This window comes from Enterococcus sp. DIV1537a, from assembly GCF_051712085.1.
Lineage (GTDB): Bacteria > Bacillota > Bacilli > Lactobacillales > Enterococcaceae > Enterococcus > Enterococcus faecalis.
In genome coordinates, this window is sequence record NZ_JBIOOE010000001.1 from 2,510,344 (window position 1) to 2,568,014 (window position 57,671).

Annotated in this window: 57 protein-coding genes, 1 pseudogene and 1 other annotated feature (2 of these 59 only partly in view); of the genes and pseudogenes, 12 read left to right on the top strand and 46 right to left on the bottom strand. The window is 38.8% G+C overall.

Annotation, left to right across the window (positions count from 1 at the left end; all coding sequences use genetic code 11):
• On the bottom strand, window positions 1–342 hold the 5' portion of the coding sequence (gene rlmH, locus IGJ41_RS12325) for a 23S rRNA (pseudouridine(1915)-N(3))-methyltransferase RlmH (protein WP_002355021.1). Its footprint begins 138 nt before the window's first position; the window shows 342 of its 480 coding nt (coding positions 1–342); it begins with the start codon at window positions 340–342; its stop codon lies off the left edge, out of view.
• 400 nt (window positions 343–742) lie between these two features.
• Between rlmH and IGJ41_RS12330 the strand changes: the two genes are divergently transcribed.
• Window positions 743–2,041 (top strand): S1C family serine protease, encoded by a 1,299-nt coding sequence (locus IGJ41_RS12330; RefSeq protein ID WP_010816808.1) that lies wholly within the window; start codon window positions 743–745, stop codon window positions 2,039–2,041.
• 46 nt (window positions 2,042–2,087) lie between these two features.
• On the opposite strand, the gene ytpR is transcribed toward IGJ41_RS12330, so the two are convergent.
• From ytpR to pepA, 4 genes are all read right to left on the bottom strand, one after another.
• The gene (gene ytpR / locus IGJ41_RS12335) at window positions 2,088–2,708 is read right to left on the bottom strand and encodes a YtpR family tRNA-binding protein (RefSeq protein ID WP_438714528.1); all 621 of its coding nucleotides are present in this window, start codon (window positions 2,706–2,708) and stop codon (window positions 2,088–2,090) included.
• A gap of 210 nt (window positions 2,709–2,918) precedes the next feature.
• The gene (locus IGJ41_RS12340; RefSeq protein ID WP_002385249.1) at window positions 2,919–3,374 is read right to left on the bottom strand and encodes a universal stress protein; all 456 of its coding nucleotides are present in this window, start codon (window positions 3,372–3,374) and stop codon (window positions 2,919–2,921) included.
• 147 nt (window positions 3,375–3,521) lie between these two features.
• Window positions 3,522–3,836: a thioredoxin family protein gene (locus tag IGJ41_RS12345; RefSeq protein WP_002355015.1), complete on the bottom strand. Its 315-nt coding sequence runs from the start codon at window positions 3,834–3,836 to the stop codon at window positions 3,522–3,524.
• 11 nt (window positions 3,837–3,847) lie between these two features.
• Window positions 3,848–4,924: a glutamyl aminopeptidase gene (gene pepA, locus IGJ41_RS12350; protein WP_002355013.1), complete on the bottom strand. Its 1,077-nt coding sequence runs from the start codon at window positions 4,922–4,924 to the stop codon at window positions 3,848–3,850.
• A gap of 306 nt (window positions 4,925–5,230) precedes the next feature.
• Here pepA and IGJ41_RS12355 point away from each other — a divergent pair, with 306 nt between their 5' ends.
• Window positions 5,231–5,572 (top strand): PepSY domain-containing protein, encoded by a 342-nt coding sequence (locus IGJ41_RS12355; protein ID WP_002355012.1) that lies wholly within the window; start codon window positions 5,231–5,233, stop codon window positions 5,570–5,572.
• 318 nt (window positions 5,573–5,890) lie between these two features.
• On the top strand, window positions 5,891–7,546 hold the full coding sequence (locus IGJ41_RS12360; RefSeq protein ID WP_153853901.1) for a peptide ABC transporter substrate-binding protein: 1,656 nt from the start codon (window positions 5,891–5,893) through the stop codon (window positions 7,544–7,546).
• 37 nt (window positions 7,547–7,583) lie between these two features.
• Here the strand turns inward: IGJ41_RS12360 and IGJ41_RS12365 are convergent, their stop codons facing one another.
• Window positions 7,584–8,135, bottom strand: a complete 552-nt coding sequence (locus tag IGJ41_RS12365) for a DNA-3-methyladenine glycosylase I (RefSeq protein WP_002378947.1) — start codon at window positions 8,133–8,135, stop codon at window positions 7,584–7,586.
• A gap of 76 nt (window positions 8,136–8,211) precedes the next feature.
• The gene (locus tag IGJ41_RS12370) at window positions 8,212–8,988 is read right to left on the bottom strand and encodes a peptidase C39 family protein (RefSeq protein WP_002383280.1); all 777 of its coding nucleotides are present in this window, start codon (window positions 8,986–8,988) and stop codon (window positions 8,212–8,214) included.
• A gap of 216 nt (window positions 8,989–9,204) precedes the next feature.
• Here IGJ41_RS12370 and IGJ41_RS12375 point away from each other — a divergent pair, with 216 nt between their 5' ends.
• Window positions 9,205–9,567: a hypothetical protein gene (locus IGJ41_RS12375; protein ID WP_002354999.1), complete on the top strand. Its 363-nt coding sequence runs from the start codon at window positions 9,205–9,207 to the stop codon at window positions 9,565–9,567.
• Between the two features lie 72 nt (window positions 9,568–9,639).
• Here the strand turns inward: IGJ41_RS12375 and IGJ41_RS12380 are convergent, their stop codons facing one another.
• From IGJ41_RS12380 to IGJ41_RS12395, 4 genes are all read right to left on the bottom strand, one after another.
• Window positions 9,640–10,776 carry a hypothetical protein gene (locus IGJ41_RS12380; protein WP_173963718.1) on the bottom strand — a complete coding sequence of 379 codons (1,137 nt, stop codon included), beginning with the start codon at window positions 10,774–10,776 and terminating at the stop codon, window positions 9,640–9,642.
• 94 nt (window positions 10,777–10,870) lie between these two features.
• A complete protein-coding gene (thiT, locus tag IGJ41_RS12385; RefSeq protein WP_002354998.1) occupies window positions 10,871–11,446 on the bottom strand; it encodes an energy-coupled thiamine transporter ThiT in 576 nt (191 codons plus the stop codon).
• A 162-nt stretch (window positions 11,447–11,608) separates the two neighbouring features.
• Window positions 11,609–12,262: a PepSY domain-containing protein gene (locus tag IGJ41_RS12390; RefSeq protein WP_173963717.1), complete on the bottom strand. Its 654-nt coding sequence runs from the start codon at window positions 12,260–12,262 to the stop codon at window positions 11,609–11,611.
• A 76-nt stretch (window positions 12,263–12,338) separates the two neighbouring features.
• Entirely contained in the window at window positions 12,339–13,124 is a 786-nt protein-coding gene (locus IGJ41_RS12395; RefSeq protein WP_002354996.1) for a hypothetical protein, read from the bottom strand.
• 233 nt (window positions 13,125–13,357) lie between these two features.
• Here IGJ41_RS12395 and IGJ41_RS12400 point away from each other — a divergent pair, with 233 nt between their 5' ends.
• Window positions 13,358–14,092 carry a class A sortase gene (locus IGJ41_RS12400; RefSeq protein ID WP_002354994.1) on the top strand — a complete coding sequence of 245 codons (735 nt, stop codon included), beginning with the start codon at window positions 13,358–13,360 and terminating at the stop codon, window positions 14,090–14,092.
• A 47-nt stretch (window positions 14,093–14,139) separates the two neighbouring features.
• On the opposite strand, the gene IGJ41_RS12405 is transcribed toward IGJ41_RS12400, so the two are convergent.
• From IGJ41_RS12405 to rpsO, 8 genes are all read right to left on the bottom strand, one after another.
• Window positions 14,140–14,370: a hypothetical protein gene (locus IGJ41_RS12405; protein WP_002385239.1), complete on the bottom strand. Its 231-nt coding sequence runs from the start codon at window positions 14,368–14,370 to the stop codon at window positions 14,140–14,142.
• Window positions 14,371–14,458: 88 nt separating this feature from the next.
• Complete coding sequence (locus IGJ41_RS12410) at window positions 14,459–14,929, bottom strand: low molecular weight protein-tyrosine-phosphatase (protein ID WP_192189958.1); 471 nt, start codon at window positions 14,927–14,929, stop codon at window positions 14,459–14,461.
• 40 nt (window positions 14,930–14,969) lie between these two features.
• Window positions 14,970–15,539: a TetR/AcrR family transcriptional regulator gene (locus tag IGJ41_RS12415; protein ID WP_002354991.1), complete on the bottom strand. Its 570-nt coding sequence runs from the start codon at window positions 15,537–15,539 to the stop codon at window positions 14,970–14,972.
• Window positions 15,540–15,716: 177 nt separating this feature from the next.
• On the bottom strand, window positions 15,717–17,135 hold the full coding sequence (locus tag IGJ41_RS12420) for a CHAP domain-containing protein (protein WP_173963731.1): 1,419 nt from the start codon (window positions 17,133–17,135) through the stop codon (window positions 15,717–15,719).
• 330 nt (window positions 17,136–17,465) lie between these two features.
• Entirely contained in the window at window positions 17,466–17,975 is a 510-nt protein-coding gene (gene mreD, locus IGJ41_RS12425; RefSeq protein ID WP_002381106.1) for a rod shape-determining protein MreD, read from the bottom strand.
• Window positions 17,972–18,832, bottom strand: a complete 861-nt coding sequence (gene mreC / locus IGJ41_RS12430; protein ID WP_002383273.1) for a rod shape-determining protein MreC — start codon at window positions 18,830–18,832, stop codon at window positions 17,972–17,974. Before mreC ends, mreD begins: the two co-directional genes overlap by 4 nt.
• Before the next feature lie 181 nt (window positions 18,833–19,013).
• Window positions 19,014–21,128, bottom strand: coding sequence for a polyribonucleotide nucleotidyltransferase (gene pnp, locus IGJ41_RS12435; RefSeq protein ID WP_002367402.1), 2,115 nt, complete (start codon window positions 21,126–21,128; stop codon window positions 19,014–19,016).
• Between the two features lie 186 nt (window positions 21,129–21,314).
• Window positions 21,315–21,584, bottom strand: a complete 270-nt coding sequence (rpsO, locus tag IGJ41_RS12440; protein WP_002354983.1) for a 30S ribosomal protein S15 — start codon at window positions 21,582–21,584, stop codon at window positions 21,315–21,317.
• Window positions 21,585–21,863: 279 nt separating this feature from the next.
• Here rpsO and def point away from each other — a divergent pair, with 279 nt between their 5' ends.
• Window positions 21,864–22,427 carry a peptide deformylase gene (def, locus tag IGJ41_RS12445; protein ID WP_002354981.1) on the top strand — a complete coding sequence of 188 codons (564 nt, stop codon included), beginning with the start codon at window positions 21,864–21,866 and terminating at the stop codon, window positions 22,425–22,427.
• A 46-nt stretch (window positions 22,428–22,473) separates the two neighbouring features.
• Here the strand turns inward: def and IGJ41_RS12450 are convergent, their stop codons facing one another.
• The 3 genes from IGJ41_RS12450 to IGJ41_RS12460 form a co-directional block, all read right to left on the bottom strand.
• Entirely contained in the window at window positions 22,474–23,250 is a 777-nt protein-coding gene (locus IGJ41_RS12450; protein ID WP_438714641.1) for an HAD family hydrolase, read from the bottom strand.
• 9 nt (window positions 23,251–23,259) lie between these two features.
• Window positions 23,260–23,913 carry a DNA alkylation repair protein gene (locus tag IGJ41_RS12455; protein ID WP_002354978.1) on the bottom strand — a complete coding sequence of 218 codons (654 nt, stop codon included), beginning with the start codon at window positions 23,911–23,913 and terminating at the stop codon, window positions 23,260–23,262.
• 72 nt (window positions 23,914–23,985) lie between these two features.
• Entirely contained in the window at window positions 23,986–24,789 is an 804-nt protein-coding gene (locus IGJ41_RS12460; protein WP_002365340.1) for a formate/nitrite transporter family protein, read from the bottom strand.
• Between the two features lie 323 nt (window positions 24,790–25,112).
• Between IGJ41_RS12460 and rpsD the strand changes: the two genes are divergently transcribed.
• From rpsD to lepB, 3 genes are all read left to right on the top strand, one after another.
• The gene (gene rpsD, locus IGJ41_RS12465; protein WP_002365342.1) at window positions 25,113–25,724 is read left to right on the top strand and encodes a 30S ribosomal protein S4; all 612 of its coding nucleotides are present in this window, start codon (window positions 25,113–25,115) and stop codon (window positions 25,722–25,724) included.
• A 159-nt stretch (window positions 25,725–25,883) separates the two neighbouring features.
• Window positions 25,884–26,432: a biotin transporter BioY gene (locus IGJ41_RS12470; RefSeq protein ID WP_002354975.1), complete on the top strand. Its 549-nt coding sequence runs from the start codon at window positions 25,884–25,886 to the stop codon at window positions 26,430–26,432.
• Window positions 26,433–26,493: 61 nt separating this feature from the next.
• Window positions 26,494–27,030 carry a signal peptidase I gene (lepB, locus tag IGJ41_RS12475; RefSeq protein ID WP_153853903.1) on the top strand — a complete coding sequence of 179 codons (537 nt, stop codon included), beginning with the start codon at window positions 26,494–26,496 and terminating at the stop codon, window positions 27,028–27,030.
• A gap of 55 nt (window positions 27,031–27,085) precedes the next feature.
• Here the strand turns inward: lepB and IGJ41_RS12480 are convergent.
• The 11 genes and pseudogenes from IGJ41_RS12480 to IGJ41_RS12530 all read right to left on the bottom strand — a co-directional run.
• Window positions 27,086–29,662, bottom strand: a pseudogene (locus IGJ41_RS12480) (WxL domain-containing protein); the annotation flags it as partial.
• 51 nt (window positions 29,663–29,713) lie between these two features.
• Window positions 29,714–30,028, bottom strand: a complete 315-nt coding sequence (locus IGJ41_RS12485) for a hypothetical protein (RefSeq protein WP_153853906.1) — start codon at window positions 30,026–30,028, stop codon at window positions 29,714–29,716.
• Window positions 30,009–30,356, bottom strand: coding sequence for an LPXTG cell wall anchor domain-containing protein (locus IGJ41_RS12490; RefSeq protein ID WP_153853907.1), 348 nt, complete (start codon window positions 30,354–30,356; stop codon window positions 30,009–30,011). The genes IGJ41_RS12485 and IGJ41_RS12490 overlap by 20 nt, the downstream gene beginning before the upstream one ends.
• Before the next feature lie 402 nt (window positions 30,357–30,758).
• Complete coding sequence (locus IGJ41_RS12495; RefSeq protein WP_153853908.1) at window positions 30,759–31,370, bottom strand: YktB family protein; 612 nt, start codon at window positions 31,368–31,370, stop codon at window positions 30,759–30,761.
• A 34-nt stretch (window positions 31,371–31,404) separates the two neighbouring features.
• The gene (locus IGJ41_RS12500) at window positions 31,405–31,962 is read right to left on the bottom strand and encodes a GNAT family N-acetyltransferase (RefSeq protein ID WP_153853909.1); all 558 of its coding nucleotides are present in this window, start codon (window positions 31,960–31,962) and stop codon (window positions 31,405–31,407) included.
• Window positions 31,963–32,047: 85 nt separating this feature from the next.
• Window positions 32,048–33,268: a peptidase T gene (gene pepT, locus IGJ41_RS12505; protein ID WP_010816819.1), complete on the bottom strand. Its 1,221-nt coding sequence runs from the start codon at window positions 33,266–33,268 to the stop codon at window positions 32,048–32,050.
• A gap of 21 nt (window positions 33,269–33,289) precedes the next feature.
• Window positions 33,290–34,933, bottom strand: a complete 1,644-nt coding sequence (locus tag IGJ41_RS12510; protein WP_156210189.1) for a peptide ABC transporter substrate-binding protein — start codon at window positions 34,931–34,933, stop codon at window positions 33,290–33,292.
• Between the two features lie 49 nt (window positions 34,934–34,982).
• Window positions 34,983–35,228: a binding site (T-box leader), on the bottom strand.
• 156 nt (window positions 35,229–35,384) lie between these two features.
• The gene (locus IGJ41_RS12515) at window positions 35,385–36,329 is read right to left on the bottom strand and encodes a siderophore ABC transporter substrate-binding protein (RefSeq protein ID WP_438714535.1); all 945 of its coding nucleotides are present in this window, start codon (window positions 36,327–36,329) and stop codon (window positions 35,385–35,387) included.
• Between the two features lie 38 nt (window positions 36,330–36,367).
• A complete protein-coding gene (locus IGJ41_RS12520; RefSeq protein WP_002354962.1) occupies window positions 36,368–37,123 on the bottom strand; it encodes an iron ABC transporter ATP-binding protein in 756 nt (251 codons plus the stop codon).
• Window positions 37,120–38,085, bottom strand: a complete 966-nt coding sequence (locus IGJ41_RS12525; protein WP_002371665.1) for an iron chelate uptake ABC transporter family permease subunit — start codon at window positions 38,083–38,085, stop codon at window positions 37,120–37,122. The genes IGJ41_RS12520 and IGJ41_RS12525 overlap by 4 nt, the downstream gene beginning before the upstream one ends.
• Window positions 38,082–39,029 (bottom strand): ABC transporter permease, encoded by a 948-nt coding sequence (locus IGJ41_RS12530; protein ID WP_010816821.1) that lies wholly within the window; start codon window positions 39,027–39,029, stop codon window positions 38,082–38,084. The genes IGJ41_RS12525 and IGJ41_RS12530 overlap by 4 nt, the downstream gene beginning before the upstream one ends.
• 184 nt (window positions 39,030–39,213) lie before the next feature.
• On the opposite strand from IGJ41_RS12530, the gene IGJ41_RS12535 reads away from it, so the two are divergent.
• Window positions 39,214–39,666 (top strand): YueI family protein, encoded by a 453-nt coding sequence (locus IGJ41_RS12535; protein ID WP_002359057.1) that lies wholly within the window; start codon window positions 39,214–39,216, stop codon window positions 39,664–39,666.
• Window positions 39,667–39,847: 181 nt separating this feature from the next.
• Here IGJ41_RS12535 and IGJ41_RS12540 read toward each other — a convergent pair whose 3' ends face one another.
• Together IGJ41_RS12540 and gshAB are read right to left on the bottom strand one after the other, a co-directional pair.
• Window positions 39,848–39,949, bottom strand: coding sequence for a putative holin-like toxin (locus IGJ41_RS12540; protein ID WP_162780856.1), 102 nt, complete (start codon window positions 39,947–39,949; stop codon window positions 39,848–39,850).
• A 190-nt stretch (window positions 39,950–40,139) separates the two neighbouring features.
• Entirely contained in the window at window positions 40,140–42,410 is a 2,271-nt protein-coding gene (gshAB, locus tag IGJ41_RS12545; protein WP_153853911.1) for a bifunctional glutamate--cysteine ligase/glutathione synthetase, read from the bottom strand.
• Window positions 42,411–42,580: 170 nt separating this feature from the next.
• Here gshAB and IGJ41_RS12550 point away from each other — a divergent pair, with 170 nt between their 5' ends.
• Both IGJ41_RS12550 and IGJ41_RS12555 read left to right on the top strand, forming a co-directional pair.
• Window positions 42,581–43,081, top strand: coding sequence for a cysteine hydrolase family protein (locus tag IGJ41_RS12550; protein ID WP_153853912.1), 501 nt, complete (start codon window positions 42,581–42,583; stop codon window positions 43,079–43,081).
• Between the two features lie 605 nt (window positions 43,082–43,686).
• Window positions 43,687–44,583 carry a YitT family protein gene (locus tag IGJ41_RS12555; RefSeq protein WP_002365354.1) on the top strand — a complete coding sequence of 299 codons (897 nt, stop codon included), beginning with the start codon at window positions 43,687–43,689 and terminating at the stop codon, window positions 44,581–44,583.
• A 50-nt stretch (window positions 44,584–44,633) separates the two neighbouring features.
• Here the strand turns inward: IGJ41_RS12555 and IGJ41_RS12560 are convergent, their stop codons facing one another.
• From IGJ41_RS12560 to opp2D, 11 genes are all read right to left on the bottom strand, one after another.
• Complete coding sequence (locus IGJ41_RS12560) at window positions 44,634–45,032, bottom strand: VOC family protein (RefSeq protein ID WP_002354951.1); 399 nt, start codon at window positions 45,030–45,032, stop codon at window positions 44,634–44,636.
• 119 nt (window positions 45,033–45,151) lie between these two features.
• Window positions 45,152–45,637 carry a cupin domain-containing protein gene (locus IGJ41_RS12565; RefSeq protein WP_002381091.1) on the bottom strand — a complete coding sequence of 162 codons (486 nt, stop codon included), beginning with the start codon at window positions 45,635–45,637 and terminating at the stop codon, window positions 45,152–45,154.
• 160 nt (window positions 45,638–45,797) lie between these two features.
• The gene (ftsY, locus tag IGJ41_RS12570; RefSeq protein WP_002383251.1) at window positions 45,798–47,126 is read right to left on the bottom strand and encodes a signal recognition particle-docking protein FtsY; all 1,329 of its coding nucleotides are present in this window, start codon (window positions 47,124–47,126) and stop codon (window positions 45,798–45,800) included.
• Between the two features lie 2 nt (window positions 47,127–47,128).
• On the bottom strand, window positions 47,129–47,956 hold the full coding sequence (locus IGJ41_RS12575; RefSeq protein ID WP_010827829.1) for a Cof-type HAD-IIB family hydrolase: 828 nt from the start codon (window positions 47,954–47,956) through the stop codon (window positions 47,129–47,131).
• Between the two features lie 24 nt (window positions 47,957–47,980).
• Window positions 47,981–51,559: a chromosome segregation protein SMC gene (gene smc, locus IGJ41_RS12580; RefSeq protein ID WP_173963713.1), complete on the bottom strand. Its 3,579-nt coding sequence runs from the start codon at window positions 51,557–51,559 to the stop codon at window positions 47,981–47,983.
• A 20-nt stretch (window positions 51,560–51,579) separates the two neighbouring features.
• Window positions 51,580–52,272: a ribonuclease III gene (gene rnc, locus IGJ41_RS12585; RefSeq protein WP_002354946.1), complete on the bottom strand. Its 693-nt coding sequence runs from the start codon at window positions 52,270–52,272 to the stop codon at window positions 51,580–51,582.
• 329 nt (window positions 52,273–52,601) lie between these two features.
• Entirely contained in the window at window positions 52,602–54,380 is a 1,779-nt protein-coding gene (gene opp2A, locus IGJ41_RS12590; RefSeq protein ID WP_002354945.1) for an oligopeptide ABC transporter substrate-binding protein Opp2A, read from the bottom strand.
• A 28-nt stretch (window positions 54,381–54,408) separates the two neighbouring features.
• Complete coding sequence (gene opp2C / locus IGJ41_RS12595; protein WP_002365358.1) at window positions 54,409–55,332, bottom strand: oligopeptide ABC transporter permease Opp2C; 924 nt, start codon at window positions 55,330–55,332, stop codon at window positions 54,409–54,411.
• A 27-nt stretch (window positions 55,333–55,359) separates the two neighbouring features.
• Window positions 55,360–56,322 (bottom strand): oligopeptide ABC transporter permease Opp2B, encoded by a 963-nt coding sequence (opp2B, locus tag IGJ41_RS12600; protein ID WP_002354943.1) that lies wholly within the window; start codon window positions 56,320–56,322, stop codon window positions 55,360–55,362.
• Window positions 56,322–57,266, bottom strand: a complete 945-nt coding sequence (gene opp2F / locus IGJ41_RS12605; protein ID WP_002354942.1) for an oligopeptide ABC transporter ATP-binding protein Opp2F — start codon at window positions 57,264–57,266, stop codon at window positions 56,322–56,324. Before opp2F ends, opp2B begins: the two co-directional genes overlap by 1 nt.
• Window positions 57,266–57,671, bottom strand: the 3' portion of a protein-coding gene (gene opp2D / locus IGJ41_RS12610) for an oligopeptide ABC transporter ATP-binding protein Opp2D (RefSeq protein ID WP_002367425.1). 635 nt of this gene lie beyond the right edge of the window; 406 of the gene's 1,041 nt are visible here — the last part of the coding sequence; the start codon falls outside the window, past its right edge — the gene reads right to left on this strand; the stop codon is at window positions 57,266–57,268. Before opp2D ends, opp2F begins: the two co-directional genes overlap by 1 nt.

The following is a 57,671-nucleotide window of genomic DNA, read 5'->3' on the forward strand; positions in this document are numbered from 1 at the left end:
ACTGAGACCTAAGGAGCCACCAATGACAAACGTTAGGTTACTTTTGCCACTAATCCCTAATTGTTCAATTTCTTTTGAAAATTCTTCACTAGATAATTGTTTGCCATTAATGGCTAAAACAAAGACGTATTCGTTGTCATTAATTTTTCCCAAAATACGTTGGCCTTCTTTTTCTTTGACTTGAAGCATTTCAGCGTCACTGAGTTTTTCCGGGGCTTTTTCATCTGGGACTTCAATGATTTCCATCTTGGCATAGCTATTTAAACGTTTTAGATATTCATTAATGCCTTGAATCAGGTATTTTTCTTTCAGTTTTCCGACTGTTACTAGTTTAATTTTCACCTATTCCACTACTTTCTCGTTTTCTCTTCTTTCTTATTTTAGCACGAAGTTTGGCTACTTTCCACAACGTTTCCACATACTTATACACATATACACAGAGTTATCCACAGAAGAAACTAAAAAATTACTTTATTTAACAGCTTTTTCAATACAAACACATATTCGCCACTGATTTGTCCACATTATCCACATTCTGTGGATAACTTTCCTGAAAACTGTACACAGAGTTATTCCCGATTTGTTCACATTTTTCTGTGTATAACTTTTTCATTCGTATTTTTTCTGTAATTTTTCCCTAAGTTGTTCATAAAAAATTCAAAGCTATTCGATAGACTAAAGGAGTAGGAAACAGATATACTTAATATAGAAAATTCAGATGCACTTATTGGGAGGTTATTTTATGCAACGAAAAGATGTTACACCTAATTCAGATAAAAAAAGTTTATTGCAAAAATTTGGGATTGGTTTAGCTGGCGGCTTACTTGGTGGCGCCCTTATTCTAGGAGGCGCTTATTCTGGGATTATTCCCACACCCAACGGCGGAAATAATGCGGCGACGACGACGTCCACTAATCACGGTGATACAAAAGTCAGCAATGTGAGTTACAATGTTTCTAGCGATGTCACAAAAGCCGTGAAAAAAGTTCAAAATTCTGTGGTTTCTGTCATTAATATGCAAAGTGCTAGCAACAATTCTTCGGCTGATGATCCTTTTGGGGGATTGTTCGGTGGGAATGAAGGTACTCAAGACTCTTCCGGCAACAATGGTAACGATTTAGAAGCAGCCAGTGAAGGTAGTGGGGTTATTTATAAGAAAGATGGTAAAACGGCTTATGTCGTGACAAATAACCACGTCGTAGATAAAGCACAAGGATTGGAAGTTGTTTTATCTGATGGTACCAAAGTGAAAGGCGAATTAGTCGGAACCGATGCTTACACGGATTTAGCCGTGATTAAAATTTCTTCCGACAAAGTTGATCAAGTCGCTGAGTTTGGGAATTCTAGTAAAATCACAGTCGGTGAGCCTGCTATTGCAATTGGTTCCCCTCTAGGTTCTGATTATGCTAACTCTGTCACACAAGGAATCATCTCTTCTGTGAATAGAAATATTACCAATAAAAACGAGTCTGGTGAAACCATCAATATTAATGCCATTCAAACCGATGCTGCCATCAATCCAGGAAACTCTGGTGGTCCACTAATCAATATTGAAGGACAAGTCATTGGCATTAACTCAGTAAAAATTGTGCAATCAACTAGTCAAGTGAGCGTTGAAGGGATGGGCTTTGCCATTCCAAGTAATGACGTAGTCAACATTATCAACCAATTAGAAAAAGATGGTAAAGTGACACGGCCAGCTCTTGGGATTACGATGTCTGATTTAACAGGTATCTCTTCACAAAAACAAGAACAAATTTTAAAAATTCCAGCTTCTGTAAAAACTGGCGTAGTGGTTCGTGGTGTTGAAGCAGCGACCCCTGCTGAAAAAGCTGGATTGGAAAAATACGATGTTATCACGAAAGTTGACGGCCAAGACGTAAGCTCTACTACAGATTTACAAAGCGCGCTTTACAAGAAAAAAGTTGGCGACAAAATGGAAGTGACTTATTATCGTGGTTCTAAAGAAATGAAAGCAACCATCGATTTAACCATTGATAAATCAGCTTTAACACAACAAAATAATCGCAGCAATCAATAAAAGAAAGAAACGACCTGTTGTTTGAACAACAGGTCGTTTCTTTCTTTTATTCTCCTACCGCAAATGCAGAACCAACTTCTGCATCAAAAGGCAATTCTAAGATTCCTTTTTTAGCTGGTGCATTTGGTAAACGTAATTCTTTTGCTGAACAAATCATTCCAAAACTTTCTTCCCCACGTAAAACCCCTGGCCAAATCATTAAACCATCAGGCATCATTGCGCCTGGTTTGGCCACAACTACTTTTTGTCCTGCTTTGATGTTCGGTGCGCCACAAACAATTTGTAAGATTTCGCCGTGGTCTACTTCTGTTTGTGTGATAGATAAATGATCTGAATCTGGGTGTTTTTTACATGATTTGACAAAGCCGACCACAATTTTAGGGGTGTCGTCTTTTTCAAGAGTTTCTGAAAATCCCGCATCTTTAATCGCTGTATTGACTTTTTCGATTTGTTCGTCTGTTAAAGTCACTTGGCCGGTACCATTAATGTCACCTAGAAGCGCTGAAGCATTGAAAATATTCCAAGCTACCACTGTTTCTGGTGCCTCAACTAAACTTACACGTGCCACATCGCCGACACGTTTTACTTGGTTTTCCGCACCTTGATCGTCCGCAACGATGACAAGTAAGACATCGCCAACGTGTTCTTTGTTATATGCAAAAATCATTTTTGTTCCTCCTCTGTCGTTTTCCTGTCTTATCTTATCAAAAATTGACCCATTGTGCATACTTTTTTGTCGAAAAACTAAAAGACTTGGAAAATATGTCGCTACGACTTATTCTCCAAGTCCTCAATTTTGAGTGACAAGCCGCTGATCCTTTGAAAAAACAAAAGAAACGTAGGGTCAACTCTCTATTCAATCAATAACTTTTTTTACTTATTTTTCTTCAGAGTGAACAATTAAGACATCGCAAGGGGCTTGGCGAATAATGTAGCTACTGACGCTTCCCATGACCACACGTTCGACTGCGTTTAATCCTGATTGTCCCACCATAATTAAATCAACATTGTATTTTTCAGGTAATTCATGACTCATGACTTCTTTGGGTGAACCAAACATGGTAACTGTTTCAACATTATGAAAATCAACGCTTTCAGCATACTTTTTACAATCGGCCATTAATTCTTCCGCAGCAGCTGTTTCTTGATCAATTAATTGATCATTTAACGTCGAATACCCCATCATTGTATACACTTGATTTTCTAAAATATTTGCAACAATGACTCGGCTTCCGTTTCGACGAGCAACCTCAATTGCACGTTCATAAGCTAAATTAGCTTGATCACTACCGTCTACGCCGACAAGAATATTTTTATACATTTGTTCTTCCATTTTCGTCACCTTCCCGATGGAGGCTGATCTAAAAGGCTTCTTTGACTAAGAAATTAGAGTCAAAAATGAATTTAGGACCCTTGCGCAGAACGCCCTTTTGTCCAGCTGATTCTCTCTTAATTTAATGGTTCCTCTGGTTCATGAAAATTAGCCTAAGCTAGTTAAAAATGCACTGATTTCTTCTTTTGTTTTTCGGTCTTTGTTTACTAAGCGTCCTAATTCTTGACCGTTTTCAATTACGACAAAACTCGGAATACCAAAAATATTCCACTCGGCAGCCACGTCAATAAACTGATCACGGTCAACTTCGATAAATTGAAACGCTGGAAATGCTTCTTCAATTTCAGGCATGACTGGTTTAATGAAACGACAGTCTCCGCACCAATCAGCAGTAAAGAAGAAAACATTTTTACCTTTTTCAACATAAGTTGCTAGTTCTTCTAATGAATTGGGATAAATCATTTAAACATCCTCTACTTTCCGTAAACAATTGTATTAACTGTTGATTTATCCAAGCCACGTAATGCTTGTAACAACATTTCCCGCGCTGCTTCATAATCCGCAATACTAAACATTGTTTGATGCGTATGGATGTAACGACCACAAACGCCGATGACTGTACTTGGTACACCATTATTAGTTGTGTGCGCAGCCCCAGCATCCGTTCCGCCTTTAGAAACAAAATATTGATACGGAATATTGTGTGTCGCTGCTGTATCTAATAAGTATTCACGTAAGCGAGGCAATGTGATCAAACCTGGGTCGAAAATCCGTAATAACGTTCCTTCACCTAAATGACCATATGTCCCTTTTTTCGTGTGAATATCATCTGCCGCTGAACAATCCACCGCAAAGAAGATATCTGGATTAAATTTATGAACAGATGGTTTAGAACCACGTAACCCGACTTCTTCTTGTACGTTTGCTCCAGCAATTAATGTGTGGCCTAATTCTTCATTTTGTAACGTTTCCAATGCATCTAATACCAACGTACAACCATAGCGGTTATCCCATGATTTACTGATAATATTTTTGCCATTGGCTGTTTTAATCGTTTCTGTTTGTGGAACAATGGAATCCCCTGGACGAACACCAAAGCTTTCAGCTTCTTCTTTTGAAGAGAATCCTGCATCAAATAACACATCAGAAACTTCTAATTGTTTTTGACCACTCGTACCACGCAACAAGTGTGGCGGAATAGATGAAGAAATACATGGATAGTTCCCTTTACTTGTTTTTAACGTAAAACGTTGTGCTGAAACAACATAGGGATTCCAGCCACCTAAAGGAACCACTTGGAATAAACCATTATCGTTAATTTGAGTTAACATGAAGCCAACTTCGTCCATGTGGGCTGCTACCATTACGCGTGGCGCTGCTTCCACTTTTGAACGTTTAATCCCAAAAATACCACCTAAACCATCATATTGAACATCGTCCACTAACGGGGTGATATGTTCTTTCATGTACGCGCGAATGTCGTCTTCAAATCCGCTGGTTCCTTGTAATTCAGTTAATTCCTTGATTCGTTGAAATGTTTTTTCTTCCATAGATGTATGTCCTATTGCTTTTGATTTGTTGGAAATTACGCCAACCAAGCGTCACTTTTTCTCTAAAAAGTCACTTTATCCTGTCGATAAAAATAGGTACTCCTTTCATATGATTTCACTCTTATTATAACGCAAATACTAGAAAATGCACATCGCTTTCTCTTTTTAAACGTGACAATGAGAATGCCCTAAAAGAATGATTGAAAAACTTTTTTTATTTCTCAGCGGCCCCTTCTCTATGGTAAAATAAGAGTGATACTGACAAAAGTAATAGTAAGCAGAAACCGACCAAGGGAGGTCATACAAATGAACGAAGAAAATGAGTTGACATACTTTAAAGGCGGCTTAGCGCTAGGCGTTGGTCTTGGTTTAGTAGGCGGCATTGCCTCAACCTTGTTCTACCATAAGAAAAAAACAATCTCCGCTGATCTCGTCTTAGAAAATGTAAAAGCTGCTTTTTTAAAAGAAGGACCGATTGAAGGTTCGTGGATTGAGTTTGAGAAAAAGCCCTTGCGGAAATTCGCCATCCACTCCAAAACGTATACTGGAGGAATTTGCCGCATTGAAGACGACGGCATTGTTCAATACGAATTCACTGCAGATGCCTACACAGGAACTGTCATTGACATCCAACGATTAAAAGATTAAAAAGATTGTTACAAAAGCACTTATTTGCTTTTGTAACAATCTTTTTTTCTTCTCATTTGTTTTTTGTAAAAGGGATGTTTATTTTATGTCAAAAAAATCAAATCAATGATGAATAAATACTCTAAAATCGAATGCTTTCTGCATGGAAATCAGCTTAAATCTTTACTTATCAACGTTTGTCCACTTTTTTCATAAAAAAGATTAGACATTTTTTAAAAATTGATAAAAGAATAATCATTTCTAACGATTTTTTAATTTCTCCTTTTCATTTTTACATTATACTGAGAGTATTGCTAAAAATGAAAAGGAGCGTGTCAAATGAAGAAATCTGTTTTATTTACTTCATTACTTGTATTATCAAGCTTAGCTTTAGCGGCCTGCGGCGGTGGCAGTGACGATAAAGGAGCAAGCAACGGCGGTAGCAACAACCAAGTATACACAATGGTTGAATCCCAAGAAATGCCTAGTGCCGATCCGTCCCTTGCGACAGATGAAGTGAGTTTTACCACTTTAAATAATGTCTACGAAGGAATCTATCGTTTAGATAAAGACAACAAACCCGCGCCTGCTGGTGCAGCCGAAAAAGCAACTGTTTCAGAAGACGGTTTAGTTTACAAAGTTAAATTACGTGAAGAATCAAAATGGTCTGATGGCAAACCAGTTACTGCTGCAGATTACGTTTACGGTTGGCAACGAACAGTGGATCCTGCCACTGCTTCAGAATATGCCTACATGTTTGAACCAGTAAAAAATGCTGAAAAAATTTCTAAAGGGGAACTACCTAAAGAAGAATTGGGCATTAAAGCAATCAATGATCATGAATTGGAAATCACTTTAGAAACAGCAACACCATATTTTGACGATTTATTGGCTTTCCCTTCTTTCTTGCCGCAACGTCAAGATATCGTTGAACGTTTTGGTAAAGATTATACAAAGAGTAGCGATAAAGCAGTCTACAATGGTCCGTTTACGCTAACTGAGTTTGATGGTCCCGGAACAGATACTAAATGGTCTCTAACTAAAAATGAAGAATATTGGGACAAAGAGACTGTCAAGTTAGATAAAGTCGCTATCAACGTGGTGAAAGAAGCCCCAACTGCCTTAAATCTTTATGAAACTGGTGAAGTGGATGATACGTATTTATCTGGCGAACTGGCCCAACAAATGCAAAACTCGCCTGACTTGGTCCAATTAAAAGCCGCTTCTTCTTTCTATTTAGAAATGAATCAAGCAGATGAAAAATCACCATTGACCAACGCAAACTTACGTCGTGCTATGTCTTATGCCATCGATCGCGATTCATTAGCTAAAAACATTTTAGCCAATGGTTCTCTTCCTTCACAAGGCTTCGTTCCTGTGGATGTCGCGAAATCACCAAAAACGGGTGAAGACTTTGTTAAAGAAGCTGGTAGCGACAAATTAGTCAAATACGACAAGAAAAAAGCTGTGGAATACTGGAACAAAGCGAAACAAGAACTTGGTGTTTCCAACTTAACGGTTGATTTAATGGTAGACGACTCTGAAGGCGCTAAAAAAATGGGCGAATATCTTCAAGGATCACTGTCTGATACTTTGGAAGGCTTAAAAGTAACTGTGACGCCTGTCCCTATGGCTGTTCGCTTAGATCGTACCTTAAAAGGGGATTTCCAAATCGCTGTTCGTGGTTGGAGTGCCGACTATTCAGACCCAATTAACTTCTTAGATTTATTAGAAAGCTCAACTTCTAATAACCGTGGACGTTACAGCAATCCTGAATACGATAAATTCATTGCTGCGTCCAAAACCACAGATGTTAACGACCCTGAAAAACGCTGGGAAGATCTAATCAACGCTGAAAAAACAGTAATTGCTGATATGGGTGTTGTGCCAATTTACCAAAAAGCAGAATCACACTTACGTTCACCAAACGTGAAAGAAATTATTTATCATCCAACCGGTGCTAAATACGACTTCAAGTGGGCGTATAAAGAATAAAGTAAAGGTCTCCTTCAATTTTGGAAGGAGACCTTTATTATTTATACTGACACGTTTCTAAATGATCATTCACCAAACCCGCTGCCTGTAAAAAGGAATAGACTGTCGTGGCACCTAAAAATTTAAATCCTCGTTTCTTTAACGCTCGACTAATCTGTTGCGATAATTCCGTGGAGGCTGGAACCTCTTCTGGGTGCTGCCAGTGATTAACGATTGGTTGCTGATCGACAAAGTTCCAGAGGTAGCGATCAAAGGAGCCAAATTCTGCCTGAACTTCTTGAAAAACTTGCGCATTCGTAATGGTCGCTTGAATTTTTAAACGATGACGAATCACACCAGGATTTGCTAGTAAAGCTAAAATTTTTTCCTCATCATATCGCGCAATTTTCCGATAATCAAACGCATCATAAGCTGCTCTGAGCGTTTCTCGTTTATTCAAAATAATCGCCCAGCTTAAGCCCGCTTGCATACTTTCCAAGGTCAATAACTCAAATAACTGTTGCTCTTCATGAACTGGACGTCCCCATTCATCATCATGATAGGCTTGCATCTCTTCAGTTGTATTCGTTGCCCAAGTACATCGCTCCATTGTACTGCCTCCTTTTATTTGCTAAAAAAGATGCGAACAAAGGGTACTGCCTTTTGTTCCACACCTTTTCTTATTCCTAATAAAATGCCCAGAAGTTTAACGCTTCATTCATCACTTCTTCGGCTGTAAATGTCCGTTTTGAATGGCCCTTTTCTTCTGAATCGTTTGGATCATTAATCCAGAAATCGCCTTTTTCATCCACACCACTCATCACCATAATGTGACCAGTTGTAGTGAAATAGCCTGGTTTTACAGAAATAATGACTGGATGACCTTCCTTCAAGAAAGCTGCCACTGTTTCAATATTCCCAATTTCTTGACAGTTATAGCCTTTCATTTCAGCATATGCACTAAAAATAGACCACGCCGTCCCTTGTCCTTCCATAAAGAAGTCATTTTTTGCCCAAGCTAACACATCTAGCGGGGTAACCTCTTGGTGATCCATGTATGAACCAACCATTGCAAGCGACACAATCGCACAGCCATTAATTTCGATTGTATTCGGCTTATCTACATTGCCAAATCCGTACGCGGTGTCTTTCCATTTAGCATCTGTCTGCAATTCTAACGGCAAATCCAGATGTCCATCATATTGCTTCTTTTCAATTTCTTGATTGACCTGTTGTCCATAGCTTAAAGGTTTGACTTTTTTCTCAATTTTAACTGGTGCTGGTTCTTTTGTTTTACTTGATTCAGCACTAGCTTTAACATATGAATCATCAAACCAACTTGAAAACCCACCTGATTTCATCGGCGAAAACTGCGCTAACAATCCGCCAAAGCCAAACGATACCAACAACACCGTGAGAACTTTTTTTTGGTAACCTGATGGTTTTTTTGACATACTATTCATCCTTTTCTATCTATTGACTACATCCGATAATCTTATGTATTTCTTATATGCTCACACATTATACTACTTTCTTTTTCGAAAAACAGAAACGTTGGTAAATTCTCATAATTATTGAAGGCGAACATATTTTCTTGAATTTTATCACAAAATTAGGTAAAATACAGGTAATTAGTCATTTGAGTTTTATTCTATTTTATTCGTAAAGGAGGCAGAAGAATGGATCAACATAAAGCTACCATCAAGAGCATTTCTAAACTGATTACGCTCTCTTCCCAACATTTCTTTTCGGCATTTTTAGAAGATTCTCAAGATCAAAAGAATAAAGAAAAGGAACGCAGTGCGCTTTTACAAGAGCTCCAAGTCGCTGCCGCCCAAAAATCCTTAGTGGTCTTACAATTGAAAGAAGTCCCTACAGCGCATAAATTCGAAACGGTGATCGGCTGGATTGTCTCAAAAAATATTTCGGACAATATCGTCGTTCGTTTACAAACGGATGAACAACAGTTACGCATGATTCCTGTTGCTTCTGTCATGAAAGTCAGCACGTTAGCCAATCGTCACCAACGTCAAATTCACTAGAATATTGAAGTCTTTATAAAATAAATGGAAACCACCAACCCTGGCGATTGCAGGTTGGTGGTTTCTTTTATTTTAGGGATGCGCCAAAGCGACCTCAATTAAACGATTTTCTGTTTGTAAAAGATCAAACAGTGTGCCAATTCTTTCTAATTGTTCCAAGTCTATTTGATAAAGTTTCACTCTTGGTTTGGTGAGCCAGGAGCCTTGTGTAAGCTTCATTCGTTCTTTGATTAACACGCCTTGTTCATAGAGCGTTTTTATCTCTAATTCAGAAACTTGGTCTGTCAAAGAGGCCCAGCGACCATGGTGAGCCAATTCTGGTAAAAAAGTAGTGCCTTCTTTTTGAGGGAACGCCTTTAGTAACTGTTGATTAATCTCCCAAGCTTCTTTCAGAAATTTAGCTTTTTTTGATAACTCATCGTAGTAAAACAAATCAATTTTAACAAGATCGTACCATTCCTCTTCCTCTAATTCCTTGATTTGTTGCTCCTCAAAGTGTGCCCAACTACTTGCTAACAACTCTTTTTCTAATCTCAATAGCTCTTGTTCTGCTTTTTCTTTCGCTACTTTCATGCGCGCTTTAGCCGCTTTTTCTTGTCGTAAGCTTTCTTGTAGAAATTGAATTTGCTGCTCTTCTTTTGTTTTTATTTTAGATTGTCTGCCCACTTGTTGGGGTAAACTTGCCTGTTGATAATATGTACCCGTTACGGATGCTTGTTCTATTTGTCGTACATTATTTAGCCACTCGTTAACAATTTCTATCAATGATTGCGCGGTTGGATAATTCATTTGTTGTAAGCTTGCTTCGAGGTTGCAAGGTTGTGCTGCATTGGAACAGATTGGTATAAATTCACAAAAATAACAATTCTCTGTGTCGCTTGTTTCGGCTTGTCCCTTTGTCCAGATAAAGAGAGGAAACAAGTGTTGCAACTTTTCTATCAAAATCTTCGGGTCTAAGGCCAGTCCTAAACAACGGATGCTTAAATAACTTTTGCTAGCTGATTGCTGTAACAGCTTTTCTGGCATTATTGTTCTTTCGTCCAGCCTAGCAAATGACTGTTTTTGTTGCCATTGCTCAACTAGCTCCTGCTCACTTAACGGACCGAAAATGGTTGCTCTTTTTGCCACCTGTGGCAAAGCCTTCGGATAAAAAGAGACTTCTAACAATTCACTCAGTGAAACCACCGCCTTTTTTCTTTTTTTATTCATATTATACAGTACTCGACAACGAAATAGCTAGTTGCTTTAAAAAGAAAAAAGTCCTGAGTCAGAAGTAAAGGAAACTTCTGACTCAGGACTCAACTTATTTCTTAGGAACAAATAATTGCGGTGCTACTTTTGCCAATAAGCCTAGAACTAGACTTACATACAAACAATTGACGACAGTACTTGTACCGTTTAGAACAAAGGAATAGAGATATGGGCTCATTCCTTCTGGTGCATACATGCCCCAAACCAATACACCCGCCCAAAAATGCCAAAACCAGCGGGCGAAGACTGCGACAACACTTCCTAAAATAATCGTACGAATGGCTGATTTTAAACGATTCGCTTGAAAATACAGTTGAATTTTTCTAGCGAATACGCCACCCATTCCTCCAAACGCAAAAGCAAAGGGATATTCAAAAATAATCTGTGGAACGGACAAGAAATTTTTCATGGCTGTACCGAGAATAATATTTAACATGCCCCAAACAAAGCCTGCTGCAACTCCAGGAAGCAACCCACGACGAAACGAATAAAGAACTAATGGGACCATTCCCAACGATAGGTCCAAGCCACTATTGGCAAATTCAATCGGTAAAAAAGAGAGGGCCATTGCCATTGCTGCGACGACTGTTCCTTCTACCCAAATACGTAAATCCATTTTTCTAGCCAAACAAATTTCCTCCTATGTTCTGACGCTCTCAACCACTAATACATCGTTATTTTACCATAGGGTCTTTAGAAAAACACGTTTGTCGAACAAGCAAAAAAATAGCTGATCAGCATTTAAGGGAATCAACTCCTACTCAAACGCATGCCAGCTACTTTTTATCCATTAATCGTCCCGCTCAGTTGTCAAAATTTTACCAGAATGAGCATCGATTTTTACCTCTATTTTTTGTTGGCCCTCTTTCACTTTCACTTCCCAATAGGTGATTCCTAATTCTTTCTCTAACTTCCAATCTGTTGCCTGGCCGACTTTCGCTTCTTTTTCAGCCAAGGTTGTGGCTTGTTCTCTGGAAATGATATTTGTTAAATCAAGTGCCTCTTCTTGCATTTTAACGCCATTTTGTTCATCGGCATCCAAGGTTTCGACTTTTTCTTTTGTGAATTCGCCTGTTTCTGCGTTCACTTCAACTTGATATTCTTTTTGCTGATCCACGCCTTCTATTTCATAAAAATAACGGCCAAAATCTGTATCTAACTGCAGACTTGTTATTTTAGCTTCTGGATATTTTTTCTCAAATGCTGTCGTTACTTTTTCTAAAGAGACAGCTACCACAGTTGCCTTCTCTGATGTCGTCGTTGCTTCTTGTTGTACGGATGAACTTGTTTCAGTAGTTGATATTACTGTTTCTTTTTGTTCATTTGTTGATGAAACAGTAGTAGGCGTTTTGGGTGTACAACCAGCTACCAAAAAGAGTGCCAAGCCAGTCAGAGCGCCATAGAGTATTTTTTTCATTAAACAACCTTCTTTCCTTTTTATCATTTTATTATACTTGATTTCTCATTCAAATCATAGCTACAAAAAGAGCCCTACTTTAGTTGATAAAGTTAGAGCTCTCTCAGCCTTCATGGGCTAACATAAAAATTTCACCGAAATCATTCTCTTGTTCAATGTGCCAAATGCGTTTTTCACTATTATAGACAAGCGTTGCCAAAATTTCTTCTTTTTGGTATGACGTATTTTTCATCTTGCTAAGTGAATCTTCCACCAAGTAAATAGGAATCCGATATTCTTCTTTATCCACTTCTGTTTGTTGGAAGCAAAAAATAACACCTTCTTGCAAGATACCTTTCATATTTTTAAGTAATTCAGGACTTAATTTTTCGACAGGCGTATTTCGTTTAAAGAAGGCCTTTTTCTGATTCACTTTCTCTAAAACAACACGTGTAATTTTATCAGCAAAGATTCGATAAAATTCATCAATATAACGATAATAGACACGCGTCATCTGATCTGCAAATTCAAAAAAGACAAAATCATTTTGTAGCTTATAAAAGAAAGGCGAATGCAAACTATTCTTCATGTGTCCAAAATAAAGAAGTTCCGAAATTTCTAATGGCGTTAGCTCTTTTAGCATCGTCACATCGGAAAAGTCAATCCATTTAATTTCTTCAGTCATCCAACGACGTTGTAGCGATTGAAAATAGCGATTGACGCTTTCTTCTCCGCGAATAATTTTCAAGCCTGAATGCATATCGTATTCGCCAGCTTCGGCAGAAGGATCTAATAATAGTAAGTTCTGTGGATGATGCACAATTGAACGAACAAAATCGGAATGGGTAATTCCTTTAGATAAAACCGCGTTGCTGGTTACATCTATATGTACATAAATTAAATCAAGCAAATTCCCATCTCCCCTCTACTAGCCTCCTTACCATTTTACAATATTTTCAAAAGAAAAGCTTGTTTCTTTTACTTTAAAATTCCATTACAAAATGAGGATTTTTTTGAAAAATCAATCGGTTCAGTTGTTTTTTATTAAATCAAGGTCCAGCTAGCTTACCTATTCACCAAAGAAAATAAATAGGTTTTTCAAATAAATTGTGGTAAACTTGATACATTAAAAGGAGGGAGAATATGCGCCCAAAAGAGAAAAAAAGAGGAAAAAATTGGTTAATCAACAGCTTATTAGTTTTACTATTTATCATTGGCTTGGCCTTAATTTTTAACAATCAGATACGCAGTTGGGTGGTTCAACAAAATAGCCGCTCGTACGCCGTTAGCAAGTTGAAACCAGCCGATGTGAAAAAAAACATGGCCCGTGAAACAACGTTTGACTTTGATTCAGTTGAGTCCTTGAGCACAGAAGCGGTGATGAAAGCCCAATTTGAAAACAAAAACTTACCTGTGATTGGTGCCATTGCGATACCAAGTGTCGAAATTAATTTGCCCATTTTTAAAGGATTGTCAAATGTCGCTTTATTAACTGGTGCCGGGACCATGAAAGAAGATCAAGTCATGGGGAAAAACAATTATGCCTTGGCTAGTCATCGAACGGAAGATGGCGTTTCCTTATTTTCACCTTTAGAAAGAACCAAAAAAGACGAACTCATTTATATCACTGATTTATCTACTGTTTATACATACAAAATAACTTCTGTAGAAAAAATCGAACCAACCCGTGTTGAGTTAATTGATGACGTTCCTGGTCAAAATATGATTACCTTAATTACCTGTGGCGATTTACAAGCAACGACGCGAATTGCTGTTCAAGGAACATTAGCAGCAACGACGCCTATTAAAGACGCCAACGACGATATGTTGAAGGCTTTCCAATTGGAGCAAAAAACCTTAGCCGATTGGGTGGCTTAATAAAAAAATCCTTGAAAAGTTTTGACACTTTTCAAGGATTTTTTGCTTTATTTCATCACTTGGCGTTCTTGCTGTTTCAAACGAGCAAAACCATAACGAATACCTGCAAATAATAAAACTAACGGAGATAAGAAAACAGAGATCATTAACCATTCACTTGTATACATACTACTAAAAGATAAATGATACGTGACAGCATACACTAGCGGCAGACTCATTATCAACAATAAATAATACAAACTTAATTCAAAAACATAGGATAAATAACTACTGTTCATCTTACTTCCCTCCTGTCTCTTTTTCCCTGAACAATTTGTTAATACTATTGTACCAAGGGGAAACAGAAAGTACTATCGGACTATAGTCCTAATCTTTCAGCTGTGCTTTTATTTTTTTCAACCATTCTGAGGTACCTGCTTCCACTAAGCGGTAAGTTTCCTCAAAATCTCCAGTATAATAAGGATCAGGTACGTCCATGGTTTCTTTACCAGCCACAACTTCCATAAATAAATGAATCCGCCGTTGCTCTTCTTGAGGAGCTAATGCTTTTAAATCTGCCACATTATTCGCATCCATCCCAATGATATAGTCATATTTTTTAAAATCACTTGGCTGAATTTGTGTTGCCCGCATTCCTTGATAGGAAATTCCTTGTCGCTCCAAAATTTTTCTGGTTCCCTTATGTGGCTGACTACCAACTTCCCAGTGACTAGTAGCTGCTGAAAACACTTGAATAGTCGATTCTAAACCGGCTTGTTGGACTTTCTGACGAAAAATCGCTTCTGCCATTGGCGAGCGACAAATATTGCCTAAACAAACAAATAACACAGTTACCACAACGTTTCACTCCTTCATAAAACTTTTTATCCTTCACACATTACTCATTGGCTTCTTGTTCATACAAATGATAAGCCATAAATTCTGTATCTTTCGCTAAACGGAATAATTGCGTCGCCATTTCCAAAGGAGTCTGAGGATATTCCTCAAGAATCCATTTCGTTAAGACGCCACTACATCCATAGGAAAAGAAATTCGCATAAAATTGTTTGTCTTTATCTGTTAAATGGTTCTCAACATCGACTTGTTCAAATAATGATATAAATAAGCGATTGGTCGAAGCGGAAAAAACATTAAGAAGAACTTCTGAATCTGAGGTCACCGTTGTATAGTAGAAATGGCTCTTCTCTTTAATCGCTTTTAATAACTTCAGGGCTTGTTCCTCCCAGTTTTCCAAACAAATATCTGTTTCTAAGTAAATCAATGCATCGTGACGATAAATCCAACGTAATAAATCATATTTATCTGTAAAGTGATAATAAAATGTTTGGCGATTCAAGCCCACTTTTTTGGTAATATCTTGGACACTTATTTTACGAAAATCCTTTTGTTCACATAATTCTATTAAAGCTGAAGCGATTGCTTGTTTTGTATCGTGCGTTCCGCTCATGCTGATTCCTCCGCTCCTAATATGTATATACCTCTATAATTGCAAAAAAACGGCCAGATTACAATATTTTCAGATACATTTTATGCATATATTTAAAATTAAATGAATAAAAAAAGCGGCAACTAACGATTTTTGTTAGTTACCACTCCTTGTTATCAATTATTAATAGATGACTATTTAGCCTGGAAAACGCCATACAACAGCGCGGAATCCTGCTGGTGGTGCTGGTGACCAGTTAGAGTTAGAAGAAACATAACCAGAACCTCCTGGGTTGTTCGCTTCAACGATTTGAACACTTCCACCACTTACACCTGTAACTAAGACAGTATGCACGCCACCAATCCAGCTATCTGGACTATAGGCACTTTCATATTGAACAACATCGCCTGGTTGCACGTTACTCCAGCTAACTTGTGTTGCGCCAGAAGCAACATAGCCACTGTTTGGACCACCATAACCGAAGTTAATACCGCCTGCCGCTAACCAGCGACGAACGGATACTAAACATTCGCCTGGCTGATTCCAACCTGTTGCATAAGAATTACCAACATCTGCTAAAGCTGCATTAATTGCGGCTTGTTTTCCTGAAGTCACGCCACCATTCCCTGGTTTTGCTTCATTACCTTTTTCAGGAGTCGTTGGGTTAGTTACAGGAACTTCTTTTTCTTTTTCAGGTGCTGCTGCAGGTGTTATTACAACACTTTCTGTTTCAGTACTTGAAGTTGTTGTTTCTTGCGTTGTGGTACTTTCAGTAGTTGTTGATGATTCTACTACTGGTGTTGCGGCTTTTTCTTCAGCGGCGGATGCTGCTGCCTCATTGGCTGCTTTTGTTGCTTTCGCTTGCTCTGCTGCCGCTTTTTGTGCTGCGGCTTGTGCTTGCGCTGCCGCTTGTTCTTCTGCTTTTTTAGCAGCTGCACGTTGGCGTGCTTGTTCTTCTGCTAAACGTTTTTCCGCTTCTTTTTTCTGTTTAATGAAGCCGTCTTTTTTCCCTTGTTCTTCAGAACGTTGTGCTTCTAAATCATTTTTAGCCACTTCTTGTTGGATCTTCAATGTTTTTAATGATTCTGTTTTGTCATTTAATTCTTTTGTTGCTGCTTCTAATTCAGCAATTTGTTTTTCAACATTCTTTGTTTTCTTTTCAACAGTCGCTTTGTCTTCTTTTTGTTGTTCTAGTAATTCATTGTTGGCGCTCATCATTGTTGAGACCGCTTGAACGCGACCAATTGCATCTGCTACTGAATCTGCATCTAAGACAGCATCAATAATTGAATCACTTTGACCATTCACTTGGACATCGCGTGCTTGTTTTGTCATTTGTACTTCACGTTTTTGAATACGGACATTCAAATCAGAAATTTCACTATATAATTTAGATACTTCTGATGATAGCTTGTTCTTTTTAGCTGTTAATGTATCGATTTGTTTGGCCGTTTCAACCATATCATTTTCAATCGCGGCAACTTTTGCTTCTGCATCTGACATTTGGCTTGTTAACGCATTAATTTTTTGATCTTGTTGTTGAATCTTTGTATCGTATTCATCTGCAAATGCTGCGGATGGCAACGCTACGCTTGTTAATGTAATGGAACATACCATTAGAGCCGATAATACACTTTTCTTCAATCTGTTGTCCTCCGAAAATCCTTTTTTGTTAAGCTTTTTTATTATTTATTAAAATTTGAATAAATTTCTCTTTTTCAACGATAGAGCAATTGTAGCATAGCTGTATGTCACTGAGATAATATGGATGTTACAGTAATATTTCAATTTTCTTCTTGTAAATGACAAAAAAAGCTTCACTTTTTTCACAACTTTCTTCAAGGCTCCAGGGTAATCTTCTCATTGTTTTGTTATTTAAAGAAAATAAAAAAAGCGAAAAACGCTAACAAATGAGCATTTTTCGCACACGAACAAAATTTTCAATTTTTATTTTACGGAAAACAGTTTTTTCAGCGGATAAGATAAAATAACATACCAAACCATGTTCAATAGCAATGTAGGGCCCAACACACGCGTAATAAATAAAATCGGGCTGACATCCGCTAAATGAAAGGCCACTTGAATCAGTACCGCAATCAGTTCATACAACGTGGTAAAAATAACGATCCCAAAAAAACCAGTTAGTAAATTTGTTTGAATTACTTCTTTAAATGTATACATCAACATAACCGAAATCGTCAGTGCGACTGTATAAATCCCGATAATGCCAATGTAGTAGCTATCGCAAATAAAGCCTAAAATTAACGAAGTAATTAATAAATAACGTTTAGAAAAATTAGGAACGACGAACATAAACGCAAGTAACAGCAGATGAGAACTGGCGAAGTAAACATTACTTGTCCACGTTTCAAAAGACTTTGTTAAATGAGCATCAATTAACATTAAGAAAAACAAGAGAATAGGTGTGATGTATTTTAAATACTCTTTCCGAATCATTCGCTTTCCCCTGCCGATCTTTTCACGACCGTCACAACGGAGATACCATAGACATCCGCATAAGGTTTCACATAGACTTCACGATCTAAACCAAAACTATCTGGTTTCACTTTAATAACTGTTCCTACCGCTAAATCGGCTGGTGAATTACCCCCTAAGCCAGAAGTCTGAACGACATCGCCTTCTTTCAAAGTGGCATCGCCAGTTAATTGTGACACAATTAATGCATTTGTCTTATTGTCGTAATTTTTAAGTAAACCAAACGATTCGCCATTTGCGGAAGTTACTCGCACAGGGAAATGGTTCGAGTTAACATTTTTAGACGTTAGTAGTTCCACTTTTGCAGTCGTTGCATTGACTTCAATAACACGCCCCACTAACCCTTTTTGCGCCATGACCGCCATGCCCGCTTCAATGCCGTCATTGGTTCCTTTATCGATAATTAATAAGTCTTGCCAAGTATCCGGCGAACGCGTAATGACATTCGCAGTTACTTTTTCATAGTTAGCTAACGTTTCGTTCAGATTCAATTCTTGTTTTAAACTATCAATTTCGCGTTTATAGTTATTGTTTTGGACAGCTAATTCATTATAGCTATCAATTTTTTCTTTTAGACGTTCATTTTCTTTAAACGTGTTAATTAAATTGCCCATTGAAGACAAGCCGTTTTCCACCACACGAGCTGGAAAAGAAATCACACGATCCACCATACTAACGCTATTGTTGACGCCACCTTGAACGACATTGGTTTTGCCTTTTTCAGAACGTTGCGCAGCAGTTAAACTAATAATGGTTACTAAAATAATGACTAAAATTAAGGTAATGATTATATTTTTATTTGGATTAAATTTTTTCACAAAGACACCCCAGATATTCTTCAGACTGATAGTATTAATTTTACCACTAATTGACTATAAACAAAAGAGTTGGCGATCGTCTTTAGCTTTTTTTATCATTTCTTTTTTAGGGCTTATTTTCAACGAAAAAACCAACGAAAAGAAAGGAAACTTCCTTGGTTTTCGTTGGTTTAAAAAGAAATTATTTTTCTTTGTTTTCTTCGTTTAATAATGCTTTTCTTGACACGTTGACACGGCCTTGTTTGTCAATTTCAGTTACTTTGACAAGGACTTCGTCGCCTAATTTCACGACATCTTCAACGTTGTTCACACGTTCGTTTGCTAATTGAGAAATATGAATCAAGCCATCTTTGCCTTTAATTAGGTTAACAAACGCACCAAATTTTTCAATGCGGACAACTTTTGCTAAGTAAACTTGACCGACTTCAACTTCTTTGGTTAATTCTTCAATAATCTTGATGGCTTTTTTAATCATTTCAGCATCTGATGAAGCAATACTTACGTTACCGTCTTGATCGATATCAATCTTAACACCAGTTTCATCAATGATGCTGTTGATTGTTTCGCCACCTTTACCAATGACATCTTTAATTTTCGCTGGTTTAATTTGAATCATTTCAATTTTCGGTGCATATTGACTTAATTCTTCACGAGGAGCAGCAATCGTTGTTGTTAATTCTTCTAGAATTTCCATCCGTGCTTTCTTCGCTTGGTCTAATGCTTCCGTTAAAATTTGTTCTGTAATTCCTTGGATTTTGATGTCCATTTGTAAAGCAGTGATTCCGTCTTTCGTTCCTGCTACTTTAAAGTCCATATCGCCAAGGTGGTCTTCTAAACCTTGAATATCTGTTAAGATTGTATAGTTTTCGCCATCACTAACAAGACCCATTGCAATACCTGCAACTGGCGCTTTAATTGGCACACCCGCATCCATTAATGCTAATGTTCCCGCGCAAATACTTGCTTGTGAAGAAGAACCATTTGATTCTAACACTTCTGCTACTAAGCGGATTGTGTAAGGGAAGTCTTCTTCTGATGGAATAATTTGTGCTAAGGCACGTTCACCTAACGCACCGTGACCGATTTCACGACGACCTGGTGAGCCCGCGCGTCCTGTTGAACCAACAGAGAATTGCGGGAAGTTATAATGATGGATGAAACGTTTGCTATCTTGGACACCCAATCCATCGATAATTTGATGTTCCCCTAAAGGCGCTAATGTACAAACGGATAAAGCTTGTGTTTGACCCCGAGTAAATAAGCCAGAACCATGCACACGTGGTAAAATACTTACTTCTGATGATAAATGACGAATTTCGTCTAATTTACGGCCATCCGGGCGAATCTTATCAATCGTGATTAACTCACGTACGACATCTTTTTCAAGATCTTCCGCAATTTGTTTCACTTCTTTTAGTAATTGCGCTTCTTCTTCGTGTTCCGCAAATTTTTCAGCGTAAACTTCTTTGACTGTATCTTTTACTTTGTCAATTTCAACTTCACGTGCTAATTTTTCTTCCGTCATTACGGCTGTTTTCATTGTATTGTAGTACGCATCAAAAATTTCTTTTTTAAGATCAGCGTCCACTTGTAATAAGTCCACGTCCATTTTTGGTTTACCTACAGCGGCAACGATTTCTTCTTGGAACGCCACTAGTTCTTTAATGGCATCAAAACCGAAAAGTAAGGCACCTAACATATCTTCTTCTGATACTTCTTTAGCACCACTTTCAACCATGTTGATGGCTTCTTTTGTTCCAGCAACAGTTAATTCAATATCTGTTTGTTCCGCTTGTTCTACCGTTGGGTTTAAAACATATTCGCCATTAATACGACCAACGTCAACACCAGCAATTGGTCCATCAAACGGAATATCTGAAATTGCTAACGCTAAGGAAGACCCAAACATTGCAGCCATTTCTGGTGTACAATCTTGATCCACACTCATAACGATGTTTGTGATTTGGACTTCGTTACGGAAGCCTTCTGAGAACATTGGACGAATAGGACGGTCGATTAAACGAGCGGTTAATGTCGCACGTTCACTTGGACGACCTTCACGTTTAATGAAGCCACCAGGAATTTTTCCTACCGCATACATTTTTTCTTCATAGTTTACAGTTAATGGGAAAAAGTCTACATCTTTTGCTTCTTTAGAGGCAACAGCAGCACTTAAAACGACCGTATCGCCGTAACGTACTAAGACAGCTCCATTGGCTTGTTTGGCTAATTGGCCGATTTCTACTTCTAGTGGGCGGCCGCCCCAAGTTGTTTTAAAGACTTGTTTTTCTGTCATAATTTTTCTCCTTTACTCTTGCTCTTTGGAAAAGTCAGACGGCTACTAAACAAATGAAAAAGTAACAAGTCGTTGTTGCTCTTTCATTTGGTTAGTAGTTCCTAAAAACTTTCCAAAGAGGACCTTCAATAGTGACAATAAGATAAAAAGCGAGATTCTGATTGAACCTCGCTTTATACGTAATGATTAACGACGTAATCCTAAACGTTGGATCAATTCGCGGTAACGTTGGATGTCAGTTTTACGTAAGTAAGCTAACAAGTTACGACGGTGACCGATTTTTTTCATTAAACCACGGTAAGAATGGTGATCTTTTTTGTGTGTACGCGCATGTTCGTTCAATTGGTTAATGTCTTCAGTTAAGACAGCAATTTGTACTTCTGGAGAACCAGTATCTCCTTCATGACGTGCGTATTCTTTAATGATTTCGTTTTTTCTTTCTTGTGAAATTGCCATTTGTTCCACCTCTTTCTCTATTATTCGTCTGATCACTGAGTGAAGCGTTGGTGACTCGCTAAACCAAGTGATAGATGGTGTGTTTCCACACAAGCTTACTTTACAGGAAACACCGCTAAAATGCAAGCTTAATCTCTATTATTCGATAGTTTTTTTAAACAATCTAGCCCCTTTTTTGGTGATTTTGTGATACACTAAATGGTGGTAAACAACTGATTATTTCAGCGCATGAATAAATAAAAGAAGAATTTTTTTATGTTTCAAAGGAGGAACCATTGAATGATTACAATGAAAGATATTATTCGTGAAGGGAATCCCACACTTCGTGCTGTGGCAGAAGAAGTGCCTGTCCCTATCACTGAGGAAGACCGACAATTAGGTGAGGACATGTTGACTTTCTTAAAAAATAGTCAAGATCCAGTCAAAGCCGAAGAATTACAATTACGTGGTGGCGTTGGTTTAGCTGCACCACAATTAGATATTTCTAAACGAATTATTGCTGTCCATGTTCCTAGTAACGACCCAGAAAACGAAACGCCTTCATTAAGTACGGTGATGTACAACCCTAAAATTTTGAGCCATTCTGTGCAAGATGTATGTTTAGGTGAAGGGGAAGGCTGTTTATCTGTCGATCGGGATGTGCCTGGGTATGTCGTTCGTCATAACAAAATTACCGTCAGTTATTTTGACATGGCTGGCGAAAAACACAAAGTTCGTTTAAAAAACTACGAAGCGATTGTGGTTCAACATGAAATTGATCATATTAATGGCATCATGTTCTACGATCATATTAACAAAGAAAATCCATTTGCTTTAAAAGAGGGCGTTTTAGTCATCGAATAAAGAAAAAAACTGCGCCGTTTGTCTGAAAACAAACGGCGCAGTTTTTTTAAATGGCCTTCATTTCTTTTAAGGCTTTCCAAATGCCATCATTATCATTGGTATCTGTGACCATTGTGGCCACTTCTTGAATGGAAGGACTCGCGTTGCCCATTGCGACGCCAATCCCTGCATGGCTTAGCATTTCTCGGTCATTTTCGCCGTCCCCAAAGGCAATGATATTTTTTGCATCAATGCCCACACGTTTGGCTAAATACGTTAACGTAGCTGATTTTGAGCCATCTTTAGGCACAACATCTACGCTATGTTGATGCCAGCGAATAAAGCGAAATTCTGGGTATTCTTCTTCAAACGTACACTGATCTTCTGCGTCATAAAAAGCCAGCGCTTGGTAAATATCATTTTGACGATAAAAGTGTTCATCATAAGCAGGTGAATGAAAATGAAAAGAGTTCATCGCAATTTCCATTTTTTCAGCACGGTGTTGGTTGCTCTTCTTAATATCATCTAAGCCCACACAAGCAAATCCTAAGCCGCGTTGATCACTATCTTGTGCCAAACGTTCCAACGCTTCAGCATGCAATAAATTTTGATAATATTGCTCATGATCCACAAAAGCCGCAGCGCCATTACATAATACGTAATTGGTAAAATCTAAATCCCAAATCACCTCTTGCGCCATATAACGACTTCTGCCAGTTGCCAGCGTAACTAAGTGTCCTTGCTCCCGCAATTTTTCTAGCGCTTCTCTCGTGCTATCCAATGCTTTCTTCTCCGAATTTAACAACGTCCCATCAATATCAAATGCAAAAAGTTTTCTTTCCATCATTTCTCCTTATTCGCTCGCTTTCGCTAAATATTTACTGCCTTCTCGTTGTGCTAAAGGACTCAACACTAATTCTTTCATCAATTCCTCGACCCATTGCGGATTCGTTTTACTATATTGGCGTAATGACCAGCCAATCGCTTTTTGAATGAAGAACTCCTCTGTAGTTCTATCATAAATAATCGCCTTTTTCAACAGGTCCTGATTGGTCTTTTCTTTCAACATCAACTGTAAATTCAGCGCAACACGCCGATTCCAGAAATTTTCAGCGCCATAAAAAAGGGCAAAAATCGTTGGCAATTCAGTCAGATGCAACGCCACCCACGACCCAAAAAATTTTCGCCAAGCATCCACACTATCCCACCACGCTTTTTGTGGAACATAGGCTTTAAACGCTACGACCTCTTCTAATGAAAATCTCCGAACATTTTGAAGAGCTAAATCAATAGCGACATACTGATATTCTCGTTCTGTTTTTTGATAGTAAGCCTCAATCTCTTGGCATAATTTTTCCTTTGGCCACGTATGACTTTCTTTTAAAAGTTGTTTACTTAACGCTTGACGTTCTGGGGCGGGGATGCCTGCAAAAACAAATTGGTGTTTCATATAAGCAGACATTTTTGCTGCTGTTTCTGGGTTCTTCTGAAATTGAAGTGTGTCCATTCCTTCGCTCCTTATAATAAAAAAAACTATACTAAAACAGTGTACCATGTTTTAGTATAGTTGGTTGATCAATTAATCAAAATACGTTAAGTTTTTGTTGTCTTTATCTAACCAGGCATAGCCGAGACCCATAATTAAGCCACCACCGATAAAGTTACCGATAAAGGCCCAGAACAGATTATGAACAACATTACCAGCTGTGAAAGCTTCAATTGCGCCGTTCGAAGCAAAGTAAGCTAAACTGAAGGCTGGGAAGTTGGCAATCACGTGTTCAAAACCAAGGAACGCAAAGATAAAGATAATGAAAATAATGGCCGCGACTTTGCCGGCGTCATCTTTCATTCGCATACTCACTAATACGGCTGTATTAACCACAATATTGGCGAACATAGCTTCAACTAAAATTTGCAGGGTGGTTTTTTCTAATTTTCCAGCAATCGACGTAAAGAAGAAACTATCTTTTGGTAAATCTTGGAACGGCACCGTAAGTGATACCAAGAAACCAAATAAGACACCACCAATTAAATTGAATAAGATACAGGTAAATAAAATTTTTGCAGCTAAGGAAAAGTTGACTTTTTTACGATAGACGCCAACAGTCATGTACAACATATTCGAGGTACCAAGTTCGGCATTCATATATAAAATCATCACAAGTGACCAACTGAACATGAAGGCGTAAAGCATTTTCCCTAAACCATGAGAAATTCCTTCTCCTTTAATTGCGATTGCAAAAGCAACGGCTGTTCCCAACGTTAAAAATAGACAAGCAAGCATTGCACGAACAGCGTAGCGGGAAAAGCTGTTTGAGAATAAATTCACTTTCTTGTCGATGGATTTATCAATTTGTTCAAACAATGGTGAACCAGACTTCATTGTAAACTCCCTTTCATTCCGTTTTCAACTTATATTTTCAAAACATCTCTCCTTATTCTAATGAGGAAAAGTGTTTTTGTCTACCTTTTTTTCATATTTCACTTTAAAACCTTGACGTTTCCTATCCTATTAAGTATACTAGATTTTGTGTAAAATAATTGCAGCAGAAGAATAATAACTCGTCAACAGTTCATTGCCAAACTTGGTTCAACTGCGTAACCGCGGCTGCAAAGGCGAAGGTTGAAGAATGAACTGAACGAATATGAATTTTTCATCTAATTATTTTACTCCAAAAAAACATTTATTTATTGGAGGAATTTTTAATGTCTCGTTATACTGGACCATCATGGAAAGTATCTCGTCGTCTAGGTATCTCTTTATCAGGTACTGGTAAAGAACTAGCTCGTCGCCCTTACAAACCAGGACAACACGGACCTAACAGCCGTGGTAAAGTTTCTGAATACGGAATGCAATTAACTGAAAAACAAAAATTACGTCATATGTATGGCATGAACGAACGTCAATTCCGTACGTTGTTCATTAAAGCAAGCAAAATCAAAGAAGGTAAACACGGTGTTAACTTCATGGTTTTACTAGAACAACGCTTAGATAACGTTGTTTACCGTTTAGGTCTTGCAACTACTCGTCGTCAAGCACGTCAATTAGTTAACCATGGCCACATCACTGTAGACGGCAAACGTGTTGATATTCCATCATACCACGTTGAAGTTGGTCAAGTGATCGGTGTTCGTGAAAAATCTCAAAACATCTCAACAATTAAAGAAGCGGTTGAAGCAACTGTTGGACGTCCAGCATTCGTAAGCTTTGACACTGAAAAATTAGAAGGTAGCTTCACTCGTTTACCAGAACGTGATGAACTTTACCCAGAAATCGACGAAGCACTTGTCGTTGAATACTACAACCAAAAACTTTAAGATTTCAAAAGGTCGAACTGCGGTTCTTACCTTCTTTCAAAACCTTGCCTTTCTTGGCAAGGTTTTTTTCTTTGCCCTCTTTACAAAATTGTTTACTTCCGCTAAACTATTGTTAACCAAATAAAAATAATTGGTTAACAATAGAAAGTGAGGCTTCTTATGAATAAAGCATCGTTACGCTCTTTAATTTTAGCAGCAGAATTCGCTGTGATTATTGCTGTACTTTCACAATTTACAATTCCATTGGGGATTGTCCCACTAACCGGACAAACATTTGCCATCGGCTTAACCGCTACCGTTTTGGGTAAGCGAACGGGGACCTACGCTATTTTAATTTACTTCTTATTAGGATTAATTGGTTTACCCGTTTATGCTGGGATGTCTAGCGGGTTCGGTGTACTCTTTGGACCAACTGGCGGCTATTTAATCGGGTTTATCTTCAACGGCTTATTAACTGGTTATATTTTAGAAAAAACAACCTTTAACTATACTTGGGCCATTATCGCAAATATTGCCGGCGCCTTAGTTACCTTAGTTTTCGGTATGATTTGGTTGAAATATTCCGCAAATCTACCGTGGCCAAACGCTTTCGCTGGCGGGTTTGCTCCGTTTATTATTCCTGGTATCATCAAGGCTGTCGCAGCTGCTTATGTTGGTATTTTAATTCGCCAACGCTTTATGAAACGTTTTTTAGCACACCTTTCTTAAGGGGAAAACTTTTTTCTTTTCCTTGTCTGTAGTACACTAAAAGGACAAAGGAGTGAAGTCCATGTCCTCATTATTAAAACGATTGGTTCAGTTGGTTTTGTTAGTCGTCGCTGTCTTGCTGATTCGACACTATGTGTTCTCCCCTGCTGCGGTGAACGGCTCTTCAATGGAACCAACACTTCATAACAACGACCGTTTATGGGTGACCTCGATTAAAAAGCCTCAGCGCTTTGATATTATCGCTTTCCCTAGTCCTCGCAACGACCAACGAGTAGCCAAACGTTTAATTGGTTTACCTGGCGAAACAGTCGAGTATCGCGATGATACCCTTTATATTAATGGTGTATCACTCAGTGAAGATTACTTAGCAAGTGCTAAACGAAATGTCTCTAAAAATGAAAATTATACCCAAGATTTTACCTTAGAGACCTTAGAAGCCACCCAATCCCTGACCGTTCCAGAAGGCATGTATTTTGTCTTGGGGGATAATCGCCCGCGCTCAGATGACAGTCGTTACTTTGGCTTTGTTAAACAAGAGAGTGTGGAAGGTGTTTTGACTTTTCGTTATTATCCGTTAGATAAAATTGGCTTTCCATAAAATAGTAAACCGTCCCCAAAAAGTTAGACTTTTTGAGGGCGATTTACTATTTTTTTTAAGGTCCAGTGACTAAGTTCCACGTTGCCGTTCCTTGATATTTTTCATTTATTTTCCCTTGATTGGCAGGAACCTCTAATTTCACGCTAACAAAATCAAACTCTAATTGATAGACATCATTACCTGTAAATTGGTTATTAAGAATTACTGGTGTAGATGTGCCATCACTCGTCAAAGCTAACGGCTCCGTAATTCCAACTTTATTCGTTAATTCTGTGACTTGATTATAGTTTTCGATTGTTACAACGTCTGCATTGCCTAATAATAAGCGCGTACTAGTTGGCAAACTATCGGCAGACGCTTTTAGCTGTGATAATTGTGCTGTCAACTGCCAATTGGGTTGGCTTTTCTTTATCCGCAAATACGGATTACGTGTGCCATTCCCATAATAATCAGCTGCTTTTTTCAGACCGTACTGTTTGGCACTACTGCTAATCGTAATTTTCCCAAAATCAAACGTTGGTGTACTAATGAAACCTTCCTCTGCTGGCGCAGGCGTAATCGTTTGATCTTCGCCTTGAATACGCACAAAGTTACTAGCTGTCATTTCTGCGGTTAAAAGTTGCCTTGGTTCTCCAGTGATTTTCGCTGTGTTCACTGTCACTAAAGCTTCACCATTCACCGGAATTTCCACACCCAAGTTAACTCCTGTGCGCCATTGTTCTGCCGTCACTGGGATAATTTTGTTTGGTGTATTACTAATGCGAACAGCTAATTGGGTCGGCGCCGAAATACCTGCCGCCCATTTGGCCGTTGGTGCTAGTTTAACATTGGTCAACGGAACTTCACTGGTGTTTTTTAGTCTAACTGTCCAAATCATAGAAGCTTCATTGGGGACAACTTCTAGTAACCGATTGACCGTCATTTCTGCCGTTGCTTGGACTTCCTCATAGACTGCCGTCATGTCATCTTTGTCATCGTAAGTTACGGCATAACTTGGCGTTTTCGTCGTTTTCAGCGCAGTTTTATCAGTACCTTTGTACCAACCTTTGAACTGATAAGATTTACCATCTGCTGTGTAGCTAGCTGGCAAGGCTTTGGTGCTCGTATACGTGAAGTTATCACTGTCAATCACGGTTTGTTTGCCTTGGGTGAAATCAGCAGGCGGCGTGATTTTAGCACCCGTGGCATCGACGAAATTCTCGGTAACCTTGCGATTGGTTAACTGATAGTAAATCGTCCCTACTGGTGTGTAATAAGAATTAAATAGATTTGTTGCTCCTGATACATACAATCAATTATACAGATACTTCGATTGTTCTGGAATTGTAGTTGTCGAATCAAATTCATCCATTTTAAATTGTGTTGTTGTCATTTTGTTTAGTCCGTAATACAATGGCGCATTACTGGCTGGGTTACCGATTAATGTATTATCTGCAGTTGAATAACGATTCAACGTAGCTTGTGTATAAGAACTTCCCGTGTAGACAGAGATATTTTCATAAAATTTTGGAATAGTAATTCTCGTATTAGTCGTTCCATAGTTATTCACACCGCCTAAAGATACATCTGCTCTAATCGTTCTAGCAGGAATCGTCACCTGTTTGGTATTTCCTGAATTAGTTCCAGTAATTGATCCAAGCTTTGTATAAGCGGAATTAATTTCTTGTTGTAAATCGGTTGTTATTGTAAAAGGCGTTGGTAATAAAATTGCTCCGGCTTCATTGACAAATTGGAAGCTTACAGCTCTACTTGGGAAATTGTAGTCTTTAGTCGTGTCCACCTCATACACCACATTCAAATCATCATTATCATTAAAGGTCACTGCATAGCTTGGTGTTTTCGTTGTTTGTAAGGTTGTTGGTTTGGTTTTGCCTTTGTACCAACCTTTGAACTTGTAAGTTTTACCGCCACTTGTGTAAGTATCTGGTAAAGTGCCACTTTGTTTAAAGGTGTACGGGCTACTATCAATCACTGTTTGTTTCCCTTGTGTGAAGCCAGTTGGTGGTGTAATTTTGGCACCTGTGGCATCGACGAAATTCTCAGTAATACGGCGGTTTTCTAAGAAATAATACATCGTATCGTCTGTGGTGTAATAGCTTGGTTGGCTGTTTCCTACATCATTATCTGTAATAGCACGCGATAAAACCCCGTTCAGCCTTGTTTTGGTTGAATCTATCACCCAATAACTTTGATACATTCCATAAGAATGGGCAGTTGTTGTTGCATGTAAGCGATACTGTTCCCCGTTCACTTCAAGACGTTCCTCATGTGTATTATTTATATATCTTACTTTTGTTGTAGCTATTGGGTAAGCCGTACTAGATCCTGTATAGTGTGCTCCTGGTTTTACTGTAGGCGTCTTATAATATCTTGGAATTGTTAGTTGAAAATCTGTTGCACCTGAAAAGGCGGGGTTAGTCCCAGCTGTATGTGTCAACATTTGGCTTGGTATTGTCAAGTGTTTTAAACTACCATTATTTACTCCAGTAGCTGTGCCGACTTGTTTCGACGTTGCATTCATGACCGTCGTTAAATTAGTTTGCATCACAAAAGAAGATGGTGCAATCATCGCTCCTTTTTCATTAATAAAGCCGAATCTATATGTAACAGCTGGAATAGTCGCAGTTTGTTCTACCGCTTTCGCTGCTTTAGGAGAAATTTGCTTTGGTTGTAACAGACTCCCTCAGTCGTTAAACTCTTCCGTAGCCTTTGAGTTTCCTTCTTCAACCGTTTCCGTGGTCTCTTGTTTTTCTGAAGTAGTTTCTTCCTTGGTGACTTCTACTTTTGAAGTCTCTTCTTCTGTTTTATTTGTCTGTAATTCTGTTTCTCTTGTACTTTCCTTAGTATTTTTCTCTGTACTTTCTTTCGTAGACTCTGTCGTCGGACTACTTTCAATCGTCACAGTTTCCGCAACCGCTGTGACGCCTGTCAATGAATTGCCTAATAATGAACAACATAAGCCAAATGTTGCTAACTGTTTAAATTTTATCTGTTTCATGCTGCCCCTTCTTTCTATGTACCATTCCCACTAAGCCAATTAAGGCTAAGCCGAGAATGCTAAGATTCGCCTGCCGCTTACTCCCTGTGCGCGGTAGCTGTTTATTGCCAGTGGTAATGGTGCCTTGACCACCTGCTACACCTTGATTAGTGCCTGTCTGTCCTAGTCCTTTCCTCTTAGGACTTGCCCCTGGTTGATCTGTTTTCGGTGAGGGCTCTTCTTTCGGGGGTGCCTTTTTGTAAAATTCAATCCCCACCGAACTAGAACCACGTTCAGACGCTTCAACATTTATAAAAAAACTAGGGGAAAATAGTAGGCACGCAATCATTAAATAACGCTTTTTTTCATTTAAAAACCTCCTTTTAATTCAACAACAGATTTGAGTTTCTCTACAATTACTGCTCAAACCACCTTTTTTCATGTCTCTATAATAACAAAGAAAAAGCTTTCCAAAACACCATTATTTTCCATTTGACAACCCTATTTTCCACAAAACTCTTATATGGCAAGGGTTTCGCACTTTGTTATTTAAAGCTATCCTTTGAAAATGATTGTCGAAACACGTTTATCCTTTAGAAATCGCCTTTAATTTCTTAAATTTTTACTAACCAAACCTCAGAAAAGCTCACAAAGTTAGTTTTCGATACTAACATTGTGAGCTTTTCTCATTTTTGACGATTGGATAATTCGATAAAATAACACTAAAACACAAAATAACTGTCTGTTTCTCTTATTGGGCAACAGCCAATTGGTACAATGGCAGGAGTTGTTGGTAGGTTGCCAACATATAAGCTCGTGCTTTTTCAGGGCTTTGCCATAAAGCACTATCTTTGGGAATGATGCGCCCGATTTCAAATTCCCCTTTCTTTACATCTCTAAAACGAGTTAAGGCTTTTTCTAAATCCGTGTCTGGCAGCGGAGTAATTTGAGGAACCGTGTGATCCAAAGAAACATACGTATCTTCTGGTAATACTTGGAATAATTGCTGATTCTCTAAAAAGGCTTGCGCAATCTGCTTTTCATTTTTAGGATTATCAATAAATGACAACCACATAAACACATAGTCGCCCCAAATGCCTAATTGAAAATGCGGCTGCATTTTATAGCCGCGCTTATTCGGACTGAGTGCGGACCAAGTATTTTCTGGTGGATACACGGTGCGACGGCGATGTTGCGCAATATGGACAAACAACTCCGTTCCTAGTTCAGGCGCTAGTTGTTCGGCAAAATACGTGTCTAATTCTTGAAAAATCGGTTGAATTTGCGCACGGATAACCGCCATTCGTTCATCTAATCCAGCAACTTCAAAGGCTGCGAATTCTTTTTCTGTAAACATCAACATTTCTCTAATTCCTCTCTCAACTCGTCTTACACTTCTATTTTTGTCGATTTTGCCATGTTTCCAGCGTCATCCCACGATAAACATCTGTGACAATTTTCCCTTTACTAATTCGGGCATTGGGCAGTGTTCCTTCGTAGGTAAAACCAATTTTCTCCATGACACGACCAGAAGCTGGATTGTCTTGATCATGTAAAGCAAAGATTCTCATGAGTTTCATTTTTGCAAAACCCAGTTCAACTAACGCCGTCGCGGCTTCAGGCATGTAGCCTTTGCCCCAAAAGGCACGGTTCAAGACATAGCCTAATTCTCCAATATTATTGGTTTCATTGACCCGCAAATCAATCGTGCCAATCATTTTGCCTGTTTTTTTCACTTCAATCCCATATTTTCCTAATGGTTCCCCCATAAAATATTTCGCAATACTGGCTCTTGTTTCTTCTTTGGTTTCATTTTTAGGAAACACAAAACGCGTCGTTTCTTCATCTGAAGCATATTCAAATAAATCATCTGTATCTGCTAATGTCACTGGTCGTAAATGCAATCGTTCCGTTTCCAATTGTTGGTTTTCTGCAAAAATCAATGGATAATTCATGAGCAAAACTCCCTACTTTTCTAAATACTTTACCGAAAAACAGCGAAACACGCAAGGAAAATCGGCATTTCCCTCGCGTGTTTCTTTAATTGGCGTTTAAGCGAATGATGGCAATGATCGTTTGAACAGCTTTGGCCATTGATTCAACGGTAATAAATTCATATTGCCCGTGAAAATTCTCGCCACCTGTAAATAGATTAGGCGTGGGAATGCCCATGAAAGAAATCTTAGAACCATCTGTCCCGCCACGAAATGGCGTGATGATTGGTTCAATGTCACAACTTTCCATTGCTTGGACGGCCAATTCTACAGGCGTCCAATCTTTTTCGATGATTTCCTTCATATTATAGTATTGGTCTTGGAAAGTAATTGTTAGTCTGGGTTTATCCGCCAGCGCATTTAAACGTTGGACTTGTTTTTCCAAAAATTGCTTTCTCGCTTGAAAGTTTTCTTGATCATGATCCCGAATGATATAGACAAGTTCTGCTTTTTCAATACTTCCTGTAAATTTATTGAGTAAATAAAATCCTTCATTTCCACGTGTTTGTTCTGGTACTTCCTTTTGCGGCAGTGATTGATCAAGTTGTTCGCCTAATTTAATGGCATTTACTAACGAACCATAGGCCGTTCCCGGATGGACACTGGTTCCCTCAATTGTTATCACAGCTTGAGCAGCGTTAAACGTTTCATACTCGAAATGCCCCACGCGGCCACTGTCGATTGTATACGCAAAAGCGACTGGGAAGTTCGGCGCATCAAATTGATCGGCCCCGCGTCCAATCTCTTCATCTGGACCGAAAGCGAGCCAAACATCCCCCCGCGCTACTTCTGGATGTGCCAAAAAATACTCAACAGCAGCTAAAATCTCGACAATTCCCGCTTTGTCATCTGCTCCTAAAAGTGTGGTTCCGTCTGTAGTAATCAACGTTTCCCCTTGATACTCTTTTAAATTGGGAAATTCAGCAACCGATAAAACGATGCCTTGTTCTTGATTCAAGAGGACATCTTGGCCATCATAATTAGTGATGACTTGTGGACGGATGTTTTCTGCTGAAAAATCCGCCGTATCCAGATGTGCAATCAAGCCGATGCTCTTCGCTGCAGGTTGGTTACCAGGCAACCTTGCCGTTAAAAAACCGTTTTGTTCGTTATAATGCACATCGGCCAAACCTAATTCATGCAGTTCTGTTTCAATCATTCTTGCTAAAACCACTTGCCCGACCGTCGTCGGTGTGGTTTGACTGTTGGCATCTGAACGGGTGTTAACTTTCACGTAAGTTAAAAATCGTTCGACTAATTTTTCCATTTTTTACTCCTTCTTCCTGAATCATTCTGTTAAATAAGCATTGCGCAAGTGGAAATAATCCCCATACAAGTGATAACTAATGCCTTTCAATTTAGGATTGATTAGATAATTTGAGGCACTTTGATACAGCGGTACTTGGGCAGCATCTTGGTTCAACAAGATGTCTTCCGCTTCTTTGTATTCTGCAAACTGTTTCTCTGGATTATTGGCATTAATCGTTCGTGCATCTTCTACCAGTTGGTCGTATTTGGCATTATGATAATTGCCATAATTGTAACTTGATTCTCCTGCATATAAGTTAAAGTAAGAGTCTAATTCACTACTGCCGGCAATCCAACCTGAAAGAGACAACTCGTAATTTTTTTCACGTCGCGATTGGTTCACATTATTACTTGGTTGCGATGAAATGGTAATTTCTAAACCTGGCAGATTTTCTTGTAACTGACTTTGAACATATTCCGCAATTCGTTTTCCTTGATCTGTATCTGCCGCTAGCAAGGAAAGTTTCACTTTTTTACCGACATCCGCTTGGGCTTTCGTCCATTCAGCTTGGGCTTTTTTGATGTCATTTTTCAAATATTCGCCACTGTAAGCTCGGAAATCTTCATCTGTTTCTGGGTTCGCATAAAGTTTACTTGGAATCAATCCGTTGAGGGGTTTTGACCCATCGTTTAAGACACTTTGTGTTAAGGCTTCTTTATCAATTGCTTGGCCAATCGCTTTTCGTAAATGAACATTCGCTAATGGCGTTCCTTCTTTTTTGTTGAAATCTAAGAAGTAGTTGGCCACATCTGGATGACTGACATAGCCTGGATCCTCTTGATATTGTTGAACATATTGTCCGTTAATGCGAACTAAGTCTAGTTCATTCGCTTGATATAAGTTAATCCCAGTATTATCTTCTTTGATTGTACTAACCGCAACTTCTGCCAGTTTCACTTGATCCGCATCATAGTATTCTGGATTTTTTTTCAATGTCCAAGTATCTGAAGTCGCATCCCAATTGGCTAGCGTAAATGGCCCGCTATAAAGTAAATGTTCACTATCCAAGGCGTAATCTTTGCCTTGCGCTTCGACAAATTTTTGATTTTGTGGCGCTAACCAAGCAATCGAAACGACTGCTAAGAAGGAAGGTTGGGCCTGTTTTAATTCAACAATGAATTCTTTGTCATTAGGGGCTGAAATCCCTAATTCATCGACTGACTTTTCACCGTTGCGTATTTCAAAACTATTTTTAACACTATCTAGTAAATAGGCATTCGGTCCAATCGTCGCTGGTGTCACCAGTTTTTTCCAAGAATAAACAAAATCTTGGGCCGTGATTGGCTCGCCGTTACTCCACTTAATCCCTTCCCGCAAGGTAAAGTGGTACTTGCGCCCATCGTCACTAATCTTGACATCTTTAGCTAGAGCTGGCACCGTGGCACTATCATCATCAAACCGATACAGGCCTTCAAATAAATGTTGCGCCATTGTAAAGGTATTTTTATCTGTTGTTTGTGTTGTATCCAATGTTGAGATTGATGCAGGTGAACTAATACTGATTTTTTGTTCAGCTGCTAAATTTCCCGAATCTACTTTCTCTGCCGCTTCTTTGGTTCCGCCACATGCGGCTAAAAGAAACCCTGTTGCAATCAAACCTACTACTTTTTTCCCCAATTTCATGTTGTTGCCCCCTCATATTTTTTAAACAAATAAAAAAAGCATTCGTCCTAAAAAGGACGAATGCTTATGCAATCGCGGTACCACCTTTGTTGATCTCTTCGCTAAAAAAGATCCGCTCGTTTCCAGTACAATCATACTGTAGCGCTATAACAGGCGCACCTGAATTGGTTTAAGCAAACGGCTTCAACCAACCTGTTCAAAGGCCATTTTCCCCTTTAACGTCACTACCTCTTCTCACCAAACGAGGCTCTCTGCAAGCTATTTTAAAAAGTACTTTCCTTCTCATCACATTTTGTTCTTTTATTTGTTTCATCAATCATACTGATTTACGGATAGTTTAGCAAACATTTTCGAGGCCGTCAACTACATTTTTAATTTAAAACTTTTTTGTTTTTCATCAAAAAAAGAAAAGAGGTTTCAATCCCTCTTTTCTAAAACAATTTTACTCTAATCATTTTTTAACGTCTTCTATCATCAAATGCATTGATTCTAATCCACCACCGCTTAGATACCAAACATCTGGTTGAAGCATAATGACTTTATCATTTTTACCAGCATCGGTTTTTTGAATCAATTCGTTTGCAGCGACGTTATCTTTTGAATCGTCGCCACCAATTGCTTTGGTGCGATCTACCACAAAGAGAATCCCAGGATTTTTTTCTAAAACATATTCGTAAGAAACACTTTGCCCATGAGTGGAAGCTTCAATCTTATCGTCTGCTGCTTTGAAGCCAAATGTATCATGAATTAAACCGAAACGAGAGCCTTTTCCGTAAGCGGAAAGTTGTCCTTCGTTAACTAACACAACAAGCGCATTATTCGCGCTAGCTTCTGCTTGTTTTTTCACGTCAGCAATTTCTTTTTCTAAGCCGGTTATTTTTTCTTTGGCTACCTCTTCTTTATCAAAAATAGTGCCTAACGTTTCGATATTTTGTTTCGTTGATGCCCAAGGATTTTTGGCATCTACAGCTAAGTAAATGGTTGGCGCAATGGCTTTTAATTGTTCTTGATAATCTTGTTGACGACCAGAAATAATAATTAAGTCTGGTTTTAGTTGATTGATTTTTTCTAAATCTGGTTCTTTAATACCGCCTGCTGATTCAACTTTTTGGTATTTTTCCAAATACGCAGGGATATTTTTGGTTGGCGCACCTACCACGCGGTCACCAACACCTAGTGCATCCATTGTATCCAAGGAACCATTATCAAAAACAACGACTTTCTTAGGATTTTTGGGAACGGTTAATTGACCATTGGTGTCTTTGACTGTGACTTCCGTTTTAGCTGCTGTTTCTGTTGTTGCAGAATCTGCTGTTTTTTTATTTGTTTGACAAGCACTTAACATTAACAGTCCCATCATTGAAACTGCCATCATTGCTAAAAATTTCTTTTTCATTCTTTTCCTCCAAAAACGTTATTTTTAAATTGCCCGATTTAGTGATAAAGACAAAAGCGTTTTCCTTCAATTTCACAAATCCGGATATTCATTTCATAAAGATCATTTAAAATACTTGTTTGAATAACTTCCTCTGTTGCGCCATGCGCATAGAGCTTTCCGCCTTTCATGGCGACAATTTCATCTGCATAGCTTGCGGCAAAATTAATATCATGTAGAACAATCAGAATCGTTTTTCCTAGTTCATCCACTAAGCGTTTAAGAATCTGCATCATTTGAACCGCATAATTCATGTCGAGGTTATTTAAGGGCTCATCCAATAAAATATAATCGGTATCTTGGGCTAAAATCATGGCAATATACGCCCGTTGTAATTGGCCTCCAGAAAGGGTATCAATGTATTCTTCTGCCATTTCAGTTAAGCCCAATTGTTCCAGTGCTTCTGTTACTTTTTCATGATCAGCGCTTTTTAAGCGACCTTTGGAATAAGGAAAACGACCAAAATTGACCAGTTCTCGCACAGTTAATTTAAGTTGTACACCGTTGGCTTGTTTTAAAAGGGCAATTTTTTGTGAAAAAGCCGATTGCTTCCAGGTTTTTACTTCTTGCTTGTCCAGATAAATTTCCCCGGTATCTTTGGGAATTAAGCGACTCATCATGGCTAGCAGCGTGCTTTTCCCAGCGCCATTCGGCCCAATAAAGGCCGTTAATTTGCCTTCAGAAATAGGTAAATCAATGTCTGAAACGACAAATTTATCGCCATATTTTTTTGATACATCACTCATCTGGATCATGTGCGTTGCTTCCTTTCTGCAATAATTTTCCATATAAAATAAACGCCCCCAACAAATTGAATCACCACACTGAGCGGGGTATTCAAATGAAAGACCTGTTCAACCATCAATTGACCAAACACCAGTAAAAAGACTGCTATTAAACTCCCTGCCACAAACAGTTCTCGGTGGCGATAGGTTTTCATGAATTGATAACTCATATTGGCCACGATAAAACCTAAAAATGTAATCGGTCCCACTAATGCTGTTGATAAGCCGACCAGACTACTGATCAAACACAACAACACTAATTGAAACTGATTCACAGCAATCCCCAAATTCTGGGCTTGATGGTTCCCTAAATGTAAAACGTCTAAACGGTAACTTTCCCGCCAAAGTATCCCACAAATCATGAGTACCGCCACACCAACGAAAACGAGATACTGACTATTGACGTTACCGAAACTGGCAAACAACTTTCCTTGGAGTAAGTCGTATTCGTTAGGATCCATAATCACTTGTAAAAACGTACTGATACTACTGAAAAAAGTACCTAAAATCATGCCAATCATCAACAATAAGAATAGGTCGGATTGATTTTTGCGTAATAGAAAATACGATAAACTAGTGCTTAAAAATACCATTAAAAAGACGTTCATCAAAAACGAACCAAGACTTACTTGACCTAACGCTTGTGCGCCTCCTAAAAGAAAAAATAACACCGTCTGCACAAAGACATACAAGGAATCCATCCCTAAAATGTTTGGCGTTAGGAAATGATTTTGCGTGACCGTTTGAAAACTAATGGTTGAAAAAGCCGCAGCGATTCCGACAAAAATAAAAGCCAATAACTTTTTCCCTCGTAACGCCAAAGCAAAGGACCAATTGCCATACGTGTTATAAGTTAAATAACAAAGACTCACAATTACTACGGCAGCTAAAAGCAAAAGTAATGAAAGCCATTTTTTTAAAGGCCGTTTCATCGTTTGCGCCCCCTTAGTAATAATAAAATGAACAAAATGCTCCCTAATGTTCCGACAACCACGCTGACAGGAATTTCATAGGGGGCAATCAATACTCGTGCTAAAATATCACAGATTAACAAGAACAAACTCCCACAACTCCCAGTTAACCACAAGGTATTTTTCATATGATCGCCATAACGTAAAGACACGAGATTGGGAATCACAACCCCTAAAAACGGAATATTCCCCACCATCAATAAAACGATGGCACTTGCTAAAGCAACCAGCGTCAAACCTAAAAACTGAATTCGCTGGTAATGGACGCCAAGACTATTTGCAAATGCTTCACCCATACCAACGACAGTGAAATGATAAGCAAATAAATAAATAACAAACCACAAAGGAATCATTAAGAATAACCATTCATAATTCCCTTTCATAACTGTGGAAAAATTTCCTTGTAACCAAGCAGACATATTTTGAACCAATTGGTATTGATAGGCAAAAAATGTGGCAATTGAGCCTAGAATGTTACCAAACATCACGCCCACCAAAGGGACCATCACTTGATTCTTACTTGGTAATAATCGAATGAGCGCTAAGAATAATAAGGTCCCGCTTAGCGCAAAAATAAAAGCAATTGCCGTTCGATAGAGAAACGGAGCTGTTGGGAAAAATAACATTGCGACTAAAATACCCAACCTTGCACTATCGGTTGTTCCAGCGACACTAGGAGCGACAAATTTATTTTGTGTGAGTTGCTGCATAATCAATCCAGAAATACTCATCGTACTACCAGCAATGATTAAACTCAACGTGCGGGGAACACGGGTGGTAAATAAAACAAATTGTTGCTGCGCATCTAATTGAAACAATTGAGAAAGTGCAATGTCCTTCACCCCTATCACTAATGACAATAAGCTGAAAAGTAATAGTAGAACAAACAAACCAATCTTTTTCATGAGAAAACTCCATTTTTATTTAATTGAGAATGATTCTCATTCTTAATTACAGTGTATGAGAAAACCATCACAAATGCAACCACTTTTTTTCCTTTATTAAAAACTTCTTCTCAAGCCGACTGACCAACGACTTATCTAAGATATGCTATAATGGAGGGAAACGTTAGGAAAGGAGTGTTACTGAATGGCGAATGATGACTTACAACAACGTCTGGATAAAGGAATGTACGGTACGCCCCTCGTTAATCCTGAAGAACAACACAAATACATGGGCACATTTCGTGAACGCTGCCGTCTCTCCATGACCGTCGCTGAAATGAAAGATGCACAGAACCAAAAACATTTATTAGAAGAATTAGCGAAGCATCCTGAAGTTACAGTACTTTTAAATGGCGAAATCTCTTCTGACCTGCAAAGTACCTATATTAAATTATTAAATCAGCATGGCGCAACCTTTAAGATTGTTAACAATTTTGTGGAGAACAACCCTGACTCTCTCGGATTACTGTTAGCTGAAAAACATGCAGTCGATGAACCTGTGATTGACGTTACAGAAAAATATCCTCAAGCAACAGAAACGCCAAAAGAAGAGCCAACAGCTAAAAAAGGCTTTTGGCAAAAACTATTTCACTCATAAAAAGCTCAAGGAAAGTTATGAGCGCTTCCATTTATAATAGAATTATGCTATTATAAAGATGAAAAAGAGAGGTATGCGGGTACATACCTCTCCTTTTATACCAACACCAGTTATAAGAACCGGTGGCTTACTGAGTTAAGTTTTGAATCTTAACCGTTCGGCCTACGAAGCTTGTGAACGGTTATTTTTTATTGTTTTTCGTTGCTTCAAGGATACCGAAAATCAGTAACGCAACAAGGGTTGCAAAACTAATCATCAATTCCAATGTCGCTTCGATTGACAAAAAAAATGCTCCTTTCGTTAAAGTGCATCGGATACACATAGGCATCACCTGCCTCTCTAACTCAGAGACACCGTCATACAACTTTCATTGGCAATAACTTTAGTATAACCTATTGGGTGCACCAAGAAAACGCTTTTATAAAAAATACCGCCAAAAAATCTATTATGAATTTTTTAGCGGTATTCTTTTTTTATTGAACCACTTCTGGGTATAAAAGTTTTAAAACGTCCATTGTTAAACGGCGTCCTTTTCCAGCGTAAGGATACACATGCATGTGCATGGCTGGATTAAAGTTTGCTTCAATAATCCCGTACGTTAAGCTATCACGTGTGCCTTTTACGTCTTTGTCAGGAATGATTAAATCAATGCCACAAATTTTGGCTCCTAAAGAAGCTACGGCCTCAATGGCGATTTGTTTATAACTATCATCAATGACATCGGTCATATCAATCGAATCCCCGCCCGTGCTAACATTAGAATTTTCTCGCAAGTACACGATTTGCTCTTTTTCTGGCACAGAATAGATAGTTAAACCTTGTTCTTTCAACATTAGTTTTTCTAAATCATTTAACTGAATTAATTCTAGTGGTGCACGGTGATTGGTCCCCCGCAATGGATCACTATTTTTAGCGGCCACCAATTCTTCTACAGTATGTTTGCCATCTCCGGTAACATTGGCTGGCACGCGCAACATGATGGCTTTTACATCATTATCTAACACAAAGAACCGATATTCTGTTCCAGGTAAAAACTCTTCAATTAAAACCGCTGTGTCCTCTTTAAAAGCAATCCGTAACGCTTCCGTAAAGTCTTCCAACGAAGCGCCTTCTTTAAAAATGGTAATTCCTAAACCGTAATTCGTTGATTTTGGTTTCACGACAAACGCTTTATTGGCGTAGCGTAAATGTGCTTCTTGTGCCTCAATAAAAGATGAAAATTCTTCACCGCCAGGCACATGGAAACCTGCTGCAGACAAAATTTTCTTTGTCACGGTTTTGTTTTCCATAATCAATGGTACCACGTAGTTATCTTTGCTAGTCATGTTGGCATTTTTGACGTATTCAATGTGCTCGCCATGTTGCAGTTTCAAAAATTGCTCTTGTTCATCTAAAATTTCGATTTCCAAACCTTTTTGAATCGCATCAAATAAGAAAATTTGTGTGGATAATTCCATCTCACGGAAACCAGCTAATTGATAAGGGCGTTCAAAGGCCATACTTTGATATTGGTTTCCAAAAATGTTTCCCAGTTCACTGTTGGAGTTTTCTTGAATAATCGTCCACATTTTGCCAGAAACGGTGTCTTGAGGATTCCGCAGTTGTTGATAATACTTACCGACGACTTCTTTGCCTTTACGAATGCCTAGAGCATCTAACATATCAATCATTTCTGAAAAAATCCGATCGCCTTCTGCAATTAACTTAATCGTTTCATGAGGATGACCAAGAGCCACTTGTTCATTAAAAATATCGCCAGTTTTTACCCATTCATCCGCTTCTTCTTTTTCATCTGTCCACAATAAATACAACATGAAATAATGTAAGAAATCCACGGTATCTTCCACAATGCCTAAACGTGAAAAAGGATTTAAGTCTAAATTACGCAACTCGATATAGCGAATACCTGTTTTAGGCAGATCAGACATTTGTTTCCCACCACGTAAGCGCACAGGCGCATAAAATTCTTTTTCTTCAGAAAGTAAACCATTTTCCACCATGCGATGAATATCTTCTAAATAGCGTTCCAATGAGGCATAAGATACTTTCACATTGTCATGATTTCTGTAGCCATACGTACTATTCCGAATACTGCGAATGGGTTCTTGTGGTTGGTCGTCATAGACTCTAAAGTAGCCGTCTTCACTAACTGGTGAAGCCCCAAAAAGATACGTAATTAACCAGCGATAACGTAAAAAGTTACGGGCAACTTTCATGTACACTTTCGTTTTAAATTGTTTGCAGTCTGTCACTTCGGATTGTTCATCATATAATTGCTGAATCAGGGCTTGGTCATATTCAAAATTAAAATGAATTCCGCTGACCATTTGTTTTCGTTTGCCATACTCTTTTGCCAAATAACGACGATATAACACCGCATCATATTGATCTAATTTAGCAATTTTAATCTCTTCATCTTTTGTTGGTAATTGTGGCGGCATACTTAATGGCCACAGCATTTCATCTTCTGGAATCGAACGACGAGCCACATCGTGAATGGCATCTAAAAAACGAAGCATTTCTGTGCCGCTATTTGCTACAGGCGTGATTAGTTCTAATTGTGTTTCACTAAAATCTGTTTGAATATATGGATGATAAGAACGGTTACCAAAAACCGTGGGATGATCAGTTGTCGCTAAAAGCCCTTCTCGTGTACTACGTTGGTTTTCTTTTTCTAAACCAAAACGAGCCATCAATACGTAAGGACGAACATTTTTCTTTTGCATTAATTCTCTATAATTCATCTTGTCGCCTTTCTTTCTACAAACTATCTGTTTCTCTTACTATTATATAGGAAAACGAGTAAATATGCTGTTTTTTTGAACGTTCGCTTGGGAATTTTCGAGACACTTTTAGAGAGCGCCTTTTTCCGTTATACTGAAAACAACTAGTTTATAGAAAGTGGGGATTGCTCATGAAAAATCGTGCATTACTTTTAATTGACTTTCAAAAAGGCATCGAAAGTCCGACGCAGCAATTGTACCGTCTACCAGCAGTGTTGGATAAAGTCAATCAGCGTATTGCTGTCTACCGCCAACACCATGCGCCCATTATTTTTGTTCAACATGAAGAAACCGAATTACCTTTTGGCTCAGACTCTTGGCAACTTTTTGAAAAACTGGATGCACAACCTACAGATTTTTTCATCCGCAAAACACATGCGAATGCCTTTTACCAAACAAATTTAAATGATTTATTGACGGAACAAGCCATTCAAACGTTAGAAATTGCTGGTGTCCAAACCGAGTTTTGTGTGGACACTACAATTCGGGTGGCTCATGGTTTAGGCTATACGTGTTTGATGACACCGAAAACCACTTCCACCTTGGATAATGGACATTTAACCGCGGCACAAATTATCCAACATCATGAAGCTATTTGGGCTGGCCGCTTTTTGACTTTTTTGAGCCTGTGACAAAAATCACTTTGGATTTTTGTTCCGGGCTCAAAACATGATAAACGGCGGGAACAGAACCAACACTACGCGTTGCTTCGATCACAACAACTTCTAAGGTGTTTTCTCGACATGCGTCTCGTCACAGTAAAGCCTTCAAAAGAGCTACAGCTCTAAGAGTTGCGATGTTTCACTGTGAAGCATGAACAGATGAAATCATCGTACCTACTTGGTGAAGGTCCTTCGGAAATAAGCCGAAATTGTTGAGAATCACGAAGAACGTAGTGATTCGATGATGAACAATACCTACTTGGTCTCCAAAAATTAAAGAGCAATTTTCGGAAATTTCTTCTTATTGCTGAGAAACACTATTTGCAAAGCAAATAGATGTTAATCAGTACCTACTTGGTTCTCGGAGCTAAACGGTTCTGTCCCGACCTCTTTTCCAAAAAATTGTTTGTTCACTATGTTTTCTTGTCGTATTTCATGTTAGTATAAGGAAAAAGTGTTCAGTTGATTAGTTGAAGATTTAGAGTGTGGGACATAAGTCGATTAGGCTTGTCTCTCATGTTCTGTCTTTTTTTATGTCATCATTCACTAAACTAATAAATAATTGGAGGTATTTTATGAACAAATTTTTTACAGCCCAACGTTTAAAAGACACCGCCTATGTAACAGTCGGTGCATTCATTTTGGCCATTTCAATCAATGCGGTCTTATTGCCAAATAAACTTGTCGCAGGCGGAGCCAATGGCATTAGTATTGTTATTAATTATGTTTTCGGGATTAGTCCCGCCATTGTTCTTTACGCCATCAATATTCCTCTTTTAGTGCTTTGTTTCTTACTTCTTGGGAAAGAGGTCGGTGTCAAAACCATTTATGGCAGTCTTATTTATCCATTTTTTGTAGGAATTACTTCGGGGATGCCTGTTTTAACACATAATATTTTTCTAGCAGCATTATTTGGCGGTATTATTACAGGTGCTGGCCTAGGCTTGGTTTTCCGTGGCAATGCCTCAACTGGTGGTACAGCAATCATTTCACAAATTGTCAATAAATACTTCAAAGTTTCCTTAGGTATTGCTATTTTATTCGTCGATGGTTTAGTCATTTTATCAGCAATGTACGCTTTTAATGCAGATATTGTGTTATTCTCTTTAATTTGTTTATTTACAATTGGTCGTGTCGTTGACATGATTCAAGTTGGCCTGGTTCGCTCGAAGAATGTGATGATTATTTCACCAAAATATGTCGCTATTCAAGAACGCTTATTACGTGAACTAGATAAAGGTGTGACCTTGGTGCCAATCGAAGGCGGTTATCGAAGCGCGAAAGGCATGCTCTTAATGACCGTCATTCGTGAAAAAGATTTTCCCCGCTTAAAAGAAGCCATTCTTGAGATTGATGAAGAAGCCTTTTTGATTTCAATGAGTGCAAGTGAAGTCTACGGAAAAGGATTTAGCTTGAAAAAAGTAGCTGATTCTTATGGCGTTGAAGCTACTAATGCCAATAATTTACAATAGTTTTTTGTAGGAGAAGAGCCGCAAAATCTGTAGAGATTTTGCGGCTCTTTTTACATCTTCATCCAGACAGGTTCTAAGCTATTGCCATCCAAATCTTGCACTTCTAAGCCATACATTTGCTCTTCTGGTATTCCCATATCAACTCGGTAACAGTTGCCTCCGTTAGCTTTGGCGGTTTCGCCAAACTGTTTTACGGCTTCGGCACTCTCTAAACTAAAGGAAATTAATGCTCCACTGGTTGTTTGCGCATCAATAATTTGCTTTTCTTGGATAAATTTTCCATAAAAATCATGGTTCAACAACATAATCCAAAATTGATCATCCCACATCATCGAACTAGCTTCCTCTGTTGAAAATTCCTCGTTCTTTTTGAATCCAAGTTTTTCATAAAATGCTGTAGAACGTTGGACATCCGCTACTGGGAAGTTAACAAAAACCATTGTGCCCATGTGATTCATCCCTTTCTTTTAATCATCTACGACAGCTAAGTGTGCGTTGCGACAAAATCAACAAGCTTGTTTGATTTATACTAGCATATTCATAAAAGAAATGTTACTAAAACGTTTTCTTAAGGTAATTCTCGATAAGCCAAGTGCTGAATGATTTCACTATGTTGTGGATAATCGTTTAACAATTCCGCTTGAGTAAATAACTCGAAGTCTTCAAACTCAAAGCCTGGTGTAACCACACAACTGACTAACGCAAATCCTGTCGCTACTGTAGAGCCAAAGATTGTGCCGGCAGGAACTGAGAACGAAAGCTGTTGCCCTTGAACTAAGTCTTTCCCTAACTGAACAGCTTGATATGTTCCATCAGGAAAAATACAGTGAACGGTTAACGGCTGACCATCGTGAAAAAACCATAATTCATCCGCTTTTAAACGATGAAAATGTGACGGACTTTCTGTATTTAATAGAAATAAAATCGCTGTATGCAACGCCCGTTCGCCTCGTTTGGTCGGAATCAATTGTTCACTTTTATTGGTTTGTTTAAAATAACCGCCCTCAGGATGCGCTTCTAATCCTAACTTCTCAATCCACATTTGTTCTGTCATCTTCTCCCTCACTCCTTCATTTTTTTCAGAAACAATTTAGGAAGAACTTAGAACATCCGTCCCAATCCTAAAATAAACGGCGGGACAGGAGTAGCTTCTTCATTCTTGAAGCTAAATACTCCTGTCCCACGTTCTTCCCAAACCTGTTTATTTTCTACAACTAAACATCTTTTAATAAGCCTTTAAATAAGCCCATTGCGAAATCGTTGGCATTGAATGGTTCTAAATCGTTAATGCCTTCACCTAGACCAACTAATTTCACTGGCAAGTGTAATTCATTCCGAATAGCAATGACAATACCACCTTTGGCTGTTCCGTCTAGTTTGGTTAAAACTAAGCCAGTGACATCGGTTGTTTCTTTGAACTGTTTGGCTTGTGTCATCGCATTTTGCCCAGTAGTTGCGTCCACGACTAAGAGAACTTCGTGAGGCGCATCTGGAATTTCTCGTTGAATGACTCGTTTAATTTTTTCTAATTCCTTCATTAAGTTGACTTTATTTTGTAAACGACCTGCTGTATCCACTAGCAAAACATCGGCCTGTTCTGCCTTGGCACGTTCCACTGCATCGAAAACGACCGCTGCTGGGTCGCCGCCAGCATTCCCACGCACAACTTCAACGCCAGCCCGTTCACCCCAAACAACTAATTGATCGATGGCGCCCGCTCGGAACGTATCGGCAGCGGCCATTAAAACTTTCTTTCCTTCCAACTTGTATTGATGGGCTAATTTACCAATGCTGGTTGTTTTACCAACTCCATTAACACCAACAAATAAAATCACGGTTAAGCCATTTGGCTGTAAGTTAATCGCATTATTTTCATTAATTCCTGCTTCTTCATACAAATCAACCATTTTTTCAATGATGGTATTTTGAACTTGAGCTGGTTTTTTCACATTTCGCAGTTTCACTTCTTGTCGCAAGGCTTCTGTAATTTTTAAGGATGTATCAAAGCCTACGTCTGCACCAATTAACGTTTCTTCTAATTCTTCAAAGAAATCTTCATCGACGCTCCGGAAATTAGCAAACAATTCGTTCAACCGTTGACCAAATGTTTTACGTGTTTTTTCCAAGCCTTTTTCATATTTTTCTTGGACTTGCTCTTCTTTCGACTCTTCAATTTCTTCTGAAACCTGCGTGTCTGTTGGTTCTGTCAACGGAGTCACGACACTACTTTCTTCCTCAGGCGCTTCCACAACAACTTCTTGTGTTTCCTCTGTCAAGATTTCTTCTGGCTCTTCTTCTAATGCTTCTTCTACGCCAGCTAATTTTTCCATTTCAGCGTTATCTGTTAAATCGGCTGTTTCTGCGACTTCTTCCGCTGTCGTTTCTGGCGTTGTTTGCGCCTCTTCTGCTGCGGTTTCTTTTGATTCAGCAGGCGCTGATTCATCACTAGGTGTTTCGTCTACTGTTTCTTCAACAATCTCTTGTTTTTCTTCTTCCTTTTTTTCAGCGGAAAAAGCTTTTTTAATTTTATCAAAAAATCCCATTCTTATTGGCCTCCTTCCAACGGCATTAAAATATATTTTTCGACCGCTTTGGCAACGCCATCTTGGTCATTCGTGTCTGTAACGACATCTGCAGCTTCTTTAACTAATGGAATCGCATTTGCCATGGCGACACCTAAGCCAGCGTATTCAATCATCGGTAAATCATTTTCTTCGTCCCCTAGGGTCATGATTTCTTCCGCACGGATTCCTAAATCTTTGGCTAACAAGGAAATACCATAGGCTTTCGTAATCCCTTTTGGCATAAATTCTAATAAGTTATTTCGCGTTTTAATAATTTCAAAGCGCTCATAAAAAGAGGCCGGAATTTCCTTGATGCGTTCATTTAAATACGCTTCATCAATCGCAACAACAACTTTATTATAAATTCGATTCGGGGTTAACTCTTCTAATTTGTAGGACTCAAAGGTTAATAATTTGTTTAGAGAACTATAAATTGAAGGATAATTAGGTGCAGAAGGCAATTGCATCACGACCTCATCGGATAAGACATCAAACGGCATGTTGAGTGTGGTTGCTAATTGGTACAGCTCATGAATCGCTTCCAAGGGCATCAATGTTTTCTCAATAATGGCCCCTGTATCATTTTTTTGAACCAACCCGCCGTTAAAAGTAATGCTATAATCGCCTTCATCTTGTAAACCTAATTCTTCTAAGTAAGGACCAATAGCTGCCAAAGGTCGACCTGTGCAGATAACAACTTTCACGCCTGCTTGTTTCGCAGCCATCAGTGCTTGTTTATTCCGTAAAGAAATCTCTTTTTGGCTATTTAATAATGTTCCATCTAAATCAATAGCAACTAATTTTATCAAACGTTCGCTCCTCCTTGCTTCTGGCTAATTGCTTTTTTCAATTGCGCCACCTTCTTTGACCTCTTCCAAGCGAACTGAAACGATTTTTGAAACCCCAGATTCTTGCATAGTCACGCCATATAAAACATCTGCGGCTTCCATTGTCCCTTTACGATGTGTCACCACAATAAACTGTGTGCCATCTTCAAATTCGCTTAAATAATGGCCAAAACGAGCAACGTTGGCTTCATCTAAAGCTGCTTCTACTTCATCTAAAATACAGAACGGAACTGGTCGAACACGAATAATTGAAAAGAGTAACGCAATCGCCGTTAATGCCCGTTCGCCTCCAGACAACAAGCTTAAATGTTGTAATTTTTTCCCTGGTGGTTGCGCCTCAATCTCAATCCCTGTATTCAAGAGATCCTCTGGATTGGTTAGCACCAGTTCTGCCCGTCCGCCTCCAAACATATTAGGAAATACCACTTTGAACTGGCCACGAATTGCTTCAAAGACTTCTTTAAACCGTTCTTTCACTTCTTGGTCCATTTCATCCATGGTTTCAAATAATTGTTCTTTCGCATTTAATAAATCATCTCGTTGACTGACTAAAAATTGATGGCGTTCATCGACTTGTTCAAATTGCTCGATGGCACTTAAGTTAACAGGTCCTAACCGCTCAATTTCTTGTTTTAGGCGTTTCACTGTTTGCTGTGCTTGCGCTAAATCATCGATTGGGAAATACGCTTCATAGGCAGCTTCAAAGGTTAAGCTGTATTCTTCCTGTAAGTAACTTAATGAGCTATCTAATTGCATTTCTGCACGATTTTTTAGGACTTCAATTTGTGTTTTATCTGCTAAATACTGTTGTTGGCGTTTGTTTTCTTCCGCTAATTTTGTATCTAACTCGTCTACTTCTTCTTGCAACGCTTGTCGTTGACTACGTGCCGTTTGTAAAGACGTTTGCAACGCTGTTTGTTTCTCCGCTAATTGCGCGACTTGTGCCGCTAAGCCTTCTTCGGTTAACTGGTGATCGCTAGAATGGCTACTTAATTGTTGTAGCTGTTGACGGATGGCCGTTTCTCGAATCAACAATTCGTCCAATTGTTCTTGTTTGTCTTGCTTTTGACGAGCAAAATGGGCACATTGTTCCGCCGCTACTGCTTGTTCTGCTTGAACTGTCGTCAAGCGTTCTTGCGCTTGGGCTTTAAAGGTTTCCATTTGGCTAGCTTCTTGTTCCACTTGTTTCATTTCAGCATCTAAACGTTCTTTCGTTGCCGTTAAGTTTGCTTGTTGCTCTGTCAATGTGGCTTTTTTCGTTTGATATTCGGTTAAGAATTGATGCAATTCCCGTGATTCATATTCAAACAGACGTTTTTCTTTTGTTAAACGAGTAATCGTTTCTGTTTGATTGGCTAATTTATTGTCAATTTCTTGTTGTTTTAAACGATTTTGTTCACCAGCAGAGCGCAACATTTCTGCACGTTCCGTGGCTGTTTTCACTTCTTGCGAGAGCGCTTGGACTTCTTGTTCTACACTTCTTAGTTGTGTTTCTAATTGAGTCATTTGTTCAGTAATTGTTTGAAGTTCTTGCGCTTGTGAAAATAGGCTTCCTTGGTTGCCACGTTTATTGGCTCCCCCAGTCATCGAACCGCCAGGATTCATCACATCGCCTTCCAATGAGACAACACGATATTGGTAATTGACTAATTTTGCTAACTGGTTGGCACTCGTTAAATCTGCCGCTAAAATCGTGACGCCTAAGAGATTTTGAATAACGGTTTGTACTTGTTCTGGATAACGAACTAATTCACTGGCAATCCCCACGAAGCCCGGTGCACCAGCCAAACGATTCTGAACCATCGCCGATACAGAGCGCGGCTTAATGGTAGTCAATGGTAAAAAGGTTGCCCGGCCACTGTGTTGTTGTTTTAGGAAGGTAATGCCTGCTCGACCATCTTTCTCATTTTCCACAACAATATGTTGTGCCGCACCACCTAAGGCCGTTTCAATCGCCAACGTATATTCTTTAGGCACTTCAATTAACTCAGCCACTGCGCCAACAATCCCAGTTAATTGGTTTTTGTGACGCAATACAGCTTTCACGCCTTGATAGAAGCCAGCGTAATTTTCTTGAATTTCTTGCAAACTTTTTTGGCGTGCCTTCGCTTGTTGCACTTGATTCATCGCTTGGTACATATCGTTTTGACGCTGTGCTAATCGTTCACGTTTGGCTTCAAGCGTTGCTTTCAACCCGGTGTATTCTTCCAGTTGTTCTTGTAAGCCTTGTTTTGCGACTTTTTGCTCTTTTTCTAGCGTCTCTTTCATTGCGAGAGCTTCAACCATCTGTTCTTCTAGCGCTTCGTGTTTTGCTAGCGATTGTTGATTTTTAGCTGTTTCTTGTTGATATTGTCGTTCTAAATATTTTAAGTCATTGGCTGTATTGGCTTGTTCTTGCATGACTTCCACATACTGACTGCGCAATTCTTCCATCAATTCTTTAGAAGACTTACTATATTTTTCCACATCTTTCGTTGCCAAAGCCAATGCTTCTTTTAACGTCTGACGTTGTGCCGTTTTTTCTGCGATTGCTGTTTCCAGCGTCTGCAATTCTTCCCGATAGCGAACAATTTTTTCGGCCGTTTCTGCCAATGTCTCTTCGTATTCGCTTGCCGTTTGGGAGGTGTGTTTGGAACGTTCAATTAAAACATTTTTTTGTCCTTCTGCTTGTTTCAACGCTTCTGTCACTTGTAATAATTGTTGTTGTTCCGTTTCAATTTGTTCATCTAAACGATTGCGCTTGCTTCGTAAACGTACCAATTTGCCTTCTAGGTCATGGACTTGCTTACTTGCGCCAGCTAACTTTTCTTCAATGGCTGTTAATTCTTGCGTTTTCGTTTCCCAAATAGCTTTTGCTTCTTGAATTTCGATCACAGTTAAATTGACATCAATTTCGGTAAGTTCTTCTTTCAAAGCTAAATACTTTTTAGCCGCATCTGCTTGGGCGGCTAGAGGAACTAATTGGTCTTCCAACTCGTAAATGATATCTTGGACACGGCTTAAGTTGTCCTCAGTTTCGAAAAGCTTTTGTTCAGCTTTTTTCTTTCGTTGTTTGTATTTTAAAACGCCCGCTGCTTCTTCAAAAATCCCTCGACGGTCTTCAGGTTTACTATTAAAAATCGCTTCAACTTTCCCTTGTGAAATAATTGAAAAAGATTCTTTGCCTAACCCTGAATCCATAAATAAATCTTGAATGTCTTTTAAACGGCACGCTTGTTTATTAATAAAAAAGTCACTTTCGCCCGTTCGTTTTAAACGACGGGTGACACTAATCTCACTATAATCCAATGCTAAATAATGGTCGCTGTTGTCTAAAGTCACGGTAACTTCCGCAATATTTAGCGGCTTACGACCTTCCGAACCGGCAAAGATAATGTCGTTCATTTTGCCACCGCGAAGGTTTTTCGCAGATTGTTCACCTAATACCCAGCGAACAGCTTCCGTGATATTACTTTTCCCACTTCCATTCGGACCAACCACTGCTGTCACATCATCTTCAAATTCAATAATGGTTTTATCTGCAAATGATTTAAATCCTGTAATTTCAATTCGTTTTAAATACACGAATATTGCTCCTTCCAGCCTTACTGAGGAATACTTTTCAGTGCCCGCTCAGCGGCATCCTGTTCAGCTAACTTCTTCGATTTTCCTTGGCCTAACCCAATGAGTTCACCATTCATGTAAACTTCAGTGAAAAAGGTGCGGTCATGAGCAGGGCCTTCTTCTTTAATTAAGCGATATTCAATTGAAACATCGCCTTTGCGTTGTAAAACTTCTTGTAATTGTGTTTTGTGATCCATCTCATGTGAAAAAGCACCGGCATCAATTTTCGGAAAAATAACGTCTTCAATAAATTTCTTGGCTGCGCCAACTTTTTGGTCTAAGTAGAGGGCACCTAAAAAGGCTTCAAATAAGTCACATAATAATGATGCACGTGTTCGTCCGCCCGATGCTTCTTCTCCTTTACCTAATAAAATGTAGTTGTCGAAGTGACATTCTTTCGCAAATTTGGCTAAACTATCTTCCCGAACGATGGCTGCGCGCATCTTCGTTAATTTTCCTTCTGGAAGTTCTGGGAATTTTAAATACAAATATTGTGAAACAATTAATTCTAAAACTGCATCTCCTAAAAATTCAAGACGTTCATTATCGGATAATTTTAAATAGCGATGCTCATTCACATAGGATGAATGAGTAAAAGCTTGCTCTAATAGATTGACATCATGGAAAACAATGCCGTAACGTTCTTTTAACTCTGTTGTTAACTGATTGTCCATTCTCCACATTCCTTTACATTTATTTACACCTTGTTTCATTATACTTTTTTTTTCACTTTTTTTAAATGGTTCTATTCAGAAAAAGCCTGTTATTCACTGTGTTCTCATTATTTTTTAGAAAAAAATAAATAAATAGGGCTATGACTGAGATAAAAGCGTTTGTTTACGTAAGAGATAGAAAGAGCGTGGGACAAAAATCACTTTGGATTTTTGCGCCACGCTCAAAAACTGATAAACCGCGGGAACAGAAGCAACTCCTCCTTATTTCTCGGAGTTAAACACTTCTGTCCCGACCTCGTTCTATCTCTATTAAATCAGCGGAACGTTGTTTAACGTTTTTCCGCAGTGACACCCACCGTTGCCCATGGATTATCTTTCGTATCAACTGCCCAAGTAAAGTCAACTACACGGTCGTTGACAGGCAAGACTTCATTTCTGTAAAGCGTTGGGATTACAAATGCTTCATCAATGGCATACTCTTGCCAATCGTAGAAGGCTTTTTTACGTTTTTCTTCATCAAATGATGCTTTTGAATCGATCGCATCAAGTAATTTAGTATTTTCTTCTGACTCAAAACGTGTGTAGTTAAAGGCTGAGTTTGGACCATATAAGCCGGTTGGTGAAGGATCTGAACCTGTGCCCCACGCGCCTTGATAGATATCTACTTCTGGATCATCATTTTTCAATTTGTCATAGAATGCTTGGAAATCAATTAAGCGTCCTGTTGTATACGTTACGTTTAAGCCAATTTCTTTCCATTGTTGGACATAGTAATCAGCAAGTGGTTGTGCAGTTTCGCCGCCTGACATTGAAGCAAACTTGATTTCTAGTGGTTTGCCTTCTTTGTCTTCGCGAATGCCATCGCCGTCTACGTCTTTATAACCAGCATCATCTAATAATTTTTTCGCTTTGTCTAAATCAAGCGTATAGCCTTTCGCTTCGCTATCATGCAAGCTCTTGAAGACTGGTGGGATTAACGTTGTTGCCCCTGTTCGTAAGCCGTTGTAGAATTTTTGGCCGACTGCATCATTGTCAATTGCATAGCCCATGGCTTGACGTAAGCTTTTATCTGCCATTTTAGCTTTTGGATTGTATTTCACTGTATTTGTTTCTTTGTCAAACGTACCCATTTTAAAGCCAATATACGTGTAGGCTTGTTCGGGACGTCCTAAGATTTGATACCCTTCAGTATCTTTGTATGTTGGATACGTATCTGTTGGCATTGATAATGCAATATCGTATTGTTTCGCTTTCATCGCTTCTACAATGCTCGCAGAAGGAACAGATTTGAACACTAATTTATCTAATTTAGGTTTGCCACCGTAGTAATGCTCATTTGGTAGGTATTCAACAGATTCACCTGTCACAATATTACTCATGTAGTATGGTCCAATAGTCACAGGGTTTTTACGAACTGCATCGCTTGATTCCATGTCTTTAACAGCAATTCCTTCAAAGGCATGTTTTGGTAAAACTGAACCCCAAACACCGCCACCTAATTGTTGCATTCCTGGGTGAACTTCTTTATAAGTGATTTTAACTTCTTTATCATTGACTTTTTCTATGCCAGAAATGGTTGGCGATTTACCATCATGGTAGTCTTCCATGCCAACAATATTCGTAAAGTTATCATCATAACGAATCCCTGTATAGTCTTTATGACCAATGACTTCATAAGAGAAAATCACGTCATCTGCCGTCACATCTTTACCGTCAGACCATTTCAAATTGTCACGTAATTTAATGGTTGCTGTATTGGCATCTTCATCTAATTTCAGATCCGCAGGACCCCCATCGACAATCTTAAAGTCTGCATCATTGTTAAATAATGGCTGTACCGTTGGAAGCATGTATTGTGCATCATAGTTGTCTTGATAAAATTCTTGCTGGAAAAGTCCTTGGAATTGTGTATCCATAACTACAGCGACATCTAATGTCCCGCCATCAATTGCTTTTTTATCATTTTTAACAGCGATTGGCATTTTTGAAATGTCTTCTGTTTCCGTTGCTTTATTGCCCCCGCCTTTATTGCCGCCACCACATGCAGCTAACCCGAATACTAACACAGAAGCTAACGTGATTGCACCTAAAATCCGTTTCTTGTTCATCTCTTTTCCTCCCTCATTTTTTGGCTAATTAGCCTAATCGTTGTCGTGCATCTGCTGAGCGCTTAAATGCTTGTCCAACATAGTTTATACTTAACATCAAGACTAAAATTAGAATTGATGCAGGTAACCAAACCCATTGTTTATTGACTAATACATCCCCACTGCTGGCGTAGCCAATTAAGGTTCCTAAACTTGGGACACTTTGTGGTAACCCGAAGCCTAAGAAAGTTAACGTTGTTTCGATCCCGATATTGGCCGCGAAATTAATCGTTAAGTTCGTAATAATTAATGAACTTAAATTCGGCATAATTTCTCGAAACATAATTTTAAAATCGCTTGTTCCCATTGTCTTAGAGGCACTAACGTAATCTCGGCGCCCTTCAGATAACGTTTTACTGCGGAACAACCGCGCTTTTCCAACCCAATAAAACGCACACATAATCCAAATAAAGGACCAGATACTATATTTAGGAATCACGGAAACGAACACAATAATAATTAACATAATTGGCAAAATCATAATAAAATCCACGATACGCATCAAAATATTATCAATCATGCCTCCATAATAACCGGAAATAATCCCTAAACCGACCCCGATAATAGACGTAATAATCGTAATGGCAAAACCGATTAAAATAGAGTTTCTAGCCCCGATAATCAATTGTCCTAAAACATCACGACCCCCTTCATCGGCACCTAAAATGAACTTGGTGCCATTCATTGTAACGGTACCTGGTTCCGCATATTTATCTAAAATACTTACATGCATAACGGCACTTTGGTCTAACACTAACGAACCGATAAAAACGGCTAATAAGATAATGACCAAAAGGATTAAAGAAAACATCGCCATTTTTTCTTTGACGAATTCTCGCGCAATCATCCGAAAGCCCATTGGTGGAATACTTTCTTGTAAGACTTCTTCTCTTTTTTCTTCTGTCAATTCCATTTTTATCACCCTTTCTTCGTGTTTTTTCTACTGAATTCGAATTCTTGGATCAACAATACTCATTACAATATCAGAAATTAAGGTTCCGATAAGGGTTGCCAATCCCAAAATCAACACGAGAGCGGTAATAACGGAATAGTCACGTTGAATGATACTATCAATAAATAATTTTCCAATTCCTGGGAAAGCAAAAATCTTTTCAATAACGACTGATCCGGCAATCAAAGCAGTAATTTCATAACCTAATTGAGAGGCAATTGGTAATGCTGCATTTCTAAAAATGTGTCGATTAAAAATTTTATTCGTTGGCACTCCTTTTGAACGAGCAGTCCGAACAAAGTCCATGTTTTTAACATCAATCACTTCACTGCGCAAATATTGAATAGTGACCGCTGTCCCTAGCAACGCTTGAGTGACCCCTGGTAAAATTAAATGCTTCAGTTTATCTAAATAATACGGCCACGTTCCCTCAGCCAAACCAACAGTCACGGTTCCACTCGTTGGGAACCAGTCTAAGCGATACCCAAAAATAAAGAGCATAATCAAGGCAAAGATGAATAATGGCACGGCAAAACTGAAGAAGTTGTAGATAACCACCATTTTGTCAAACCATGAATTTTGGTAACGGCCAGCAATTAAACCGAAAGGAATGGCGATTAAATACGTGATTATAACTGACACAGCGGCCAATGCAATCGTATTCCCCACCCGACCAGCAATGAGCGTGGACACAGGTAACTTAAAGATAAAACTATGACCAAAATCTCCATGTAAGGCATTGCCAATCCAACGGAAATATTGTTCGTACCAAGGATCATTTAACCCGGCAGCTTCGCGCATGGCTTCAATCACTTTCGGGTCTTGGTTCGGATTAATCAATCCTGTAAACGGATCACCTGGCATCATTTTAGCCAACAGGAAAATCAAGACACTTAAAATAATCACTTGCGGAATCATCAATAACAAACGGCGTAAAATTGTTTTCCACATTATTCAGCACCTCCATTTTTTAACGCTACTTGGTGGGTTGGACTAATCGCATGTAAGTTATAAACCCGCCCATTTTCATCATAATAGTCTTTATGATTTTCCCGATACTCTTGCTCAACTCTTCTTCGTTCTTCTTTGTGAGCTTCTCGGTTCGCTACGTCAATTTTAGGAATTGCTGAAAGTAAGCGTTTGGTATAAATGTGTTGTGGATTAGTGTAAATATCTTGGCGTGTACCGATTTCTACAAAACGGCCTTTGTACATAATGGCAATGTTGTCACACATATGTTTAACTACGCCCAAATCATGGGAAATAAATAAGTAACTTAACCCATATTCCTGTTGAATGTTTTTCATAAAATTCAATACCTGTGCTTGCACAGATAAATCCAGTGCTGAAACAGGTTCATCTGCAATAATTAATTTGGGGCTGGTAGCCACCGCTCGGGCGACGCCTAAACGTTGGCGTTGCCCACCAGAAAATTCATGAGGATATTTGTACAACGCATCTTCTGGCATCCCCACAATATCCAACAAACTTTTGACTTTTTTCTTTTCTTCTTGGTCACTTAACCGTTCAAAATTTCGAATTGGTTCGGCGATAATATCTAGTACTCGTTTTTTAGGGTTTAAACTTGACATCGAATCTTGGAAAATCATTTGGACATCTTTGTTGTATCCGATCGCTTTTCGACTTCGCGGCTTGGTTACATCTTGTCCTTGATAAATAATTTCACCATTTGTAATTTTTTCTAAACCAATAATTGCTTTTCCTGTCGTTGATTTTCCAGAACCCGATTCACCAACTAACCCATACGTTTTACCTTGTTCAATCATGAAATCCACACCATCAACCGCCAAAACATGATCAGTGATTCGATTGAAGAAGCCGCTGCGAATTGGATAATGAACTTTTAAATCTTTAATTTGAATAATTTCTGTCATTACGCTTCCCCTTCCCCGTCTCTAAAATGAAAATGTTTATAACATGTACAACGAACATAATGATTCGGTGCAACTTCATGTAATGTTGGATTTTCTTCATGTTCCGATGCATCAATCCAAGGAATTCGTGGGGCAAACCGACAACCTTTTCTAGGTAATTTGGTTAACGAAGGAACAATCCCTTCAATCACATGAAGTTCTTCTTCATCTGAATTCTCTTGGGGAATGGACTGAAGTAAGGAACGTGTATATGGATGTTTCGGATGACTAAACAATTCTTCAGCAGTGGCTACTTCTACAAACTGACCCGCATACATAACCGCTACACGATCAGCCATTTCCGCAACTACACCTAAGTCATGGGTAATTAAAATAATGCCGCTCCCTGTTTCTTCTTGTAAATCT

Excerpts from the sequence above, each read along its gene's own strand:
- IGJ41_RS12330 (WP_010816808.1), top strand. The coding sequence starts at position 743 with ATGCAACGAAAAGATGTTACACCTAATTCAGATAAAAAAAGTTTATTG.
- ytpR (WP_438714528.1), bottom strand. The coding sequence starts at position 2,708 with ATGATTTTTGCATATAACAAAGAACACGTTGGCGATGTCTTACTTGTC.
- IGJ41_RS12340 (WP_002385249.1), bottom strand. The coding sequence starts at position 3,374 with ATGGAAGAACAAATGTATAAAAATATTCTTGTCGGCGTAGACGGTAGT.
- IGJ41_RS12345 (WP_002355015.1), bottom strand. The coding sequence starts at position 3,836 with ATGATTTATCCCAATTCATTAGAAGAACTAGCAACTTATGTTGAAAAA.
- pepA (WP_002355013.1), bottom strand. The coding sequence starts at position 4,924 with ATGGAAGAAAAAACATTTCAACGAATCAAGGAATTAACTGAATTACAA.
- IGJ41_RS12355 (WP_002355012.1), top strand. The coding sequence starts at position 5,231 with ATGAACGAAGAAAATGAGTTGACATACTTTAAAGGCGGCTTAGCGCTA.
- IGJ41_RS12360 (WP_153853901.1), top strand. The coding sequence starts at position 5,891 with ATGAAGAAATCTGTTTTATTTACTTCATTACTTGTATTATCAAGCTTA.
- IGJ41_RS12365 (WP_002378947.1), bottom strand. The coding sequence starts at position 8,135 with ATGGAGCGATGTACTTGGGCAACGAATACAACTGAAGAGATGCAAGCC.
- IGJ41_RS12370 (WP_002383280.1), bottom strand. The coding sequence starts at position 8,988 with ATGAATAGTATGTCAAAAAAACCATCAGGTTACCAAAAAAAAGTTCTC.
- IGJ41_RS12375 (WP_002354999.1), top strand. The coding sequence starts at position 9,205 with ATGGATCAACATAAAGCTACCATCAAGAGCATTTCTAAACTGATTACG.
- IGJ41_RS12380 (WP_173963718.1), bottom strand. The coding sequence starts at position 10,776 with ATGAATAAAAAAAGAAAAAAGGCGGTGGTTTCACTGAGTGAATTGTTA.
- IGJ41_RS12390 (WP_173963717.1), bottom strand. The coding sequence starts at position 12,262 with ATGATAAAAAGGAAAGAAGGTTGTTTAATGAAAAAAATACTCTATGGC.
- IGJ41_RS12400 (WP_002354994.1), top strand. The coding sequence starts at position 13,358 with ATGCGCCCAAAAGAGAAAAAAAGAGGAAAAAATTGGTTAATCAACAGC.
- IGJ41_RS12405 (WP_002385239.1), bottom strand. The coding sequence starts at position 14,370 with ATGAACAGTAGTTATTTATCCTATGTTTTTGAATTAAGTTTGTATTAT.
- IGJ41_RS12415 (WP_002354991.1), bottom strand. The coding sequence starts at position 15,539 with ATGAGCGGAACGCACGATACAAAACAAGCAATCGCTTCAGCTTTAATA.
- IGJ41_RS12420 (WP_173963731.1), bottom strand. The coding sequence starts at position 17,135 with ATGGTATGTTCCATTACATTAACAAGCGTAGCGTTGCCATCCGCAGCA.
- mreD (WP_002381106.1), bottom strand. The coding sequence starts at position 17,975 with ATGATTCGGAAAGAGTATTTAAAATACATCACACCTATTCTCTTGTTT.
- pnp (WP_002367402.1), bottom strand. The coding sequence starts at position 21,128 with ATGACAGAAAAACAAGTCTTTAAAACAACTTGGGGCGGCCGCCCACTA.
- rpsO (WP_002354983.1), bottom strand. The coding sequence starts at position 21,584 with ATGGCAATTTCACAAGAAAGAAAAAACGAAATCATTAAAGAATACGCA.
- def (WP_002354981.1), top strand. The coding sequence starts at position 21,864 with ATGATTACAATGAAAGATATTATTCGTGAAGGGAATCCCACACTTCGT.
- IGJ41_RS12450 (WP_438714641.1), bottom strand. The coding sequence starts at position 23,250 with ATGGAAAGAAAACTTTTTGCATTTGATATTGATGGGACGTTGTTAAAT.
- IGJ41_RS12455 (WP_002354978.1), bottom strand. The coding sequence starts at position 23,913 with ATGGACACACTTCAATTTCAGAAGAACCCAGAAACAGCAGCAAAAATG.
- IGJ41_RS12460 (WP_002365340.1), bottom strand. The coding sequence starts at position 24,789 with ATGAAGTCTGGTTCACCATTGTTTGAACAAATTGATAAATCCATCGAC.
- rpsD (WP_002365342.1), top strand. The coding sequence starts at position 25,113 with ATGTCTCGTTATACTGGACCATCATGGAAAGTATCTCGTCGTCTAGGT.
- IGJ41_RS12470 (WP_002354975.1), top strand. The coding sequence starts at position 25,884 with ATGAATAAAGCATCGTTACGCTCTTTAATTTTAGCAGCAGAATTCGCT.
- lepB (WP_153853903.1), top strand. The coding sequence starts at position 26,494 with ATGTCCTCATTATTAAAACGATTGGTTCAGTTGGTTTTGTTAGTCGTC.
- IGJ41_RS12485 (WP_153853906.1), bottom strand. The coding sequence starts at position 30,028 with ATGAAACAGATAAAATTTAAACAGTTAGCAACATTTGGCTTATGTTGT.
- IGJ41_RS12490 (WP_153853907.1), bottom strand. The coding sequence starts at position 30,356 with ATGATTGCGTGCCTACTATTTTCCCCTAGTTTTTTTATAAATGTTGAA.
- IGJ41_RS12495 (WP_153853908.1), bottom strand. The coding sequence starts at position 31,370 with ATGTTGATGTTTACAGAAAAAGAATTCGCAGCCTTTGAAGTTGCTGGA.
- IGJ41_RS12500 (WP_153853909.1), bottom strand. The coding sequence starts at position 31,962 with ATGAATTATCCATTGATTTTTGCAGAAAACCAACAATTGGAAACGGAA.
- pepT (WP_010816819.1), bottom strand. The coding sequence starts at position 33,268 with ATGGAAAAATTAGTCGAACGATTTTTAACTTACGTGAAAGTTAACACC.
- IGJ41_RS12510 (WP_156210189.1), bottom strand. The coding sequence starts at position 34,933 with ATGAAATTGGGGAAAAAAGTAGTAGGTTTGATTGCAACAGGGTTTCTT.
- IGJ41_RS12515 (WP_438714535.1), bottom strand. The coding sequence starts at position 36,329 with ATGAAAAAGAAATTTTTAGCAATGATGGCAGTTTCAATGATGGGACTG.
- IGJ41_RS12520 (WP_002354962.1), bottom strand. The coding sequence starts at position 37,123 with ATGATCCAGATGAGTGATGTATCAAAAAAATATGGCGATAAATTTGTC.
- IGJ41_RS12525 (WP_002371665.1), bottom strand. The coding sequence starts at position 38,085 with ATGAAACGGCCTTTAAAAAAATGGCTTTCATTACTTTTGCTTTTAGCT.
- IGJ41_RS12530 (WP_010816821.1), bottom strand. The coding sequence starts at position 39,029 with ATGAAAAAGATTGGTTTGTTTGTTCTACTATTACTTTTCAGCTTATTG.
- IGJ41_RS12535 (WP_002359057.1), top strand. The coding sequence starts at position 39,214 with ATGGCGAATGATGACTTACAACAACGTCTGGATAAAGGAATGTACGGT.
- gshAB (WP_153853911.1), bottom strand. The coding sequence starts at position 42,410 with ATGAATTATAGAGAATTAATGCAAAAGAAAAATGTTCGTCCTTACGTA.
- IGJ41_RS12550 (WP_153853912.1), top strand. The coding sequence starts at position 42,581 with ATGAAAAATCGTGCATTACTTTTAATTGACTTTCAAAAAGGCATCGAA.
- IGJ41_RS12555 (WP_002365354.1), top strand. The coding sequence starts at position 43,687 with ATGAACAAATTTTTTACAGCCCAACGTTTAAAAGACACCGCCTATGTA.
- IGJ41_RS12560 (WP_002354951.1), bottom strand. The coding sequence starts at position 45,032 with ATGGGCACAATGGTTTTTGTTAACTTCCCAGTAGCGGATGTCCAACGT.
- IGJ41_RS12565 (WP_002381091.1), bottom strand. The coding sequence starts at position 45,637 with ATGACAGAACAAATGTGGATTGAGAAGTTAGGATTAGAAGCGCATCCT.
- ftsY (WP_002383251.1), bottom strand. The coding sequence starts at position 47,126 with ATGGGATTTTTTGATAAAATTAAAAAAGCTTTTTCCGCTGAAAAAAAG.
- rnc (WP_002354946.1), bottom strand. The coding sequence starts at position 52,272 with ATGGACAATCAGTTAACAACAGAGTTAAAAGAACGTTACGGCATTGTT.
- opp2A (WP_002354945.1), bottom strand. The coding sequence starts at position 54,380 with ATGAACAAGAAACGGATTTTAGGTGCAATCACGTTAGCTTCTGTGTTA.
- opp2C (WP_002365358.1), bottom strand. The coding sequence starts at position 55,332 with ATGGAATTGACAGAAGAAAAAAGAGAAGAAGTCTTACAAGAAAGTATT.
- opp2B (WP_002354943.1), bottom strand. The coding sequence starts at position 56,322 with ATGTGGAAAACAATTTTACGCCGTTTGTTATTGATGATTCCGCAAGTG.
- opp2F (WP_002354942.1), bottom strand. The coding sequence starts at position 57,266 with ATGACAGAAATTATTCAAATTAAAGATTTAAAAGTTCATTATCCAATT.